Annotated in this window: 45 protein-coding genes, 1 pseudogene and 1 riboswitch (2 of these 47 only partly in view); of the genes and pseudogenes, 39 read left to right on the plus strand and 7 right to left on the minus strand. The window is 72.3% G+C overall.

The window, feature by feature from the left end; genetic code table 11:
• Both AB0950_RS08845 and AB0950_RS08850 read left to right on the plus strand, forming a co-directional pair.
• On the plus strand, positions 1–1935 hold the 3' portion of the coding sequence (locus AB0950_RS08845) for a xanthine dehydrogenase family protein molybdopterin-binding subunit (protein ID WP_360160561.1). Its footprint begins 213 nt before the window's first position; 1935 of the gene's 2148 nt are visible here — the last part of the coding sequence; its start codon lies off the left edge, out of view; it ends in the stop codon at positions 1933–1935.
• Between the two features lie 2 nt (positions 1936–1937).
• Positions 1938–4334 carry a glycosyl hydrolase family 65 protein gene (locus AB0950_RS08850; protein ID WP_366778153.1) on the plus strand — a complete coding sequence of 799 codons (2397 nt, stop codon included), beginning with the start codon at positions 1938–1940 and terminating at the stop codon, positions 4332–4334.
• On the opposite strand, the gene AB0950_RS08855 is transcribed toward AB0950_RS08850, so the two are convergent.
• Positions 4313–5356, minus strand: coding sequence for a methyltransferase (locus AB0950_RS08855; RefSeq protein WP_360160559.1), 1044 nt, complete (start codon positions 5354–5356; stop codon positions 4313–4315). The genes AB0950_RS08850 and AB0950_RS08855 overlap by 22 nt on opposite strands.
• Positions 5357–5500: 144 nt before the next feature.
• Here AB0950_RS08855 and AB0950_RS08860 point away from each other — a divergent pair, with 144 nt between their 5' ends.
• From AB0950_RS08860 to AB0950_RS08885, 6 genes are all read left to right on the plus strand, one after another.
• Positions 5501–6313, plus strand: coding sequence for a LytTR family DNA-binding domain-containing protein (locus AB0950_RS08860; protein ID WP_366778182.1), 813 nt, complete (start codon positions 5501–5503; stop codon positions 6311–6313).
• A gap of 125 nt (positions 6314–6438) precedes the next feature.
• Entirely contained in the window at positions 6439–6810 is a 372-nt protein-coding gene (locus AB0950_RS08865) for a hypothetical protein (protein WP_360160558.1), read from the plus strand.
• Positions 6811–6841: 31 nt separating this feature from the next.
• Complete coding sequence (locus AB0950_RS08870) at positions 6842–8578, plus strand: cation acetate symporter (protein WP_360160557.1); 1737 nt, start codon at positions 6842–6844, stop codon at positions 8576–8578.
• Positions 8579–9056: 478 nt separating this feature from the next.
• On the plus strand, positions 9057–10262 hold the full coding sequence (locus AB0950_RS08875) for a histidine kinase (RefSeq protein ID WP_360574083.1): 1206 nt from the start codon (positions 9057–9059) through the stop codon (positions 10260–10262).
• Positions 10263–10379: 117 nt separating this feature from the next.
• Positions 10380–10521, plus strand: a riboswitch (cobalamin riboswitch).
• A 35-nt stretch (positions 10522–10556) separates the two neighbouring features.
• Complete coding sequence (locus AB0950_RS08880) at positions 10557–10778, plus strand: CbtB-domain containing protein (protein WP_330336565.1); 222 nt, start codon at positions 10557–10559, stop codon at positions 10776–10778.
• Between the two features lie 21 nt (positions 10779–10799).
• Positions 10800–11552: a CbtA family protein gene (locus AB0950_RS08885; RefSeq protein WP_366778154.1), complete on the plus strand. Its 753-nt coding sequence runs from the start codon at positions 10800–10802 to the stop codon at positions 11550–11552.
• A 97-nt stretch (positions 11553–11649) separates the two neighbouring features.
• Here the strand turns inward: AB0950_RS08885 and AB0950_RS08890 are convergent, their stop codons facing one another.
• Positions 11650–12234 (minus strand): histidine phosphatase family protein, encoded by a 585-nt coding sequence (locus tag AB0950_RS08890; protein ID WP_366778155.1) that lies wholly within the window; start codon positions 12232–12234, stop codon positions 11650–11652.
• Between the two features lie 515 nt (positions 12235–12749).
• Between AB0950_RS08890 and AB0950_RS08895 the strand changes: the two genes are divergently transcribed.
• The gene (locus tag AB0950_RS08895; RefSeq protein ID WP_360160553.1) at positions 12750–14819 is read left to right on the plus strand and encodes a SpoIIE family protein phosphatase; all 2070 of its coding nucleotides are present in this window, start codon (positions 12750–12752) and stop codon (positions 14817–14819) included.
• Between the two features lie 310 nt (positions 14820–15129).
• Here the strand turns inward: AB0950_RS08895 and AB0950_RS08900 are convergent, their stop codons facing one another.
• Positions 15130–15564: a MarR family transcriptional regulator gene (locus AB0950_RS08900; protein ID WP_360160552.1), complete on the minus strand. Its 435-nt coding sequence runs from the start codon at positions 15562–15564 to the stop codon at positions 15130–15132.
• A 200-nt stretch (positions 15565–15764) separates the two neighbouring features.
• On the opposite strand from AB0950_RS08900, the gene AB0950_RS08905 reads away from it, so the two are divergent.
• The 7 genes from AB0950_RS08905 to AB0950_RS08935 all read left to right on the plus strand — a co-directional run bounded on the left by AB0950_RS08905 (position 15765) and on the right by AB0950_RS08935 (position 22900).
• On the plus strand, positions 15765–16961 hold the full coding sequence (locus tag AB0950_RS08905) for a PP2C family protein-serine/threonine phosphatase (RefSeq protein ID WP_360160551.1): 1197 nt from the start codon (positions 15765–15767) through the stop codon (positions 16959–16961).
• A gap of 109 nt (positions 16962–17070) precedes the next feature.
• Positions 17071–17967 carry an STAS domain-containing protein gene (locus AB0950_RS08910; RefSeq protein ID WP_366778156.1) on the plus strand — a complete coding sequence of 299 codons (897 nt, stop codon included), beginning with the start codon at positions 17071–17073 and terminating at the stop codon, positions 17965–17967.
• On the plus strand, positions 17964–18380 hold the full coding sequence (locus AB0950_RS08915) for an STAS domain-containing protein (RefSeq protein WP_360160549.1): 417 nt from the start codon (positions 17964–17966) through the stop codon (positions 18378–18380). The genes AB0950_RS08910 and AB0950_RS08915 overlap by 4 nt, the downstream gene beginning before the upstream one ends.
• Complete coding sequence (locus AB0950_RS08920) at positions 18380–18823, plus strand: anti-sigma regulatory factor (RefSeq protein ID WP_366778183.1); 444 nt, start codon at positions 18380–18382, stop codon at positions 18821–18823. Before AB0950_RS08915 ends, AB0950_RS08920 begins: the two co-directional genes overlap by 1 nt.
• Positions 18820–19893: an ATP-binding SpoIIE family protein phosphatase gene (locus AB0950_RS08925; protein ID WP_366778157.1), complete on the plus strand. Its 1074-nt coding sequence runs from the start codon at positions 18820–18822 to the stop codon at positions 19891–19893. Before AB0950_RS08920 ends, AB0950_RS08925 begins: the two co-directional genes overlap by 4 nt.
• A complete protein-coding gene (locus AB0950_RS08930) occupies positions 19890–21641 on the plus strand; it encodes a GAF domain-containing SpoIIE family protein phosphatase (RefSeq protein ID WP_360160547.1) in 1752 nt (583 codons plus the stop codon). Before AB0950_RS08925 ends, AB0950_RS08930 begins: the two co-directional genes overlap by 4 nt.
• 71 nt (positions 21642–21712) lie before the next feature.
• Positions 21713–22900, plus strand: a complete 1188-nt coding sequence (locus tag AB0950_RS08935) for a PP2C family protein-serine/threonine phosphatase (protein WP_366778158.1) — start codon at positions 21713–21715, stop codon at positions 22898–22900.
• Between the two features lie 18 nt (positions 22901–22918).
• On the opposite strand, the gene AB0950_RS08940 is transcribed toward AB0950_RS08935, so the two are convergent.
• On the minus strand, positions 22919–23425 hold the full coding sequence (locus AB0950_RS08940) for a MarR family transcriptional regulator (RefSeq protein ID WP_360160545.1): 507 nt from the start codon (positions 23423–23425) through the stop codon (positions 22919–22921).
• 549 nt (positions 23426–23974) lie between these two features.
• Here AB0950_RS08940 and AB0950_RS08945 point away from each other — a divergent pair.
• The 5 genes from AB0950_RS08945 (at position 23975) to AB0950_RS08965 (ending at position 28345) form a co-directional block, all read left to right on the plus strand.
• Positions 23975–24421 (plus strand): MarR family transcriptional regulator, encoded by a 447-nt coding sequence (locus AB0950_RS08945; protein ID WP_360574071.1) that lies wholly within the window; start codon positions 23975–23977, stop codon positions 24419–24421.
• Positions 24422–24455: 34 nt separating this feature from the next.
• On the plus strand, positions 24456–24866 hold the full coding sequence (locus AB0950_RS08950; protein WP_360160543.1) for an ATP-binding protein: 411 nt from the start codon (positions 24456–24458) through the stop codon (positions 24864–24866).
• 115 nt (positions 24867–24981) lie between these two features.
• The gene (locus tag AB0950_RS08955; RefSeq protein ID WP_360160542.1) at positions 24982–26241 is read left to right on the plus strand and encodes a fused response regulator/phosphatase; all 1260 of its coding nucleotides are present in this window, start codon (positions 24982–24984) and stop codon (positions 26239–26241) included.
• Between the two features lie 71 nt (positions 26242–26312).
• Complete coding sequence (locus AB0950_RS08960) at positions 26313–27890, plus strand: CHASE3 domain-containing protein (protein WP_366778184.1); 1578 nt, start codon at positions 26313–26315, stop codon at positions 27888–27890.
• Positions 27887–28345 (plus strand): response regulator, encoded by a 459-nt coding sequence (locus tag AB0950_RS08965; RefSeq protein WP_360160541.1) that lies wholly within the window; start codon positions 27887–27889, stop codon positions 28343–28345. The genes AB0950_RS08960 and AB0950_RS08965 overlap by 4 nt, the downstream gene beginning before the upstream one ends.
• Positions 28346–28364: 19 nt before the next feature.
• Here AB0950_RS08965 and AB0950_RS08970 read toward each other — a convergent pair whose 3' ends face one another.
• On the minus strand, positions 28365–29210 hold the full coding sequence (locus AB0950_RS08970; protein ID WP_360160540.1) for an RNA polymerase sigma factor SigF: 846 nt from the start codon (positions 29208–29210) through the stop codon (positions 28365–28367).
• 213 nt (positions 29211–29423) lie between these two features.
• Here AB0950_RS08970 and AB0950_RS08975 point away from each other — a divergent pair, with 213 nt between their 5' ends.
• A complete protein-coding gene (locus AB0950_RS08975) occupies positions 29424–30950 on the plus strand; it encodes a GMC family oxidoreductase N-terminal domain-containing protein (protein WP_366778159.1) in 1527 nt (508 codons plus the stop codon).
• 117 nt (positions 30951–31067) lie between these two features.
• Positions 31068–31238, plus strand: a pseudogene (locus AB0950_RS08980) (helix-turn-helix domain-containing protein); the annotation flags it as partial.
• A 72-nt stretch (positions 31239–31310) separates the two neighbouring features.
• On the opposite strand, the gene AB0950_RS08985 reads toward AB0950_RS08980, so the two are convergent.
• Entirely contained in the window at positions 31311–32063 is a 753-nt protein-coding gene (locus AB0950_RS08985; protein ID WP_360574328.1) for a hypothetical protein, read from the minus strand.
• Here AB0950_RS08985 and AB0950_RS08990 point away from each other — a divergent pair.
• The gene (locus AB0950_RS08990; protein WP_360574063.1) at positions 31945–32259 is read left to right on the plus strand and encodes a hypothetical protein; all 315 of its coding nucleotides are present in this window, start codon (positions 31945–31947) and stop codon (positions 32257–32259) included. The genes AB0950_RS08985 and AB0950_RS08990 overlap by 119 nt on opposite strands.
• Positions 32260–32384: 125 nt before the next feature.
• Here the strand turns inward: AB0950_RS08990 and katG are convergent, their stop codons facing one another.
• Complete coding sequence (gene katG, locus AB0950_RS08995) at positions 32385–34577, minus strand: catalase/peroxidase HPI (RefSeq protein ID WP_366778160.1); 2193 nt, start codon at positions 34575–34577, stop codon at positions 32385–32387.
• Positions 34578–35321: 744 nt separating this feature from the next.
• Between katG and AB0950_RS09000 the strand changes: the two genes are divergently transcribed.
• The 15 genes from AB0950_RS09000 to AB0950_RS09070 form a co-directional block, all read left to right on the plus strand.
• Positions 35322–36230: an S-4TM family putative pore-forming effector gene (locus AB0950_RS09000; protein ID WP_360574059.1), complete on the plus strand. Its 909-nt coding sequence runs from the start codon at positions 35322–35324 to the stop codon at positions 36228–36230.
• Positions 36231–36372: 142 nt separating this feature from the next.
• Entirely contained in the window at positions 36373–41280 is a 4908-nt protein-coding gene (locus AB0950_RS09005) for a hypothetical protein (protein ID WP_366778161.1), read from the plus strand.
• A gap of 717 nt (positions 41281–41997) precedes the next feature.
• Positions 41998–42903: a LysR family transcriptional regulator gene (locus AB0950_RS09010; protein WP_360160605.1), complete on the plus strand. Its 906-nt coding sequence runs from the start codon at positions 41998–42000 to the stop codon at positions 42901–42903.
• 156 nt (positions 42904–43059) lie between these two features.
• A complete protein-coding gene (locus tag AB0950_RS09015) occupies positions 43060–44229 on the plus strand; it encodes a CoA transferase (protein WP_360160534.1) in 1170 nt (389 codons plus the stop codon).
• A 26-nt stretch (positions 44230–44255) separates the two neighbouring features.
• A complete protein-coding gene (locus tag AB0950_RS09020; protein ID WP_366778162.1) occupies positions 44256–45026 on the plus strand; it encodes a crotonase/enoyl-CoA hydratase family protein in 771 nt (256 codons plus the stop codon).
• Positions 45027–45046: 20 nt separating this feature from the next.
• Positions 45047–45802 carry an acetoacetate decarboxylase gene (locus AB0950_RS09025; protein WP_360160532.1) on the plus strand — a complete coding sequence of 252 codons (756 nt, stop codon included), beginning with the start codon at positions 45047–45049 and terminating at the stop codon, positions 45800–45802.
• Positions 45799–46791 (plus strand): 3-hydroxyacyl-CoA dehydrogenase NAD-binding domain-containing protein, encoded by a 993-nt coding sequence (locus AB0950_RS09030; protein WP_366778163.1) that lies wholly within the window; start codon positions 45799–45801, stop codon positions 46789–46791. Before AB0950_RS09025 ends, AB0950_RS09030 begins: the two co-directional genes overlap by 4 nt.
• On the plus strand, positions 46788–48011 hold the full coding sequence (locus AB0950_RS09035) for an acyl-CoA dehydrogenase family protein (RefSeq protein WP_360574049.1): 1224 nt from the start codon (positions 46788–46790) through the stop codon (positions 48009–48011). The genes AB0950_RS09030 and AB0950_RS09035 overlap by 4 nt, the downstream gene beginning before the upstream one ends.
• 250 nt (positions 48012–48261) lie before the next feature.
• Entirely contained in the window at positions 48262–49719 is a 1458-nt protein-coding gene (locus AB0950_RS09040; protein ID WP_360574047.1) for an AMP-binding protein, read from the plus strand.
• Between the two features lie 21 nt (positions 49720–49740).
• A complete protein-coding gene (locus AB0950_RS09045; protein ID WP_366778164.1) occupies positions 49741–51492 on the plus strand; it encodes a DUF3556 domain-containing protein in 1752 nt (583 codons plus the stop codon).
• Entirely contained in the window at positions 51485–52900 is a 1416-nt protein-coding gene (locus AB0950_RS09050) for an NAD(P)/FAD-dependent oxidoreductase (protein ID WP_366778165.1), read from the plus strand. The genes AB0950_RS09045 and AB0950_RS09050 overlap by 8 nt, the downstream gene beginning before the upstream one ends.
• A gap of 47 nt (positions 52901–52947) precedes the next feature.
• Positions 52948–54159, plus strand: coding sequence for a helix-turn-helix domain-containing protein (locus tag AB0950_RS09055; protein ID WP_366778166.1), 1212 nt, complete (start codon positions 52948–52950; stop codon positions 54157–54159).
• A 277-nt stretch (positions 54160–54436) separates the two neighbouring features.
• Complete coding sequence (locus tag AB0950_RS09060; protein WP_366778167.1) at positions 54437–54673, plus strand: hypothetical protein; 237 nt, start codon at positions 54437–54439, stop codon at positions 54671–54673.
• A gap of 34 nt (positions 54674–54707) precedes the next feature.
• Complete coding sequence (locus AB0950_RS09065) at positions 54708–55511, plus strand: intradiol ring-cleavage dioxygenase (protein ID WP_360160524.1); 804 nt, start codon at positions 54708–54710, stop codon at positions 55509–55511.
• A 162-nt stretch (positions 55512–55673) separates the two neighbouring features.
• On the plus strand, positions 55674–57671 hold the 5' portion of the coding sequence (locus AB0950_RS09070; RefSeq protein WP_366778168.1) for a LuxR C-terminal-related transcriptional regulator. Its footprint extends 438 nt past the window's final position; only the first 1998 of its 2436 coding nucleotides appear in the window; the start codon lies at positions 55674–55676; the stop codon falls past the right edge of the window.

Consider the following 57671-nt stretch of genomic DNA (forward strand, 5'->3'; position numbering starts at 1 on the left):
GCCGCCCTCGCCCTGCCCGGCGTCCTCGACGTGCTCACCCCCGGCGACGCGCCCCGGCTCGCCGAGCCCGAGGACGGCACGCTCGCCGTCCTGCAGAGCCCGGACGTGCCGCACCGGGGCTGGTGCGTGGCCCTGGCCGTCGCCGAGACCCTGGAGGCGGCCCGGGCAGCCGCCCGTGCCGTCCAGGTCACCTACGCCGCCGCACCGCACGACGCCGAGCTGCGCCCCGGCCACCCGGACGCCTACGAGCCGGAGGTGGTCAACGCCGGATTCCCGGGCCGTGTCGAGTTCGGCGACCCGGAGGCCGCCCTGGCCGGCGCCGAGACCCGCGTCGACGTCACCTACCGGGTGCCCCCGCTGCACAACCACCCCATGGAGCCGCACACCAGCACCGCCCACTGGGACGGCGACCGGCTCACCGTGTACACCTCCAGCCAGGGCGGCACGACGGTGCGGGAGGTGCTCGCCCAGATGTTCGAGATGCCCGAGGAGCGCGTCAGCGTCGTCACCGAGCACGTCGGCGGCGGCTTCGGCTCCAAGGGCACTCCGCGCCCCGACGTCGTCCTCGCCGCCCTGGCCGCCCGCCGCACCGGCCGGCCCGTCACCCTCGCCTACCCCCGCCGCTACCTGCCCACCACCGTCGGCCACCGCGCGCCGACCGAGCAGCGGCTGCGCCTCGGCGCGAGCGCCGACGGCCGGCTCACCGCCCTGCTGCACGAGACCACCACCCACAGCTCCCGGGTGCGGGAGTTCGTCGAGCAGGCCTCGGTGCCCTCCCGCGTCATGTACGCCACCCCGGCCCTGCTCAGCGCCCACCGGGCGGTCCCGCTGGACATCCCCGGCCCGTCCTGGATGCGCGCCCCCGGCGAGGCGCCCGGCATGTACGCCCTGGAATCCGCCCTCGACGAACTCGCCGACGCGCTCGGCATGGACCCGGTGGAGCTGCGGGTGCGCAACGAGCCCGGGCGGGAACCGGGGAGCGGCAAGCCGTTCAGCAGCCGGCACCTGGTGGAGTGCCTGCGCGAGGGCGCCCGCCGCTTCGGCTGGGCCGACCGCGACCCGCGCCCCCGCAGCCGCGCCGAGGGACCGCTGTTCATCGGCACCGGCGTGGCCGCCGCCACCTACCCGGCCTCGTCCGTCCCGGCCACCGCGGCCGCCCGCGCCCTGCCCGACGGCACCTTCACCGTCCGGATCAACGCCACCGACATCGGCACCGGGGCCCGTACCGTCCTCACCCAGATCGCCGCCGACGCCCTCGGCGCGCCCGTCGACCGGGTCCGCACCGAGATCGGGCACAGCGACCTGCCGTCGGCCTGGCTGGCCGGCGGCTCCACCGGCACCGCGTCCTGGGGCTGGGCCGTACACAAGGCGTGCACCCAACTGGCGACCCGGCTCGCCGAGCACCCCGGACCGCCGCCCGCCGACGGCATCGAGACCCGCGCCGACACCGCCGGCGAGGCCGACGCCGACAGCCCCTACGCCCGGCACGCCTTCGGCGCCCACTTCGCCGAGGTCGCCGTCGACACCGTCACCGGCGAGGCCCGGGTGCGCCGGCTGCTCGGCGTCTTCGCCGCCGGGCGGATCCTCAACGCCCTCACCGCGCGCTCCCAGTTCACCGGCGGCATGATCATGGGCCTCGGCATGGCCCTCACCGAGGGCAGCACCCTGGACCCGGCGTTCGGCGACTTCACCGAGGCGGACCTCGCCTCCTACCACGTGCCCGCGCACGCCGACGTCCCCGCCGTCGAGGCGCACTGGATCGACGAGGACGACCCGCACCTCAACCCCATGGGCAGCAAGGGCATCGGCGAGATCGGCATCGTCGGCACCGCCGCCGCCATCGGCAACGCCGTCCACCACGCCACCGGCATCCGCTTCCGCGAACTGCCCCTCACCCCCGACCGTATCCTCGCCGGCCTGCTGTCCGAGGGGTGAGCGTGACGGGACCGACCTGGGAGTACGAGGGCTACCGGCCGGAGGAGGAACGCCTGCGCGAGTCGCTGTGCACCCTGGGCAACGGCTACTTCGCCACCCGCGGGGCGCTGCCCGAGTGCACCGCCGACGACATCCACTACCCCGGCACCTATGTGGCCGGCTGCTACGACCGGCTCACCTCCGAGGTCGCCGGACGCCGGATCGAGAACGAGGACATGGTCAACCTGCCCAACTGGCTGCCGCTGCGCTTCCGGCCGGCGGGCGGCGCCTGGCTCACCCCGGACACCGCCCCCGTCACCGAGCACCGGATCACCCTCCATCTCGACCCCGGCCTGCTGGAACGCCGCACCAGCTACGGCCTCGACGACGGCGGCGCCCTGCACGTGCGGCAGCTGCGGCTCGTCCACCTGACCGACCCTCATCTCGCCGTCTTGCGCACCGAGTTCAGCGTCGACGGCCGTCCGGTCGACCTGGAGGTCGAGGCCGCGCTCGACGGACGCGTCACCAACTCCGGCGTGGACCGCTACCGGGACCTGGACGGCCGGCACCTCACCCAGGTGCAGACCGGCCTCGCCGAACACGGCGCGATGTGGCTGCGCTGCCACACCCGCACCTCCCGCATCGAGTGCGCGCTGGCCGCCCGGCTGACCGCGGACGCGCCCGTGGCGACGGGCCAGGAGGCCCTGCGCGCCGTCCAGCACGTGCGGCTGCGCCCGGTGCCCGGCGGCACCGTCATCCTCGACAAGACCGTCGCCCTGCACACCTCGCACGACCCGGCCATCGGCGACCCGCTGGAGGCCGCCGTCGACCGCGTCGGCGCCGCCCCCGGCTTCGACGACCTGCTGGAGTCCCACGCCAGGGCGTGGGAGCAGCTGTGGCGGCGCACCGCGCTGGAGATCCCCGGCGAGGCGGGCGCCATCCTGCGCCTGCACCTGTTCCACGTGCTGCAGACCCTCTCCCCGCACACCGCCGACCTCGACGTCGGCGTCCCCGCGCGCGGACTGCACGGCGAGGCCTACCGCGGCCACGTCTTCTGGGACGAGCTGTTCGTCCTGCCCTACCTGAACCTGCACCTCCCCGAGGTCTCCCACGCCCTGCTCCGCTACCGCCACCGGCGACTGGACGCCGCCTGCCGCGCCGCCCACGCGACCGGGCGGCGCGGCGCGCTGTATCCGTGGCAGAGCGGCAGCGACGGCCGCGAGGAGGCCCAGGAGGTCCACCTCAACCCCCGTTCCGGCCGCTGGCTGCAGGACCACTCCCGGCTCCAGCACCACGTCGGCTCGGCGGTGGCGTACAACATCTGGCAGTACTGCGAGGCCACCGGCGACACCGACTTCCTGCACGGCGAGGGCGCCGACATGCTGCTGCAGATCGCCCGCTTCTGGGCGGACTCGGCCGGTTACGACGAGCACCTCGGCCGGTACCGCATCCGGGGCGTGATGGGCCCCGACGAATACCACGACGCCTATCCCGGCGCGCTCCGGCCGGGCCTGGACGACAACGCGTACACCAACGTCACCGCCGCCTGGGTGCTCGCCCGCGCCCTCGACCTGCTCCGGCTCCTGCCCGAGCCGCGCCGCCGCGAACTCAGCCAGAACACCGGCCTGGAGGAGGACGAACCCGCCCGCTGGGAGGAGATCTCCCGCACCCTCCACGTGCCCTTCCACGAAGGGGTGATCAGCCAGTTCGAGGGCTATGGCGACCTCGCCGAACTGGACTGGGACGCCTACCGCAGGCGGTACCGGGACATCCGGCGCCTGGACCGGATCCTGGAGGCCGAGGGCGACAGCGTCAACCGGTACAAGGCGTCCAAGCAGGCCGACGTCCTGATGCTCGGCTACCTCTTCTCCGCGCCCGAACTCCGCTCCCTCTTCCGCCGGCTGGGCCACCGCCTCGACGAGCGGCTGTGGACCGCGACCGTCGACCACTACCTGCACCGCACCAGCCACGGCTCCACCCTCAGCGGCCTGGTCCACGGCTGGATCCTGACCCGCGCCCGCCGCGCCGACGCCTGGGCCTTCGTCCAGGAGGCGCTGCGCGGCGACATCGCCGACCTGCAGGGCGGCACCACCGGCGAGGGCATCCACCTCGGCGCCATGGCCGGCACCCTCGACCTCGTCCAGCGCGGACTGACCGGCCTGGAGACCCGCGACGGCGCCCTGTGCCTGGACCCGGTACCGCTCCCCGAACTCTCCTCCTACGGCTTCCGCATCCGCTACCACGGCCACTGGGGCGTCCACCTCCGGCTGCGCAGCGGCCTGCTGGAGATCTCCGTACCGGACTCCGACCGCGCCCCCATCGACGTCTGCCTGCGCGACCGGGTGGTCCCCGTGGGCCCCGGCGAATCCGCCCGTCTCGTGGTACCGGACGTGGCCGCTCAGCCCTCGGCCACCGGGTAACGGTGCACGGGCGGCAGCCCCGGCAGCAGACCCGGCCACACCGTGTCCAGGACATGCGCGCTCGGCGTGAACAACGGCCGCCCCAGCAGCGGGAGATCAGCGGTCTCGTGCCACTCCCAGCGGCGCATCAGCCGCGGTTCGGTGACCACCGGCTCGCCGGTGAAGGCGCCCACCCGGACGGCCGCCGTCACCCGCGGAATGCCGTGCACCGAGTCCATCAGGATCGCCCGCACCCGCGCCCCGGCCGGATCGGCCTTCAAGGACGTCTCCTCCTCCAGCTCCCGCACGGCCGCGGCGGCGAAGTCCTCGTCCGCGTCGTTCTTGCCGCCCGGCAGCTCCCAGACACCCCGCACCGACCAGCCCAGCAGCACCCTGCCCGCCGCGTCCGTCACGACCACTCCGGCCCCGGTGAGGGCGTGCGGCGAAGGGCTGCCCTTGCCGGCGTACCCGGGGGCGGCGGGAGCGGGGCCGCGCAGCACGAGCACGGCCAGGCCGTCGGCGTCGTACCGGTCGGCTTTCGCCCAGCCGGCGCCGAGCAGGCCGATCTCCTCCTCGTCCAGGGCGATGCCGCGCCGGTCCTCAGGTACGGCGCCGGCCACCGGTGTGATCACGCACAGCGCCCCGCCGGGACGCAGCCGCTCGCGCAGCCGGTTCAGCACCCGGGTGCGGTCGCGGACGAAGGCGAAGCTCAGCCGCAGGACGATCACGTCATAGCCGCTGCCGGTGAGTTGGGCGAGGTCGTCGCGCTCGATGTCCAGACGCCGGTACGTCACCCCGGGCGCGTCCGTGCGGCGGGCCTCGGCGAGCGCCGTTTCCGACCAGTCGACGGCGTCCACCCGGTAGCCTGAACCGGCCAGGTGCCGGGCGAGTTCGCCGAGACCGCAGCCGAGGTCCAGGGCGCGCCCGCCCGCCGGCGCCGGGAGATGCTCCGCCAGCAGACGCCGCTCGCTGTCACCGAGCGGGCGGAACCGGCCGCCGCCCGCGTAGTGCGCGTCCCACGCGTCAGGCTTGCTGCGTGCCACCGGGTCTCCTCGCCTCGTCTTCGCGGACCCCCGGATCCTCGCCCGGCGGCGGCCGTCGTACACCGCCGCCGGCCATCTCGACGCCGGCGGCCGGCAGGACCACCATGCGACCGTGAGTGGTTGAACGAGGGAGGAGCGGTGCGGATGGGCGCGAGCGACGCCCCCCTGCGGGTGCTGGCCGTGGACGACGAGGAACCCGCGCTCGAGGAGCTGCTGTACCTCCTCGAGCGCGATCCCCGGGTCGGCGCCGTGGTACCCGCGGCCGGGCCCACCGAGGCGCTGCGCCGGCTCGGCCGGGCCATGGAGGGCGGGCCGGACGGCGAGGAGCGCGTCGACGTCGTCTTCCTCGACATCGACATGCCCGGACTCGACGGCCTCGAACTGGCCCGCCTGGTCGGCGGGTTCGCGGCCGCCCCGCTGATCGTCTTCGTCACCGCGCACGACGACTTCGCGGTCCGCGCCTTCGACCTCAAGGCCGTCGACTATCTGCTCAAGCCCCTCCGCAAGGAACGCGTCGCCGAAGCCGTGCGCCGGGTCGCCGAACTCGTCCGGGCCGGACAGGGACCCCGGCCGGCCGCCCTGACCCCGCCCGCCCCCGCCCCCGCGCCCGCCTTCGGCGACCACGTCCCCGTCGAACTGGGCGGGGTGACCCGGTTCGTGCCCATCGCGGACATCACCCATGTCGAGGCCCAGGGCGACTACGCGCGCCTGCACACCCCCGGCGGCAGCCACCTGGTGCGCGTCCCGCTGTCCACCCTGGAGGAACAGTGGCGCGCCCGCGGGTTCGTCCGCATCCACCGCAGCCGGCTCGTCGCCCTCGGCCGCATCGAGGAACTCCGCCTGGACGGCGGCAACGTCTCCGTACGGGTCGGCGACCGCCTCCTCGCCGTGAGCCGGCGCAACGCCCGCGAACTGCGCGACCTGCTGACCAAGCACGCGGCGGGCAGGGCGCGTTGAGCCGCTCACCCGTTCGCCGGGTGACGGTGCTGTGGCGATTGTGGTCCGGCCGCTGTCCCGGCACGGGCCCGCTGCGTACACTCGCCGCAGCACAAGGTGATCACCGCGGCGTCGGGGAGTGCGGCATGGGTGCGGAATCCGTCCCTCGCAGAGAGGTGGTCACCGGACGGCCGCGCCCCGCGGGCCGTACGACCGCACCCCGCCCGGCGCCCTCCCCGCACCCCCGCTCCGAGGCGGCCGCGCGCCGGTTGATACGGCGCCAGCTCCGGGCCGCGCTCACCGCCACCGCCCTCCTCGCGCTCCTGCTCGGCCTGCTCCCCGTCCTGCTGCGCATCCTCCCCCTTGCCGACGCCGCACCCCGCGTCCCCCTGGCCGTCTGGCTCCTTCTCGGCGTGGCGCCGTACCCCGCCCTGCTCGCCATCGGCGTCTGGTACGTGCGCCGCGCCGAACACAACGAGACCGGCACGGCCGCCGGCACGCCCTCGGAACGCCCCTGACCATGCGCCGACTTGCCGCCGGAGCCGGCCGGTGAACCAGACGTACGGCATCGTGGGCGTGACCGCCGTGATCCTCGCCACGGTCCTCGTCGGCGCGCTCGGCCTGCGCATCTCCCGCACCACCTCCGACTTCTACGTCGCCTCCCGCACCGTCGCCCCGCGCCTGAACGCCTGCGCGGTCAGCGGCGAGTACCTCTCCGCCGCCTCCTTCCTCGGCGTCGCCGGACTGGTCCTCGCCCAGGGCGTCGACATGCTCTGGTTCCCCATCGGCTACACCGCCGGATTCCTGGTGCTGCTGGCCTTCGTCGCCGCCCCGCTGCGCCGCTCCGGCGCCTACACGCTGCCCGACTTCGCCGAGGCCCGGCTGGAGTCCCGGGCGGTACGCCGGATCGCCGGCGTGCTGGTCGTCGGCATCGGCTGGCTGTATCTGCTGCCCCAGCTGCGCGGCGCCGGCCTCACCCTCCGGCTGCTCACCGGCGCCCCCGGCTGGCTCGGCGGACTGATCGTCGCCGCCGTGGTGACCGCGGCCGTCGCCGCAGGCGGCATGCGCAGCATCACCTTCGTCCAGGCCTTGCAGTACTGGCTGAAACTCACCGCCCTGCTGGTGCCCGTGGTGTTCCTGCTGCTGGCCTGGCGCGGCGACGGCGCCCCGGCCGCCGCCTGGGACGAACGGCCCGTCTTCCACCGCTCCACCGAGGTGCGCGTCGACCGGTCGCTCACCCTCACCGTGCGCGCACCGGTCCGCGTGACCGCCTCCGGGACGGTCGACGGCCGTACGGTGCACGGGACTTCCCTGCGGCTCGGCGCGGGCCGGCACCGGATCGGCACGGACACGGCCCTGCGCTTCCCAGCCGGCGCCCGCGTCCCCCTGCCCGACGCCGGCCCCGGCCGGACCGCGCCCTCCAGCTGGGCCAGACCGCTGTCCTCGGACCGCGAACAGCACAGCCTGTACGCCACCTACGGGCTGATCCTCGCCACCTTCCTCGGCACCATGGGCCTGCCGCACGTCGTCGTCCGCTTCTACACCAACCCCGACGGCCGCGCCGCCCGCCGCACCACCGTCAGCGTGCTCGCCCTGCTCGGCGCGTTCTATCTCCTCATCCCCGTGTACGGCATGCTCGGCCGCCTGTACGCCCCCGACCTGCTGCTTACCGGCGACACCGACGCCGCGGTCCTCGTCCTGCCGGAGCGGCTGCTCGGCGGCGTCGCCGGGGACCTGCTCGGCGCGCTCGTCGCCGGCGGCGCGTGCGCCGCGTTCCTGTCCACGGCCTCCGGGCTCACCATGTCGGTCGCGGGCGTCCTCGCCCAGGACGTCCTGCCCACGCTCGGCGTCCGCCACTTCCGGCTCGCCACACTGCCCGCCATCGCGGTGCCGACCGCCGCCGCGGCCGTGGTCAGCGACCTGCCCGTGGCGGACGCGGTCGGCCTGGCCTTCGCCGTCTCGGCCTCCTCCTTCTGCCCGCTGCTCGTCCTCGGCATCTGGTGGCGCGGCCTGACCCCGCCGGGCGCGATCGCCGGGCTGCTCGTCGGCGGCGGCTCGGCGTTCACCGCGGTGACGGCCACGATCGCCGGCGGCGCGCGCTCGGGCTGGCTGCACACGCTGCTCGCCTGGCCCGCGGTGTGGTCCGTCCCCGCGGGCTTCACCGCGATGGTCCTGACCTCCCTGGCCACCCGCGACCGCGTCCCGCCGGGCACCGCCGCGACCATGTCCCGCCTCCACCTCCCCGAACCCCCGCCCCCCACCCGCCCCGGACCGGCGACGCCTTGACGGAGGATGCCCCAGTGCCACCCACCGACACCGACACCGCCCACCATGCCCCCACACCGGCCCCCGACCGCGCGCTGCCGGACTGGGGGAGCTACGAGGGCCAACTGTCCGGCGGAGGCGCGGTGTTCATGGCTGTGACGGGCCGGGGGCCGGGGGAGGGTGCCGGGCGGTTCGGGGGTGGGGCTGGTCGGTGTGCCGGGGGAGGGGCGGTGTTCATGGTTGCGGGGAGTTGGCGGCCGGGGCGGGGTGCCGGGTGGTGCGGCGCTGGGGCCGGTCGGTGTGCCGGGCGGGCCGCGGTGTTCACGGTTGCCGGGAGCCGGGGGTCGAGGGACTGCGATGGTGGGGCCGGTCGGTGTGCCGGGCGGTGCGCCGCGAACCGGGGGCCGGGGGAGTGCGGCCGTGTGGCCCGTGCCGAGGTGGGCCGGCGCGCCTCCTCCGCCCCCGGCGCCCGCCCCGCCGGCCCGACCCCGCTCACGTCATGACCGTCCTCGGTACCGCCGCGCTCGTGCTGGCCGGGCTCGCGCTGTTCGTGCTCGGGGCCGCGCTGGGGCATGGTGCGGCGCGCCGGCAGCAGGAGCACTCCGCCGACAGCGAGGGAGCCCGCGCCCTGGCCCACGGCCTGCACAGCGCGGCGCTCGCCGCGGCGCCCCTGCGCGCCGGGCTCACCCCGGACGCCGCCCGCAAGTCCGCCCGCAGGCTGCGCCCGTTGCTCGGCACCCCCGCCCTCGCCCTCACCGACGGCGCCTCCGTGCTCGCCTGGGACGGCGCCGGCGACCACCATCGCGCGGAGGTGACGGCGCTGCTCGCCCACCCGCCCCGCGCCCGCACCTTCCCGCTGTCCTGCGACGACCCCCGCTGCCCCGTGCGCTGGGGCGCGCTGCTGCCTCTCACCGCCGACGGCGCGCACGGCGCAGCCGCCCCCGGCGCCCTCGCCGTGTTCGCCGCCGAGGAGTCCACCGCTCTCGTGCGCGCCGGCGAGGAAGCGGCCCGCCGGCTCTCCGTCGACCTGGAACTCGCCGGTCTCGACGGGGTCCGCGCCCGCGCCCGCGAGGCCGAGGTGCGGGCCCTGCGCGCGCAGATCTCCCCGCACTTCATCTACAACTCCCTCGCCAGCATCGCGTCCTTCGTCCGCACCGACCCCGAGCGCGCCCGCGAACTCCTTCAGGAATTCGCCGACTTCACCCGCTACTCCTTCCGGCGCGACGGCGACTTCACCACCCTCGCCGAGGAACTGCGCTCCATCGAGCAGTACCTGGAACTCGCCCGCGCCCGCTTCGGCCGCCGACTCCAGGTGACCCTGCGCATCGCCCCCGAGGTGCTGCCCGTGACGCTGCCCTTCCTCTGTCTGCAGCCCCTGGTCGAGAACGCCCTCAAGCACGGTCTGGAGGGATCCGTGGAGCGCCTGAGCGTGACGATCGTCGCCGAGGACGAGGGCGCCGAGGCCCGCGTCGTCGTCGAGGACAACGGCGTCGGCATGGAACCGGAACGCCTGCGCGCCATCCTGCGCGGCACCGCCGGCCCGGCCACCGGCATCGGCCTGAGCAACGTCGACCGCCGGCTGCGCCAGGTCTACGGCGACGACCACGGCCTGGTCATCGAGACGGGCGTCGGTGCGGGCACCAAGATCACCCTCCGCGTCCCGAAGTTCCGCCCCGGCATCCAGGCCCGCTCCGCACAGGTGTAGCCGCCGGCGCCGCCCGGCACGGACACCGGGGCCGCCACCGCAGGCCCACCGGACTCGTCGCGCCCCACCCGGTGGGAGAGGAAGATCACGTACGGGGAGGCGGTCTTGGCCATGCGCCTGTCACGCGGTACGGTCGGTCCGATATCGACGACGGCGGAACGGAAGCCGGTGAGAATCCGGCACGGTCGCGCCACTGTATGCGGAACCCCCCGCAAGGGACCCGCGAGTCAGACCCGTGGCCGTCGTCCTGTGCACCACCGAGATGGGACGCGAACTCCCAGAGGAGGTCCTGCCATGGCGCAGACCGTCGCCCAGCCGACAGCCACCACCCCCGTCGTTCCCGCCAAGCTGCCGCTGAAGGCGATAGCTCCCTGGGCGGTCTTCTTCGGCGTCCTCATGCTGATCCTGCTCTACTTCGTCGGCGCCGAGCAGGGCGCCACCTCCGTGTTCAACGGCACGGACGTCCACGAGTGGGTGCACGACGCCCGTCACCTGCTCGGCTTCCCCTGCCACTGACGCCGGGGACACCGCACACCCATGAACTCCGCAACCGTACGGAACCTGCTCGTACGGGGCATGCTCGCCGGCCTCGCGGCCGGCCTGCTCGCCCTGGTCGTGGCGTACGTCGTCGGTGAGCCGAACGTCGACAAGGCGATCAGCTTCGAGCACGCTCACGCGCACGAGCACGAGACGGAGGCCGTCTCCCGCTCCCTGCAGTCCACCGCGGGCCTCGCCACCGGCGTCCTCGTCTACGGGGTCGCCTTCGGCGGGATCGCGGCGCTCGCCTTCTGCTTCGCCCTCGGACGGGTGGGCCGCTTCGGCCCGCGGGCCACGGCACTGCTGCTGTCGGGGTGCGCACTCCTCGCCGTGTACGTGGTGCCGTTCCTGAAGTATCCGGCCAACCCGCCGTCGGTGGGCGACCCCGGCACCATCGGCAAGCGGACCGCCCTGTACTTCCTGATGATGCTGCTCAGCGTCCTGTTGGCGGTCGCCGCCACCCTCCTGGGCAAGCGGCTCGCGCCGAGCCTTGGCACCTGGTGGGCGACCGTGGTCGCGGTGGCCGCGTTCACCGTCGTGACCGGCCTGGCCTACCAGTTCCTGCCCGCCGTCAACGAGGTGCCGAAGGACTTCCCGGCCACCCTGCTGTGGCGGTTCCGGCTCTCCGCACTGGCGATCCAGACCGCGCTGTGGGCCGGATTCGGCCTCGCCTTCGGCGAGTTGGCCGACCGGCTGCTGAACCCCAGGCCGACGAAGGCCGCGAGCGGGCACGCGGTCCCCGCCGCACACTGACCCGTCCGGCCGCCGAAGGGCCCCTCGGAACCCTCCGAGGGGCCCTTCGGCGTGGCACCGCCGGGCCCTTGGCCGCCCGACCCCGGCCCCGCAGCGGCTATCCGGCCTCCTCAGGCGCGGCGAGCGGGCGCCCCAGACGCAGATTCCAGCGCCCGGCCCGGCCACTGAGTTCGGTGACCGTCAACGGCGGTACGTCGAGGCGCCAGAAGACGGAGAGGGGCAGCCCCAGCGCGCCGACGACCGCCGCCCGCACCACCTCCGGCTCGACCACGGCGAGGGTACGACCCTCCAGGGCCTGGGCGTCGGCCAGCCAGCGTGCGACGCGCCCGCACAGGTCGTGCACGGACTCACCGCCGTGCGGTGCGCACTCCGGGTCGGTGAGCCAGCGGCCCACCGCGTCCGGCTCGGCGGCCCCCACCTCGTCCAGCGTCCGGCCGCGCCAGCGCCACACGTCGAGCCCCGCCAACTCCCGTGCCGGCACGCCGCCGAGGCCCAGCGCCACGGCCGTCTCCCGGCAGCGCGCGACGGGCGAGGTGAGGACGCGCACCGCGGACGGCAGCGACCCCGCCGCCGCACGGGCCCGTGCCGCGCCGCCGTCATCGAGGGAGCCACCGTCGTCGAAACGCGCCTGCCGCGCGGACACGCTCATCGCGGCGGAGACCAGAAGGACTCGGCTGGTCAAACGGTGACTCCTGCTGTCGTCAGGACGGAACGCCGGCTCCGGTGCCGGGCCGGCCGGCGTGACCGGCGGGGAAGCCGAGCGGACGGGCTCGCGTCAGCCGCCTCATCCCGTGCCGCGCGGTCGCGACCCTAGCATCCACGCGGTACGGCCGGATCACGATGATCGTCTGCTCCGGGGTGGCGAACAGACGCGTCGACGGTGCCGGTGGTGACGGGGATCCCGGCCGGCAGACCCGTCGCCTCGACGGCCCCGACGGCCCCGACGGCCCCGACGGCCCCGACGGCCCCGGCGGCCCCGGCGGCCCCGGCGGGCGTCGACGCCGTACACGCCGGCGGAGAACGCCTGCCACCACCACGGAGCGCACCGCGACCAAGCCCCTTGGGCTGGTGTCCCGCGGCCGGTCCAGATGTGTGCTGCCCGGCCTGGGCCGACCATGGAGGAGAGACGAGGGACGAGACCAGAACGCCGGCCCGTACGGCGCGAGCCGAGGGGCCGGGCGGGAAGGAAGCCGAGGCATGGGCGCGACGGAACCCTCCCGGGCAGGCCACGACCGGTCGGCGGCGAGTTCCGCCGCGCCGCCCAGTGGCCTGCTGGATCTGCTCAGCGTCGCCGCGGTGGTCCTGAACCCCAAGGGGCAGGTGGTCTTCTGGAGCCCGAAGGCGGAGGACCTCTTCGGTTACAGCGCCGAGCAGGCGCTGGGGCAGTACGCGGCCCGGCTCATGGTCCACGAGCAGCAACGCGACGAAGTGATCAAGCTGTTCGCCGAGGTCATGGGCACGGGCACCGACTGGGCCGGGGCCTTCCCGATCCGGCGCAAGGACGGCAGCACCCGCATGGTGGAGTTCCGCAACATGCGGCTGCTGGACGACCTCGGCGACGTCTACGCCCTGGGCCTCGCCGCCGACCAGAGCGCGGTGGAGCGCGTCGAGCGCGATGCCGCCCTCGCCATGTGCCTGGTCTCCCAGTCCCCCGTCGGGCTGGCCATCCTGGACCCGGACCTGCGGTACCTGGCCGTGAATCCCGCGCTCGAACGCATCACCGGTCAGTCCGCCGCCGAGCGCCTGGGCCGCCCGGTCGGCGAGATCCTCACCTTCCTGGACACCGACCCCGAGGGACGTCTGCGCCATGTCCTGGAGACCGGCGAGTCGGTCGTGGACCGGCACATCGTCTGCCGTCCCCCCGCCGACCCGGACCACGACCACGCCTGGTCCGTGTCGTACTACCGGCTGGAGGACTCCGGCGGGCGGGTCCTCGGCCTCGCCTACGCCGTCATCGACGTCACCGAACGCCATCGGGCCGCCGCCGAGGCGGCCCGGGCCCGGGAACGGCTGTCACTGATCGCCCGGGCCTCCGCCAGCGTGGGCACGACCCTCGACGTGGAGACCACCGCGCGCGAACTCGCCGACGTCGTCGTGCCGGTGCTGGCCGACGTGGCGGCCGTGGACGTCCTCGACAGCGCCCTCGACGGCCGGGCCGCGCCGCACGACGGGCCGGCCCACTTCCGCGCCCTCGCCGTGAGCGCGGCCCACCCCACCGAGGCCGTCCGGGCCGCGGACCCGCCCGGGGGGCTCGCCACGTACAGCGGTGACCGGCTGATCACCCGGTGCGTGCGCACCCGCCGGCCCGTCCTGGTGCCCCACACCACCCGGGAGGATCTGGGCCGCATCGCCCGGCACGGCGAGGCCGCCTCCCTCATGGACGCGGCCGGCGTCCACTCCTACCTGGCCGTACCGCTCCTGGCCCGGGGCGAAGTCCTGGGCGCCCTCGACCTCACCCGCATCCGCAACCCCGTCCCCTTCGACGACGCCGACGCCTTCCTCGCCTCCGAGCTGGCCGCCCGCGCCGCGGTCTGCATCGACAACGCCCGCGGATACCAGGCCCAGCGCGACGCGGCCCTCACCCTCCAGCGCAGCCTGCTCCCCGAGCCCCCGTCGGACCTGCCCGGCCTGGAGGTCGCCTGCCGCTACCAGCCGGCCGGCGCCACGAGCGAGATCGGCGGCGACTGGTACGACGCCATCCCCCTGCAGGGCGACCGCACCGCCCTGGTCGTCGGGGACGTCATGGGCAGCGGCATCAAGGCCGCCGCCACCATGGGCCAACTGCGCAGCGCCGCCCGCGCGTTCGCCGAACTCTCGCTCGCCCCCGCCGAGGCCCTCCACCACCTGGACCACCTGACCGAAGTCATCGAGCAGACCATCACCACCTGCATCTACTGCGTCTACGACCCCCACCAGGGCACCTGCGAGATCTGCCTCGCCGGCCACCTGCCCCCGGCCCTGACCCGGCGCGGCCGGGCGGCCCGGCTGCTCGACCTGCCCACCGGCGCGCCGCTCGGCGTCGGCGGGGTGCCCTTCGAGGCGGCCACCATCCCCTTCCGCCCCGGCGACGAACTGGTCCTCTACACCGACGGCCTGGTCGAGACCCGGAGCGAGCCCATCGACGCCCGCCTGGACACCCTCCTCGACACCCTCACCGCGACCCGCGGCCACGATGTGGAGGACACCTGCGACCGGCTCCTCGAGACCCTGCGCTCGCCCGGCGGCGAGGACGACGTCGCCCTGCTCATCGCCCGCGCCCTGGCCTGAGCGGGCGCGCGGTGGTCCGAGAAGCCCGCCGTACGCGCGGCTGACCAGCCCTCTTTCCCGGTTCGGGCCGGCTGTGGCCGAGACGTACGGCACAACCACCGCACATCGCGCCGTTACGGGGTAACCGAATCCAGGTAAGGGCTGTCAGACGCACTGTTGCCGTTTGACAACAATAGCCATGAGGCAACAAAGTAACCGTGTCGGACGTGCGCGGGGAAGGACCTGGAATGCTCCGGTGGACGGAGACCACTCCGTGCGCTGGTCGTCGTCGCCGAAAGGCGACGGTGGCGCAGGCGCCGCCAACGGCGGCTCAGGCGGTCTGGCTGCTGGGATCCGTGGTGTCCTCGTGTATCTGCGTCGCGGCTGTGGCGCAGAACGCCTCGAGCCCCTCCAGCAGCGCGATCCGCTCTGCGGCGGGCATATCCGCCAGCACTTTCCGCAACTCCCGCTCCCGGCGGGTGCGCAGGTCGGCGAGGAAGGCGCGTCCTGGGCCGCTGAGGTGCAGCCGCACTTCGCGCCGGTCCTCCGCACTCACCACCCGCTCGACGAACCCCGCGGCCACGAGCCGGTCGCACAACCGGCTCGTGGACGGCGGGGTCGAGGCGAGACTCTCGGCGAGCGTGCGCAGGTTGATGCCGTCATGGTGCTCGAGGATGTGCAGCACCCGAAGCTGGGACGCGGAGGTGGGCGCGGTCGAGGCCCGGCCCCACACGACCTCCAGCAGCTCGACGGCCTTGGTGGTCACACGTGCGACCTCTTCGGGCTCTGGGCGGCGGCGGAAGGCAGTCACGGTCACACTCTCGCAGGCACTGGGGCGCCTGTCAGCGTACTAGGCGCACGCGCGGCCGGAGCCGATCCGGTGCGACCGACGTGGCTCAAGCGGGAGTTCGGCCTCGTGAGCGAGGCCCCTACGTTGTCCGGCGAAAGGTTGGTGTGTTTCCCATCGTGAAGAGATTCCATGCCGCTGAACGCGCTCTGCGCACGGCGGCTCCCCATGAGTTGCCCGACGCCGTGCGCGTCGTACTGATCGAGCAGTACGGCGCGGAAGACGTCGAGCTGTTGATGGCCGACTACGGCCTGACGGTGCTTCAGCCGGTCGCGGTGCCGCCCCACACGCTGGAGCCGGTGTCGGTGCACAACAGCCCGGCCGGCCGGGCCTTCGGCTCGCAGAAGCCGTACTGCGAGGAGGGCCGGGACGGGCGGGCCCGCCTGCACCTGCCGGTGACGGTGCGCGGCGACCGGCTCGGCGTGCTGTCCGTGACCCTGCCCGGGAGCGAGGCGGTACGCCGCTGGGAGCCCGAGCTGGCCGATATCGCCGAGGTGCTGGGACACGAGCTGATCGTGGCCGAGCGGGACACCGACGTGTACCTGCAGGCGCGGCGCAAGGACCGGCTCACGCTGGCCGCCGAGATGCAGTGGCAGCTGCTGCCCGGCCGCTCCTGCTCCCGCCCCGAGTACGAGCTGGGGGCTCAACTGGAGCCGGCGTACGCCATCTTCGGCGACAACTTCGACTGGTCCGCGACGGCCGACCACCTGATGCTCTACGTCACCAACGGCATGGGCGAGGGCATAGAGGCCTCCCTGCTGACCAACCTGGCCATCAACGCCCTGCGCAACGCGCGGCGCGCCGGCATCTCGATCGCCGACCAGGCGGCCCTGGCCGACCAGGCAGTCTACGCGCACTACCAGGGGCGCTGCTACCTGTCCGTGCTCATGTTCGACTTCGACCTCGACACCGGCCGGGCCAGTGTCGTGGACGCGGGCTCGCCTCAGCTGCTGCGGCTGCGGGGCGGCACCGTGGAGCGCGTCACCTTCGACGCCCAGCTTCCGTTGGGCATGTTCGAGGAGACCGACTATGTGGCCCAGGAGTTCCAGGTCGAGCCCGGTGACCGGCTCGTCTTCGTCAGCGACGGCGTGCACGCCGTCGCCTCGCCCAAGGGCGAGACGTACGGGGACGCTGCGCTGGCCCGGGCCATCCAGGCCACCCGGCTGCTGCCCGCCGCCGAGGTGCCGCGCGCCATCCTGCGCGAGCTGACCGGGCACCGCGGCAGGCCGGCGCCGGACGACGACGCCCTGGTGGTGTGTCTGGACTGGCGGGGCAGGAGCCCGGGCGGCGGGCCGGTGTCGGTGGGCCGAATGTGACGATCGCGTGTGGTTCGGCCGATACCGTCGCGCCGACGCTTGCCATAAAGCAATAATTGTTCCATGGCTTGCCGTCCAGGCGGGCCGCCGAGCGCGCAGCAGGGAGACGATGCAGGTGGCGGTGCAGCACGACGTGGCCCCCGAGGTCGTGCAGGAGCTGGGTGGCTTCCTGGAGCGGCGGCGCGAGCAGATCGCCCAGCGGTGGGCGGACGCCGCTCTGTTCAGCACGGTGTTCACCGTCTCCCGGGACGAGGCGGTCGAGGCGTGCAAGGCCGTGGTGGACGCCCTGGCCGAGGTGGCCCGCTCCGGGCGGCTGGAGGACATCGACGCTCCGGGCTTCGGCGCCGTGAAGGACCAGCTCGGCCGGATGGCCGCCTCCCGCGCCCGGGCCGGATCCAGCCCCGCGCAGATCGCCGCGGAGGTCGCCGGGCTGCGCGAACCGGCCGCCGCGTTGCTGCGAGCCGAGTTCGAGTCCGCCGACGAGCACGCGCACGCGTGCGCGCTCGCGCTGTCGGTGCTCATAGGGACGCTGCGTCTGGTGGTCATGGAGACGACCCTCAGCGCGGGGGAGGAGCTGATCGCCCGGCAGCGCCAGCAGCTGATGGAGGTGGCCACGCCGGTCATCAGGCTGTGGGAGGGCGTCATCGCCGTACCGCTGATCGGCACCCTGGACAGCGCCCGCAGCCAGGTGGTGATGGAGAGCCTGCTGGAGGCCATCGTCGAGCAGCGGGCCCGGTACGCCATCCTCGACATCACCGGCGTGCCGACCGTCGACTCCCTCGTCGCCCAGCACCTGATGAAGACCGTCGCCGCGGCCCGCCTGATGGGCGCGGAGTGCATCGTCTCCGGCATCCGCCCCGCGATCGCCCAGACCATCGTGCACCTCGGCATCGACCTGGGGTCGATCATCACGCGGGCCGGCCTCGCCGACGCCCTGGCCCACGCGCTCACCCAGCAGGGCATCGTCGTCTCGCCACGCCCGGACGCGGGAGCGAACGCACGGTGACCGGCTTCTTCGACCACGCGGGTACGGTGCCGGTCCTGGCGCTGGGAGACGTCCTGCTGGTCACCCTGCAAGGCGAGCTGCACGACGGGGCGGCCGAACAGCTCAAGGACGACCTCGCCCACCGCATCGCGGCCGGCCCGGTGCCGGTGGGCGGTGTCGTGATCGACATCTCCGGAGTGGAGATGGTCGACTCCTTCCTCGGCCGCATCCTGGCCGAGATCGCCGCGAACGCACACCTGCTGGCAGCCAGGACGGTGCTGGCCGGCATGCGTCCCGCCGTGGCCATCACCCTGGTCGAGCTGGGCCTCACCCTGCCCGGCCTGGTCACGGCCCTGGACGTCGAGAGGGCGCTGTCCCTGCTGGGCCGTGCCCCCTCGGCAGCCTCACCCGCTCACCCGGAAGAGGGTGCATGATGCATGCCCCACTCGCGCCGACCACGCGTCTGCCCATCGGCTCGGACGCGGACCTGGCCTGGGTACGCCAGCGCGTACGCCGGGCCGCGGCGGACCTCGGCTTCAGTCTGGTCCAGCAGACGAAGCTGGTCACCGCGGTCAGTGAACTGGCCCGCAACACGCTGGTGCACGGCGGTGGCGGGTCCATGGAGATGACGGTCCTGGAAGAGGGGGGCAGGTGCGGACTGCGGCTGTCGTTCGTCGACGACGGCCCCGGCATCCGGGACATCGACCTGGCCATGACCGACGGCTACACCACCGGCGGCGGCCTGGGCCTGGGCCTGAGCGGCGCCAAACGGCTCGTCCAGGAGTTCACGCTCGACAGCCGTCCCGGCAAGGGCACGACCGTCACCGTCACCGACTGGGCCACGGGCGTGCCCGGCCCGCGCACGGGTGCGCCATGAGCCGGGTCTGGGACATCCCCGTCCAGGACAGCACCCGGGTGCGGGACGTGCGCGTGGCCGCCGAAGCCGCCTGCGCCCGCACCGGGCTGGACGCCCACTCCACCGCGGGCGCGGCGCTGGTGGCCACCGAGCTGGCGACCAACCTCGTCAAGCACGCCAGCGGCGGCCGCATCCTGATCAACCTGACCGGTCCCTGCGACACCCGAGCGGAAGCCGTGCCCGGGGTGCAGATCACCTCGCTCGACCACGGGCCGGGGATCGGCAACGTACAGGCGGCACTGCGGGACGGGCACACCACCGCCTCCTCCTCGCTCGGCGCGGGCCTGGGGACCTGCCTGCGCGTCTCGAGCGACTTCGACCTGCACAGCAGGCCGGGCCGGGGCACCGTCGCCGTGGCGCGTATCAGGCCCGCGCGTCCCCCGCGCACCTCGTCCCCGGGACCGGCCCACTCCGCGGCGGGCGCCCGGGCCGGGGGCGTCGTCACCTCGCTCGCCCATGCCGAGCACTCCGGCGACGCCTTCACCTGGGTGCGCTCCGGTGCGACGGTCACCCTGCTGCTCGCCGACGGACTCGGCCACGGCGGCAAGGCGGCCGAGGCGTCCACCGCCGCCGTGGAGGAACTGCACACGAGCGCCGACCTGCCGCCGGCCGACATCCTGCGCCGCCTCCACGAGGCGTTGCGGACCACGCGCGGTGCGGCCGTCGCCGTCGCCCAGCTCGACGAGAGCACCGGCCGGCTGTCCTTCGCCGGCGTCGGCAACATCGGCGCCCGGCTCCGCACCGACGACGAGTGGCAGCCTGTCATCTCCCACCCGGGCATCGTCGGAGCACACTTTCCCGCCACCGTGCCCGTACAGCAGTCGTCGTGGCGGCCGGACAGCCTGCTCGTCCTGCACAGCGACGGGCTGCCCGGCCGCTGGGAGCCACCGCACGACTCCCAGCTCCTCGGCCACGACCCGGCCGTGACGGCCGCGGTCGTCCTGCGGGACGCCGGCAGCGCGGCACGCCCGCTGCGCGACGACACCAGCGTGGCCGTCCTGGCCCCCGAACCCCCGGACGGACCTCCATGACCGCAATTCCCGACGTCTGGAAGATCGCGTCCGCCACCGACGCGGCCCTGGCCCGTGCCGCCGTCGACCGCGTCCTCACCGACGGCGAGACCCCGGCGCTGGAGCGGGCCCGCTTCCTCACCTCGCTCACGGCCCGGCTGTGCCACTGCCTGGGCCGGGGCGGCGAGTGGGAACTCCTGCTCCACCTGCGGCACACCGCGCACAAGGACGGCCGGCTCGACGTCTCGCTGCGGCCGGTCGGCTCCGCCCTGGCGGCCCCGGACGGCGAGCCCGCCCTCAGCTGCCCCGTGCCCCACCCGCCCTCCGGGCACCCTCCCCGCGCCGGCCTGCCGCTGCCCGAGGCCCTCCTGCACGCCGACGAGAACACCGCAGCCCTGCTGAGCCTGCTGGACGAACAGGAACACCTCATCCGGCTGCACCGGGAGGAGCTGCACGACACCAACCAGGGCGTGCTGGCACTGCACTCCGACCTCCAAGCCGCCGTACGGGCCCAGCGGGAACTGCTCGACGCCGAGCGGGCCGCCCGCGCCGAGGCGGAGCGGGCCCGGCGCCTGCTGACCTTCCTCGGTGACGCCAGCGCCGCCATCACGGCGTCCCTCAGCCCCACGGCCGTCCTGCGCCGGCTGTCCGAACTGCTGATCCCGGACTACGCGGCCGACCTCGACGTCTGGCTCTTCGACGAGGACCACGACGACGAGCGGCCCCACCGGGTGCGGGAGCACTCGGCGGCCGCAGTGGCCGCCGCCCGCACGGGCCGCCCCCAGCACGCGGCCCCCCACCCCGGCAACCTGCCCGGCATCGGCGACCTCCCGCCCTCCGCGCTGTCTCCCGAGCGGCCCCTGCTGGCCATCCCCCTGGGAGCCCACAGCCTGCTGGGCGTCCTCACCCTCACCGCGCCCGGCCCCCGCTTCGACCCCGACACCTGCGTGATGCTGGTCGAACTCGCCCGCCGCGCCGGCATCGCCCTGGACAACGCCCGCCGTTACGAGCGCTACCGCGACACCGCCGACACCCTGCAGCGCGCCCAGCTGACCGACCTGCCCGCCGTCCCCGGGCTGCTCCTGGCCGCGCGCTACCTCCCCGCCACCCAGGGACTGAACATCGGCGGCGACTGGTACGACGCCTTCCTCCAGCCCGACGGAAGCCTGCTGGCCGTCATAGGGGACGTCACCGGCCACGGGCTGCACGCCGCCGTCGTCATGGGCCAGCTGCGCACCGCGCTGCGCGCCTACGCCGTCGACAACTCCACCCCCGGCCAGATCCTCACGCGCCTGCACCACATGCTCCGGCACCTGCAACCCGACCTGTACGCCACCGCGTTGGTCGCCCGCTTCCGGCCCCGCGAACCCGAGGTGGTCTGGGCGTCGGCCGGCCATCCGCCCGCCGTCGTGCGCGGCGCCGACGGAACCGTACGGGTCCTCGGCGACAAGCCGGGCGTCATGCTGGGCATCCCGGTGACGTACACCTATGCCGACCATGTCGCCGACCTGCAGCCCGGCTCGTCCCTGGTGCTGTACACGGACGGCCTGGTCGAACGCCGGGCGCAGGGCATCGACCCCGGCATCGAACGCCTCGGCCGGGCGCTGGGCGCACTGAGCGCACCCGAGCTGGAACAGGACCTGGACGCCGCCGCAGACGCCCTGCTCAAACCCCTCCTGCACGACTCCGAACGCGACGACGACGTCTGTCTGCTGCTGTGCCACACCATGACGCCGACCGGGCCGGAGCGGCGCACGGAGGGCACCTGACCTCCCGGCCGGAAGGAGCGCTGCCGGTACCGGCCCGCGCAGCGGTAGCGTGGAGGCCACCAGGCGAGAGGGTGGATGCCGTGAAAGCCTCTGAATCGCTTCCGTCCGCGGAGGCCCTGCTGCGCGCGGCCCCGCCCCACGCGCTGGTCGCCACCGCCCGCCGTCTGCTGGCCGAGCGGGCGGGAGCCGAGGAGGTCACCCTCCTGCTGGCCGACTACGGACTGACCGTGCTGCAACCGGTGTCCCACCTGCCGCACACCGGCACCCCGGTGCCCGCCCACAACGGCCCGGCGGGCAGCGCCTTCATCAACCAGAGCCCGGTCATCGAGGTGCTGCGCGAGCCCCCGGGCCACCTGCTGCATCTGCCCATCACCGTGCGCGGAGACCGCATGGGCGTCCTCTCGGTGCGCCTGCCCGCAGGGCCCGTCGACCCGGACACGGTGCTCCAGCTCGGCGACTTCGCCACGGCGCTCGGCCACGAGGTCGCCACCGCCGACCGCGACACCGACCTCTACCTCCAGGCGCGCCGCACCCGCCGCCTCACCCTCGCCGCCGAGATGCAGTGGCAGCTGCTGCCCGGCTGCGGCTCGGCCCGCGAGGAGTACGCCATCGGCGCGCACCTCGAGCCCGCCTACGCCATCGGCGGGGACAACTTCGACTGGTCCGCCGACGCCGACCACCTCATCCTCACCGTGACCGACGGCATGGGCCAGGGCATAGAGGCCTCGCTGCTCACCAGCCTCGCCGTCGGCGCCCTGCGCAACGCCCGCCGCGCCGGCATCCCCCTGGCCGACCAGGCGTGCCTCGCCGACCAGGCGGTCTTCGCCCAGTACGGCGGCAAGGCGTACGCCTCCACACTGCTGCTGGAGTTCGATCTGACCTCCGGGGCGGTACGCGCGGTCGACGCCGGGTCACCGCAGCTGTTCCGCCAGCGCGGCGACCACACCGAGCGGATCGAGCTGGAAGCGCAGCTGCCGCTCGGCATGTTCGAGGAGACCCTGTACGTGGAGCAGACGTTCCAGGTCGAGCCCGGCGACCGCCTGATCGCGGTCAGCACCGGAGTGCACGGCACCCGCTCGGCGGCAGGCGATCTGTTCGGCGAACGGGCCCTGCGCCAGATCCTCAGCGCGACCCGGTCCGCGCCGCCGCACGAGACGGCACGCTCGGTCGTCGCGGGGCTGATCGAGCACTACGGCAGCAAGGACCTCATGTCCGACGCCGCCGTGGTCTGCCTCGACTGGAAGGGCCGACGCGGCTGACGCGTCCTGGTCACGCGATCAGGCGTCGGGGCGGTCCGGGCGCTGCGTGACGCCGTCCTGAGCCGCCAGGAAGCCCTGCAGGCCGCGGCTGAGCGCGTCCCGGTCGCCCGTTCCCATGGCCGCGAACACGGCGGCGAGCGCCCGCGACCGGCGGGAGGCCACCTCGTCGAGCACCTGCCGGCCGTGCCCCGTGAGGTTCAGCTGCACCTCGCGCCGCTTCTGCGGGTGCAGCACACGCTCCAGCAGGCCGGCCGCCTCCAGCCGGTCGCACAGCCGGCTCGCCGTCGGCATCCCTATCTCCATGCTCTCCGCCAGCGCGGTGAGATTGAGCCCGGGTGCGGCCTGAAGGATCCGCAGGGCCCGCAGCTGGTGCGGCGACAGGCGCAGCCGCGCTCCCTGCGCGGCGACGGCCCACAGGGTCGCGAGACTGTCCACGGCATCGGCGAGCTCCAGCGCGAGGGCCGCCATGGGATCATCGTCCGGCCCGCTTGCCTGGTCGTCCCCGAAGCCGCTGAGACGAGTCACGAACACATCGCTTTCAGTAATCGCCTGCCCATACGGATACCACCCTCATTCAAACGCGGTACCCGAACGGCCGCCGAGCAAGCACCGCCGGCCGGGCCATCGTAGGAGACGCACAGCGGTCCGGCAGCGTCCTCGGCGTCGGTGCCCGCGCCGTACCCGGCGGCCGCCCGGCCCCTCGTGATATCCGCCGAGGTGCATACAAGGCCGGTCGGTTTTCAGGAGAGATCTGCTGAATCTCCTGGATTCGGGGGAACGGCGCATCGTGCAAACCAGCTGCGACAGCTGCTGAAGATCACCGGCGTCCACGGGATCCTCGGCGTGTACGACACCGTGGCCGGGGCAGAAGAAGCCCTGGGCGGCTGACGCCTCCGTGTTTTTTTGTGGTGGCATGCGCCACTGGCCCCGTCCTCCGGATGGCCGGTCACCGGCATCGAATTACCCGCCTGCCGCGCAGATGACAGTGTTCTCGAACACAGCGGCGAGGCTGAAGTCCTGCCAGGTGGGTAAGGGCGCTTCTCGACGGCACCGAGGAAGGGGAAAGCCATGTCAGTGCATCCCGAACCCGTCGAAGCGTCGATCGCGGCGGAACACGTCGTCCAATCGCTGGCCGAGTTGTGGCGGCGGGCCCATGAGGACGTCGCCCCGACGATTTCCCGCGAGCACATGCGCGCTCTGCTCGTCCTGGAGAACGAGCCGGACACTCCGGGCGCGGTCGCCGAGGGCCTCGGCGTCGACGCCGCCTCCGCGGCGCGGCTGTTCGGCAGACTGGAACAGCGCACACTGGTACGCCGCGTCCCCTCCGGCGCGTTCTGCCTCACCGGTGCCGGCAGGTGCGTGCTCGAAGCGACGCGCCAGCGCCGCCGTCAGCTTCTGGAGCAGGTCCTGGTGACGGCCGCACCGTCGGACCGGCCGGTGTTGCGTGAGGCGATCGACCAGTTGTATGGACGGCTGAGCCCGTTGGCCAGAGTGCCGCGGAGCCGCACGCACACCGACTGAACCGCACACGCGCCGACGAGGAGGAGGTCGTTGCATGGGAAGCCGTGACCTGCGGGAGGCCACGAGAGCGCGGACGCGTGCCGTCCTGGGCCGCCGCTCCGACGCCGCTGCCCATGCCCGAGGCGCCTCCCGCACGTTTCTGAACGGCCTTCAGCCCCCGGTCCGCGAGAAGACGGCCTCGGCGGTGGAGCTGGTCGTCTCCGAACTGGTGACGAACGCCGTACGGCACGCCCGAGGCGACCTCTGCGTCCTGGAACTGGAGGACGGACCCGACGCGGTGTCCGTGGCCGTCCGCGACGGCGACCCCGCGCCGCCTCGCGCTCGAACGCCTGACTTCACCGGATCCGGTGGATTCGGCCTGCTCATGGTGGGCAGGCTCGCCGACGAAATGACGGTGGAGTCCGCGGCGCGGGGCAAGACGATCCGCGCCAGGGTGCCCAAGTAGCCGTGGCAGGCCGGTGAAGACACACCGGGACGCTGCCAGTACTCTTCGTTCGTTGCCCTACGGCAATCAAGAGTCCGCAGGGCTGCCGAGGCGTTCGAGGGGGAACCAGGGACGGATGCTCCCAACACAGCATGGACTTGTCGGCGTACGGGTGGTTCCCGGCTCCGCCACGGCGGCCGGGGCCGCCTGGGCCTGGCAGGAACCCTCGGTGCTTCTGATCGAGGACGACGAGGCGGACGCCCTCCTGGTGGAGGAACTGGTCGCCGACTGCACTCCGGGCATGCGGCTGACCTGGGTGCGCTCCCTGGCCGAGGCCCGTGAGGCACTGACCAAGGAGACCCCGGACTGCGTACTGCTCGACCTGCACCTGCCCGACTCCCACGGGCTGGAGGGCGTGGCCCGCGTACGGCAGCACGCGGATGTCGCGGTGGTCGTCCTGACGGGCCTGGCCGAGGAGAGCGCCGGTCTGGCGGCGGTCGCGGCGGGTGCGCAGGACTACCTGGTCAAGGGTCGGGTCGAAGCAGAGCTGTTCGGCCGCGCCGTGAGATACGCCATACAGCGCAAGCTGGCCGAACAGGCGGCCGCGGCGCTCCAGGCGGGTCAGTTGCGGGCGGAGGAGAACCGGCGGCTGGAGCGCGGGCTGCTGCCCACCCCGCTGCTGCGGGCCGCCCCGGACCTGGAGGTGGTCGCCCGCTACCTGCCGGGCCGCGAACAGGCGCTGCTCGGCGGGGACTTCTACGATGTCGTACAGACCCCGGACGGCAGCGTGCACGCGCTGATCGGCGACGTCTCGGGACACGGCCCCGACGAGGCCGCGCTCGGCGTGGGGCTGCGGATCGCCTGGCGGACGCTGGTGGTCAGCGGCGCCACCGGGTCCCGGCAACTGAGCACCCTGGAGGAGATCCTGATCGCCGAGCGCACCGGTGAGCAGATCTTCGCCACGCTCACCAGCCTGCACCTGCTGCCCGACGGGCGCTCGGCGCGGGTGATGCGCGCCGGTCATCCCGGCATGCTGCTGCGCACCGGCGACAAGGTGGAGTGGAGGGAGGTGCCGGGCGGGCCGGCGCTCGGGGTGCTGCCGAGCGGCATGGCCCGCTGGCCCGTGGAGGACGTCACCCTGCCGGCCGGCGCGGGGATCGTCCTGTTCACCGACGGCCTGTTCGAGGGGCGCACCGGCCCGGGACACGAACGGCTGGGAGAACAGGGCCTGTTGCAGGCGGCCCGCGCGAGCGCCGCCCTGCCCGCCGAGGAGTTCGTGGACAAGCTCATCGGCCATGCCGAGGCGATGGCCGAGGACTACGGCGGTCTCGCCGACGACGTGGCCGTGGTGCACCTGCGGTGGAACCGGCAACCCCGACCGAGCAAGGAATCGTGACTGTGACAACGTCTTCTGCGCCCGCCAACCCCCGTCGGCGCAGCCGGATCACCGTGCAGGGCTGGTTCCACATGGCCCTCGCGGTGATGGTCGCCGTGGTGGTGACCGGCTCGGTGATCGGCACCGAGCTGCTGGCACGGACCGCGCACGTCTCCGACCAGCTGATCGAGGACGTCCAGCCCGCCAGCGCCGAGGCGCTGCGTCTGCAGAACGCCCTGCTGAACCAGGAGACGGGCGTGCGCGGCTATGCCATAGCCGCCGACCCGCAGTTCCTCACGCCCTACACCGAAGGCGAACGGGACGAGCGGGACTCCGCCGCCCGCCTGCGCCGGCTGATCGGCGACCGGGCGACCCTGCGCCAGGACCTCGACGGCATCGAACGCGCTGCGGCCGACTGGCGCCGCACCTACGCCGAACCCCTCGTCGCCGGCGTCACCCAGGGCAGGCCCCGCACCGTCGACGAGTCCACCACGGACCGCGGCAAGGCGGCCTTCGAGCACATCCGCACCCTGTTCACCGAGCAGAACACCCACCTGGCCCAGGCCCGGGAGCGCGCCCGGAGCGAGCTGGCCCACGTGCGCACCGTACGCGACTGGGTGCTCGGCGCCATGGTCGCCGTCTTCCTCCTCACCGGTGGCGCCCTCGCCGTACTGGTCCACGCCCTCGTCGCCCGGCCGCTGGACGGGCTGCGCGTCGCGTCCCGCCGCGTGGCCAAGGGCGAGTTCCAGCACCGCATCCCGTCCGAGGGGCCCGCCGACATCCGGGCGATGGCGAACGACGTCGAGGCCATGCGCCAACGCCTCGTGACGGAGCTGGACGCCTCGCACGCCCGGCACGAGCACCTCACCCAGCAGACGGCCGACCTGGACGCCCAGGCGGTGGAACTGCGCCGCTCCAATGCCGAGCTGGAGCAGTTCGCCTACGTGGCCTCCCACGACCTGCAGGAACCGCTGCGCAAGGTCGCCTCGTTCTGCCAGCTGCTCGAAAAGCGGTACGGCGACGAACTGGACGACCGGGGGAAGCAGTACATCGCCTTCGCCGTGGACGGCGCCAAGCGCATGCAGACCCTCATCAACGACCTGCTCACCTTCTCCCGCGTCGGCCGGATCAACGACGCCAACGTGCCCGTCTCGCTGGACCAGTCCCTGGACAAGGCGATGGCCAACCTGACGGCCGCGGCCGAGGAGTCGGACGCCGTCATCGAGCGTCCCGACGAGCTGCCGGAGATCACCGGCGACCCGATGCTGCTGGTGATGCTCTGGCAGAATCTGCTCGGCAACGCCATCAAGTTCCGTCACCCCGACCGCCCGCCGCGCATCCGCATCACCTGCGAGTCCGAAACGGACCCCGAGGAGGGCAGCGCGCGCTGGCGGCTGAGCGTGGCGGACAACGGCATCGGCATCCCGGAGGAGTTCGCCGAGAAGGTCTTCGTCATCTTCCAGCGCCTGCACGGCCGCGACGCCTACTCCGGCACGGGTATCGGGCTGGCTCTCTGCAAGAAGATCGTCGAGTTCCACGGCGGTCGCATCTGGATCGACACCGCGTACACCGAGGGCACCCGCTTCTGCTTCATCCTCCCGGCCGGTGCGCCCGGTACGGCCGACGAGACAGCGCCCGCCCGTACCACCCCGGAAGGACAGCCCGCATGACCACCCCCGCAGTTGAGCCCATCGAGGTCCTCCTGGTCGAGGACGACCCCGGCGACGAGCTGATGACCCGGGAGGCGTTCGAGGACAACAAGATCGGCAACACCCTCCACGTCGCACGCGACGGGGAGGAGGCCCTCGACTTCCTCTACCGGCGCGGCGCGTACACCCAGGCCCCGACCCCGGACCTGATCCTGCTCGACCTCAACCTGCCCAAGTACGACGGCCGGCAGGTTCTGGAACGCATCAAGTCCGACCCTGACCTCGCCCACATCCCCGTGGTCGTGTTGACGACGTCCTCCGCGGAGGAGGACATCCTGCGCAGCTACAAGCTGCACGCCAACGCCTACGTCACCAAGCCCGTCGACCTCGACCAGTTCATCGCCGCGGTCCGCCAGATCGACGAGTTCTTCGTGACCGTCGTACGCCTGCCCCGCCAGGACATCACCCCGCGGTGAGGCGGCCGGGCACCCCGGATCACTCCGTGGCGAGCATGCCCGACCGCAGCCGCGCCAGGAGGCGGGAGACCAGGCGGGAGACGTGCATCTGGGACACGCCGAGCTCCTGACCGATCTGGGCCTGGGTCCTCTCCTCGACGAACCGCAGATGGAGGATGCGCCGGTCCCGTTCGTTCAGCTCCGCGACGAGCGGAGCGAGGGCATGGAAGTCCTCCACGAGGGCGAGGGCGCCGTCCTCCTCGCCGATGAAGGCGGAGAGGGCTGCCTCGCCGTCGTCGGTGTCGTGGGTGACGGCGGCGTCGAGGGACGTGGAGTGGTAGCCGTTCGCCGCGATCTGCGCCTCGACGACCTCCTCCTCCGACAGGTTCATCAGGGCGGCCAGCTCGCTGACCCTGGGCGAACGGCCCAGACGGCTGCGCAGTTCCTCGTTGGCCTTGGCCAGTTCCACGCGCGCCTCCTGCAGCCGGCGCGGCACGTGGACGGACCAGGAGGTGTCGCGGAAGAACCGCTTGATCTCACCGACGATGTACGGCACCGCGAAGCTGGTGAACTGGACCTCACGGGAGATCTCGAACCGGTCGATCGCCTTGATCAGGCCGATCGTGCCGACCTGGACCACGTCCTCCATGTCCTGACCGCTGTTGCGGAACCGGCGGGCGGCGAACCGCACCAGCGACATGTTCATCTCGATGAGCGTGTTGCGCGCGTACTGGTACTCGTGGGTCCCTTCCTCCAGGACGGCGAGCCGCTCGAAGAACATCCGGGTCAGCTCGCGGGCGTCCTGAGGCGCGATCCTCTGGGGGTCCGCGATCTGCGGCAACTGCGTGCCGGAGCCGGTCGTCGTGCCGACGGATGCCGTCGTCATCACAGGCCCTCCCTGCCGTCCGTGCCGGCTCCCGTGAGCAGGCGGTAGCCATGCGCCTACCCGGACGGGGCGCCATCATGCGGCGCGGCGGATGCCGCCCGGCCAAGTGGCTTGAGCGGACGTGAAGGCTGTTCCGCTGGCCGGCACAGGCGTTGGGCCGCGCGGTCCCGCGGAGTTCCATCGAGAGGACCGCTTCAGAAAGGTCCTTTCGCCATGGCTCATCTGACTGGTTACGACTATGTGGTGGTCGGCGGGGGGACGGCCGGGAGCGTGGTCGCAGCCCGGCTGTCGGAAGACGCGGCAGCGCGAGTGCTGCTCATCGAGGCGGGGAGCGCGGCGGTCCGGGCTGGCATGCGTACGCCGCAGGCGTGGATGTCGTTGCTGGGATCTTCCGCCGACTGGAACGACGTCTCCGTGGCACAGGCCGCCACGGGTGCGTCGTATCCGCTGCCCCGAGGGCGGGGGATCGGCGGTTCGAGCAGCATCAACGGAATGGCCTTCCTGCGGGGGCACCGTTCCTCCTACGACGCCTGGGTCCGGGCCGGCGCCCCCGGGTGGGGATACGAGGACGTGCTGCCCTTCTTCCGGCGCAGCGAAAGCACGCAGGGGCGCGATCCGTCCGTGCGCGGGGTGAACGGCCCCATGCTGGTGGCGCCCGCATCCCGGCCGCATCCGATATCGGTGGCAGGCGTGGAAGCGGCCGTCGAGGCCGGACACGCGCGTGCCGTCGATCCCTCCGGCGGCCTGGAGGTGGGGGCAGGTCTTCACGATCTCAACATCGTCGCGGGGCAGCGGCAGAGCGCGGCGGACGCCTATCTGCGGCCCGTGCTGCGTCGACCGAACCTGGACGTCGTCACCGACGCATTCGTCCATCGCCTTCGGATGGTCCGTGACCGTTGCGTCGGGTTGTGCTATTCCCAGGGCAAGGAACAGGTGACGGTCGACTGCTCACGCGAAGTGGTTCTGACGGCGGGGGCGATCGGCTCACCTCACCTGTTGATGCTGTCAGGCATCGGGCCCGCAAAACATCTGCGCGATGTCGGCGTCGACGTGGTGGCGGACCTCCCCGGAGTGGGATCCCATTTCCAGGACCATCCGCAGACCAGTATCGTCTACAGCGCCGCGGCACCGATTCCGGTGAGCCACAACAATCACGGCGAGGCCAGTGTTCTGCTGGGCAGTGAGCTGACCAGCCGGCCCGATCTGCAGGCTTTGTTCGTCACGCTTCCTTATCACAGTCCCGCGTTGAAGGGGCCTGCGGAGGGCTACTCGATCGTCGTGAGCCTTATGGCCCCGCGGAGCCGAGGGTGGGTGCGTCTGGCCAGCCGAGAGCCTGACGTGGCACCGCTGGTGAACCCGACTTACCTGCAGGACCATCGCGACGTCGAGGCCCTGGTACTCGGTCTGCAACGGGCCCGCGAGATCGGCGAGGCGCGCGCTCTTTCCGCGTGGCGAGGATCCGAAGTGCTTCCCGGACCCGGCTTCCGTGACGCGTCAGCGCTGCGACGGCATGTGCGCGAAAGTCTCACCACCTATTTTCATTACGCCGGTACCTGCCGCATCGGAAGCGATGAAAAGTCCGTCGTGGACGACCGGCTGCGCGTGCACGGCGTCACCGGTCTCCGCGTAGCAGATGCTTCCGTCATGCCGTCCATCGTCTCGGCCAACACGAACGCAGCCGTGCTGGCCATCGCCGAACGGGCCGCCGACTTCATGTCCACCGGCTCTCACACTCAGTGACCTGGTTCGGTATTTCCGGAAGAATGCGAAACAGCCTCCCGTCGCCTGCCCGGAAACATTCCACTACGCTTTCCACGTGTCCTGAGACTCGACTGTCGTGCACGGAAGATCCAGGAAATGACCGACGAGGAAGCCGCACCCGCCGGCGTGGTGCACAACGCGTTCGCGCTCGTACGTGTCCTGAGCCGGGCGCAGCGGCCTGTCGGCGTGACCGAGCTTGCGTCGGTGGTGGGCCTGCCGAAGACGACAGCCCACCGGCTCCTGGAGCAGATGGCCCGGGAAGGCATCGTGACGCGCCGCGATCACCAGTGGGCACTCGCGCCGGGCTTCGGCGATCTGGCGCGGACAGCACACCGGCCCTCACCTCTGGCGCTCGTCGCGCGTCCGCGACTGCACGCGCTGTCCCAGGCCACCGGCGCGACCCTGTTGCTGCACCGGGAGTCCGGAGACGCCCTGGAGACCCTGTGGTGCGCGTTCGGACCGCATTTCCGCCGTGTGATGCCCCCGGCAGAACAACGACGGGCCGCCGTGCATCCGGCCTCGGCGATCTGGCTGGCGCTCGCCTCCGGACAAATGGCCGCCGAGTACCAGGAGGTGCATCCGGGCTGCAACTGCATCGCCGCGCCCGTCTCCCTCCCCTCCGGAGGCACAGGCGTCGTCACGCTCGTTCGGCCGGACAACCTGGAGGTGGAGTCCCTCAAGCGTCCTCTGGAGAGGGTCGCGTCGAGGATCCTCTCCGACATCCGTCGGTTCGCGGACTGACAGCAGCCGCTGCCGGTACACGGAACGCGGCTCGGCCAGAACCGAGCGGTACGACTTCTCGGCCTGCTGACCAGCGGCGGCGCGAAGGCGACGGTGTCGCCGAAGACGTCGAGGCATTGCATGAGCCTGGGCGCCGTGTCCCGTACGTGGGCGGGAATGTCCTCGTCGGCGAGGACGGCGAGGGTCTCGCGCGCGACGGCCGCTGCCACCGGATGCCCGGAGTAGCCCCACCATGACGGCGGAGATCGGCGCATACGCGGAGGAGAGCCCCTTCGCCAGGGTGATCAGGTCAGGGCTCAGTCCGAATTCGGTGGTGGCGGACATGGCCCCTGTGCGGCCGAACGCGGTCACGACCTCGTCGGCGAGGAAGAGAATGTCGTTCCTCCGAACAGCCCTTGGCGAGGAACACGGCAAGCCCGTGCGCGGCGCCGGCGACGCACAGCAGGTCGAAACGGCCAGCAGTGTCTCCCGGTCGGCGAAGTGCTTGTACGGGCAGGCATCCAGCCAGCGGAACGACAGGCCGGCGCCGGCCATGCGCCTCGGGTAACGGCCGGTCTCCGTCCGTCCCTTCGTCCCGGCCGTCTTCGGAGACCCGGGGCGGTCGGGCGCCATGAGCGGGTGTTGCGGCGCCACGTCCCGGTCGGCCGACGAGGGCCGACCGGGACGTCGGGCTCAGGCGAGGTCGAACCGGTCGAGATTCATCACCTTGTTCCACGCTGCCACGAAGTCACGGACGAACTTCTCTCCCGCATCCCGGCACGCGTAGACCTCCGAGACGGCTCGGAGCTGGGCGTGCGCACCGAAGATCAGGTCGACCGCGGTGGCGGTCCACTTGACCTCGCCGGTGGCGCGATCCCGGCCTTCGTACACGTTCTCGTCCGTGGCCGACGCCTTCCACTCCGTGCCCATGTCGAGCAGGTTGACGAAGAAGTCGTTGGTCAGGGCGCCGGGCCGGTGGGTGAAGACACCGTGCGGGGACCCCTTGAAGCCGGTGTTCAGGGCCCGCATGCCGCCGATCAGCACCGTCATCTCGGGAGCGGTCAGCGTCAGCAGGTTGGCGCGGTCCAGCATGAGGGTCTCCGGCGACAGTTTCTCGCCCGCCGGGAGGTAGTTGCGGAATGCGTCCGCCTTGGGCTCCAGCACGGCGAACGACTCCACGTCCGTCTGCTCCTGCGAGGCGTCCGTACGCCCGGGAGCGAACGGGACCGTGATGTCGTACCCGGCGTTCCTCGCGGCCTGCTCGACGGCTGCGCACCCGCCGAGGACGATCAGGTCGGCGAGGGAGACCCGCGTTCCGCCGGTCTGGGATTGGTTGAAGTCCTGCTGGATCCGCTCCAGCGTGCGCAGAACCTCGGTCACCTCCGGGAGGTCGTTGAGTTCCCAGTCCTTCTGCGGCGCGAGCCGGATCCGCGCCCCGTTCGCCCCGCCGCGCTTGTCGGTGCCGCGGAAGCTTGCCGCCGACGCCCAGGCGGTGGTGACCAGCTGGGAGAGGGACAGACCCGAGGCGAGGATCCTGCTCTTGAGGGCGGCGATGTCCTCGTCCCCGACCAGCTCGTGATCGACGTCGGGCACCGGGTCCTGCCACAGCTGCGGCTCGGGAATCCACGGGCCGAGGTAACGCGAGACGGGTCCCATGTCGCGGTGCAGCAGTTTGTACCACGCCTTGGCGAACGCCACCGCGAGCTCGTCCGGGTTCTCGTGGAACCTCTTCGTGATCGGCCCGTAGACCGGGTCCACCCTCAGCGCGATGTCCGTCGTCAGCATCATCGGGGCGTGCCGCTTCGACGGATCATGGGCGTCGGGCACGGTGCTCCTGGCCGCGGGATCCGTCGGAGTCCACTGGTGGGCGCCGGCGGGGCTGCTCGTCAGCTCCCACTCGTACCCGTAGAGGTTGTCCAGGTACCCGTTGTCCCACGTGGTCGGCCGGTGGGTCCACGCGCCCTCCAGACCACTGGTGAGCGCGTCGGGGCCCTTGCCGCTGCCGTAGGTGTTCCGCCAGCCGAGACCCTGCTGCTCGATCGGGGCGGCCTCGGGTTCCGGGCCGATATAACTGGGGTCGACCGCGCCATGACACTTTCCGAAGGTGTGGCCGCCGACGATGAGCGCGACGGTCTCCTCGTCATTCATCGCCATGCGCCCGAACGTCTCCCGAATGTCCCGGGCGGCAGCCATGGGGTCCGGGTTTCCGTTGGGCCCCTCCGGATTGACGTAGATCAGTCCCATCTGCACGGCGGCGAAAGGACCGGTGAGTTCCCTGTCGCCGCTGTAGCGTTCGTCTCCGAGCCATGTGTCCTCGGGCCCCCAGAAGATCTCCTCGGGTTCCCAGATGTCCTCTCGTCCGAAACCGAACCCGAACGTCTTGAACCCCATGGATTCCATGGCACAGTTTCCGGCGAAGACCAGAAGATCGGCCCAGGAGATTTTCCGGCCGTACTTCTGTTTGACCGGCCAGAGCAGACGGCGTGCCTTGTCCAGGCTCGCGTTGTCCGGCCAGCTGTTGAGCGGGGCGAAGCGCTGTGCGCCGCTGCCGCCACCGCCGCGGCCGTCCGCGATGCGGTACGTTCCCGCGGCATGCCAGCTCATCCTGATGAAGAGCGGCCCGTAGTGACCGTAGTCGGCAGGCCACCAGTCCTGGGATGTCGTCATCACCTCGAAGACGTCACGCTTCAGCGCGTCGACGTCGAGGGTCGCGAACTCTTTCGCGTAGTCGAAGTCCTCGTCCATCGGGTTGGACCGGGGCGAATGCTGGTGGAGAACCTGAAGGTCCAGCTGATTCGGCCACCAGTCCCGGTTCGTCCTGGGCCGCCGAGTCGGTGTGGGCGTCGGCGAAGGGATTGCCGGGTTCTCGCTTTCACTGCCGGACATGCCCGTCCTTCTTTCCTGTCTCGGTGTTCGCGCGCGTCGACCCAGCCGATCAGCGCGCCATGGCGCCACCGGCTGGAAAATCTGCTGTGCCGCGTCCGTATGGTCGCGCACCGCAGACCACACCTCCATGAAACACGCAGAGCACCCCGCATGACAGACGAGAGAGATGGGGACGGCGTTTCCTCTCCCGCGCGTGGCACACCTCGACCAGTGGGCGGGTGAATCAGGAATTCCGTCATCTGCTGGACGACGCGTCGGACGCCCACCGCCGTGATCCCGGCTCGACGACCCCGGCCCGCTCCCACGTCGTCGTGTCCCACTGAGCACCTGACGTCGCCCTGGGTGAGCAGGTAGTGGACGCCGCGGGCGTGGCAGGTGACCCCGCGGCGCAGGTCGGGCCCCTCCGGCCCGGCACCGGAGCGGGGAGGCGCGCTGGGCCCGCTGAAGGGCGGCATGCTCCCCGCACCGGTCGGCCGGCAGTGGTGCCGCCCGGGCCCGGAGTGATCGCACGGCCGTCGGCACCGCTCCGGTGCAGCCCCTTCCGGACGGTGCCCACCTGGGCCGTACGGGCCGTACGGTCACCGCGCACTCGTCGGCCCACCGGGCCGGCGCCCCCGCGCCTGGAGGGTGGTTCTGGCACCAACGGCCGGGATGGGACGTCGGGTTGAGGCACGCACGTCCTGTGTACAGCGGGTGGACCGAAGGGCACAGTTGGTGAGGAGAGCCGAGGGCGAGGGGGAGGTCATGGGCAGTGGGGCGAACGGCAGTTCCCGCATTCTGGTCGAGCAGAACGCCGATACGGCACTGCACCGGCTGCGCGCCATGAGCGTGTCGCACAGCAGGGCGCAGCGGCTGGCCAACGCCCGCACCGGCGTCTCGCTCCTGCTGGCGGCCGCCGGGCTCGTCACCGCCTTCGTCCCCGGACTCACGGTCGTCGTGACGGTGTTGGGCGGGCTGTGGGCCGTGGCCCACTCCGTCGGCCTGACCGCCTGGGAAAGCGCCGAGGCCCGGCGGGCCGCGCTGCTGCAGGAGCTGTTCGACGTGCGGCTGTACCGTCTGGCCTGGAACACCGCCCTGGCCGGCACCCCGCCCGCGCCGCAGGAGGTCAGCAGCCTCAGCCGCCGCTTCCGGGGCGAGGAGGCGGAACTGCGCGACTACTACGAGATCCCCGCACTTCCGCACCCCTACGACGTGCTCGCCTGCCAGCAGCAGAACCTCGGCTGGGGCGCCCGCGTACGCCGCCGCTACGCCCGGACCGTGCTGGCCGCGCTGCTGAGCTGGCTGGGCGCGGGGCTCGTCGTCGGCCTCGCCGCCCGGATGGACGTGCTCGACCTGGTGCTGCTGTGGTACGTGCCCTCCCTCGGCGCGGTCATGATGGCGCTGGAGGTGTGCCGGACGCAGTGGGAGGTGGCAGCGGAGCGGGAGCGCGTCATGGAACTGCTGGAGACCCGGATCGCCGCCGGGGACGACCCGGCCGCCCTGCTCGTGCTGGCCCGGCAGGTGCAGGATGTGATCTTCCAGTCCCGGCAACGGCACACCCGCGTCCCGGACTGGTTCTTCCGGCGCTTCAAGAACACCGACCGAGCCGACTTCCAGGCCGCGATGAGCGACCTGCAACGGACGGTCGGGCGGACGACGCCCCAACTCGGCTGAGACGGCGGTGACTCGAGCGGGTAGCGGTCACCCCGCTTCCGACGACGCCGCCCGGCGGACTGATGTACCGTCAGCACCCGCGCAGTCCGCGGCGCCTGCGCGACCCCCGGGTGCGGACGGTCCGGACAAGGTGGAAGGCACGGTGGAGAACGAGGACGGCCTCAGGGCGTTGTTCGACGACGAGCCGGCGTCCGACGCGCTGGTGGCGTGGGCCCGCGACGGTGGTCACGGCGGTGTCGTGCGGCCGGTCCTGCCCCCGTGGAGACCCTCCGGGGCGAGCGCCAGCGGTGCCCTGCTGACCGCCGTACTGGTGACGCCCGGACCTGGACCCGTGGTGGTCAAGGTGTCGGCCGCCGGGCAGGGGAACGAGGGACACCACCACGCCCGGGCCTACCGGACGGCGCCCGACCGGGTGGCCCGGCTCCTGTGGACCTGGCAGGTGGGGGACGGACGGACCCTGACCTTCCAGTCACCGGCGGGCCAGAGCCTGCGCACCGTGCACACCATGGCGGGCCTGACGCACGAACTCCCGGACGCCTGCGCCTATGTGACGCGCTGGCTGCTGACCGAGTGGAACGCCGGCCCGGACGACATGGCGGCCGGCACGCGGACCGTCACGGACCTGCTCCGCCACGAACTCGGCGCGCTGATCGACGCGGGCGGCTCGGCGCTCGCCTACGGCGCCCGGATCGACGGCCTGGACCCGGACACCCCCTGGATCCACATCGACGACCGGGACCTGCCGAACCCTCTGGCACTGGCCGCCGGACGGGCCGAACTGCCCGACCCGTCCCTCCACGTCCTGCGGGGACGCGCCCACGGCGACCTTCACCTGCACAACATCATGGTGCCGCACCGCCTCGGCCAGGCCCGGTACGAGGACTTCCGGCTCATCGATCCCGCGACGTTCACCGAGGACGCCCTGCTGTCCCGGGACGTCGTCACCCTGCTCCTGTCGGCCCTGATCCCCGAGGTGAGGGAACGGGCGGCCGCCGACGGCGACGCCCTGCTGCGCTATCTGGTGTGCCCGCAGGCGGAGCTGCGGGACCGGATCGTGCCGGCCACGGTCCGCCTGGTGGACGCCGTGCGGGACGCGGCCGACACGGCCGCCGGCAGCTGGTACGACGTGTGGACCGACCATGTCCTGCTCTCCCTGCTGGCCACCGGCCTGCGGTTCAGCACCCACGAGAACCTGGGCGAGGCCGGCCGCTGGTGGTACTTCCGGCTGGCGGCGCACGCGGCCGGCGAGCTGCTGCGGCCCTACCTGGACGAACCGTGGCCCACCGGGCGGCCGGTCACCGCCCCGGCACCGCCCGCCACCGAGCCACGGCACGAGCGGCCCGGGCCGAGCCGGCCGGCAGCCGGCGACGGCACCCCGGGACGGCCCGGCACGGACCCGCCCGAGGAACTCCGCCGACTGGAGGCGTACAGCCGTACCGCGGTGGTGGCCGCCGGGCACCAGGGCGCCTCCGGCGCCGGCGCCCAGCCCCTGGACCTGACCGCGCTCGCCGTACCCCGGGACCTGGAGTGGTCACTGCTGAGCCTGCTGCACGAGGGCCGCTCGGCCTGTGTCACCGGCCCAGCGGGCACGGGCAAGACCACGCTGCTGTGGCGACTGCACCGTGAGCTGGCCGGGCGGCCCGGCGGCCCCCGCCCCTACTTCCTGCGGGCCGGCGACCTCTGGCACACCGACCATGCGGCGGGGATGCCCCTGGAGACCGTGCGCGCCGCCTGCCGTTCCCTGCCCGGCCCCGCGGTGTTCCTGCTCGACACCGCCGACCTGCTCGTCTCCGACACCTCCGGACTCGTCCTGGTGCGGGAACTGCTCACCGCGGCCGCCGAGTTCTCCGTCCCCGTCCTGATGACATGCCGGGAAAACGTGGCGGACCACCTCAAGCCGTACGTCGACGACTTCGCCCTGCAGTGGAGGAAGCTCGGCCCGTACAGCCCGGCCGAGCAGCAGGCGGCGATCCGCTCCCACGCCCGGTACTTCTACGAGGGCCAGCCCGAGGTCTCCGTGGACGAGGTGTGCCGCACCGTCGCGAACGCGGCCGTACGCGGCCTGCCCATGCGTGAGGTGTGCCGGGCCCCGCTCACCCTGCGCATGCTCTTCGAGACCTTCGCGCCGAAGCCGCCCCTGGTGGAGGAGATCGACGCCACCACCCTGTACGACCTGTACTGGGAGCACCGTGTGGGCCGGGACCAGCGGGCGGGCGACACCCCCGGACCCGGGACGGCGCCGCCGCCCGACCTGTCGGAGACCGGCGAGAACGTGGCCCGGCTGATGCTGGAGGAGGGCCGGCTGGACCTGTCGGCCGCGGAGCTGGGCCCGCTCCCGCTCGGCGCCGGGGCCACGGACGACCTGCACGGACTCGTCAGGCGCGGGGTGATCGAGTGCCATGGCGAGGGTGTCGCGCGCCGGTACTCGTACTTCCACCAGACCCTGTTCGAGTACGCCGCCGGCCGCCGGCTCGCCCGGACGGCCACCGCCGCGGAGCCCTCGCACCTCGCTCAGCTGCTCCACTGGCTCGAGGAACACCCCGACGACCAGTTCCGGCTGGCCGTTGCCGAGCAGGCACTCGTCCAGGCCGGGCGGGCGGGCGGCCGGACCGCGGCGGCGGGCACGGACCTGCTCACCGGGCTGCTCGCCGAGACCCGGGACGGCGCCCCCGACCTGCACGGCCTGCGGGCTGTGCTGATGCGGGTCTACGCCAGGCTGCCGGCCCCGGACGCCGAACTGCGGCAGCACTTCGGTCCCGCCGTCGCCGATCTGCCCCCGGTCCTCGGCCGGATCTATCTGGAAGCCCTGCCCACCACCTGCCACCAGGACCGCGAGCGCATCGTCGAGGAACTGCTCGGCATCTGGCGGGCCGGCCACGAGGAACTGCGGCAGCCCCTGATCGGCGCGCTGGGCTGGCTCGCGGAGAGCATGCCCGAGAGCGTCATCTCGGTCATCGACCGGGCCTGCTCCGCCGCGGAGCGGGGCGACAACCCCTGCGGCGGACGCGACTGTCCCCCCGAGGGCTGCCTGTGGGCCTGGCTGCTGACCCGGCACAAGTCGGAGATCTTCAAGTTCCTGGCCGTTCTGGAGGCACTCGCGCCCAAGCGACCCGACTGGGTCTGGCCCCGGCTGCGCACCCTCATGACGGATCCCCGGCGCGACCTCCTGCCTCTCGCCCGCTGTCTGCGGCTCGCGGCGCGGCGCCAGGACTGGCCCGAGCGGCCCTACGCCGTGATCCGCCCCGTCGTCCGCCATCGCTGGGGCAGGGAACGCCCGCGGAACAAGGACGGGTTCGAACTGCAGGCGGCCCTGGGCAGGCTGATCGCGAGCACCTGGCTGACCAGCGGCCGGCCGCCGTCCCCCGAAGCCGTGCTGGCCGCCGCCTGCCGGCGCCCCGAGGAGTCGATGTCGTATCCGCAGGTGCGCGCCGTGGGCGAACTGGCGGTCCACGCCTCGCCCGACGAGGTCCGCCGCCTGCTCCACGTCGTCGAGACCGTCGGCGGCCCGGGAGCCATGCCGCTGCTCACCGACCACCTCCTGCTGCCCCTGCTCACCGCCGCGGACGGCCCCGACGACACGATCGGCGGCGACACGCCGTCCAGCCGGGTCGCGGGAGCGGAACCCGCAGCCACGGCCACCGTCCGCGACTGGCTGGCCGGCAAACTGCGGGCCCTCGACCAGGGCGCCCCCGCCGACTTCGGCCACAGACTGGCGGAGCACACCTGGAGCCGTCGGCTGGACGTGCCCACCACGGCCCGGCTGGTCGCCGCCGCGTGGCCACGAGCGAGCGGCGACCCCACCGAGACCGAGGACCGGCTGCGGCGGATCTGGCTCGCCGACCAGAGCGCCGTCACCCTGCTGGTGGCCGCCGTGGCGGCCGGACACCCCCAGGCACGCCAGGCCCTGCGCCTGTGGCGAGCGGACCGGGCCCGGACGACCGGAGCCAGGGGGGCGTCCCGCAAACAGGTCGTGTCCCAGGCGGACCAGAAGATCGCGCACGACCTGCAACGACTGGTCCCCGAACACCCCGAGCTGCTGGACGAGCTGCTCACCGAGGGCACCATCGACCCCTGGCTGGACCCCGGATGGCTGCACGAAGCGCTCGGCAAGCCCGGAGCGTACGCCGACCCCCGGCTCACCGCCGCGCTGCGCCGCCACGCCCGCACCCTGGAGCGGCTGTGCGATGTCACCTGGACCGGTGACCACGGTTCACAGGTCGCCAAGAAGTCGTTCCACCTGCGCGGCAAACTCGTCGCCCGAGGCGTCCTCGGCGCTCCGACCGCGACCCGGCTCGGCGCCATCCTGACCAAGGGCGGCCACCCGCATCACATCAGAAGCGCGCTCCTGCTGGTCGAGACCGTCATCGACCACAGCCCGAACGGCTCGCTCGCCACCCAGGAGTGGCAACGGCTCGAGGAACTCCTGCACGGCTACCTGCGTCCCGAGTACACCCAGCAGCGCACCGGCCCGGGCAAGGGCTGGTACGAGGACGTCCAGGCGGTCGCCCGGCGCTGCCTGACCGGCCTGGTGTGCCGCCATCACCCCCTGAACACACCGCAGCGCATCGCCCAGGCCTGCGCGCGCGCCCACGACCATCTGACGCGGGCCGCACAGGTGGACGACGTGACGGTCCTCGGCCGGTTCATCGAGCGCCTCGCCGAGACCTCGCCCCGGCACGCCGTCGAGATCGTCGACGCGGCCGCCGCGACCCTGCTCGTCCTGCCCACGGGCAAGGGCATGTCCCTGGCGCAGCGCTGGTACCGCCCCCTGTCCCGTCTGGTCGAACGGGCCACGTCCGAGCAGTGGCAGAAGCTCATCGCGGCCTGCTGGGAGGGCCCCCTGGAGGTGCTGCGCGTCCTGATCCGCGCCGGCATCCGCAAACGCACCGACGACCCGGCCGCCCACCTGCTGGCCCTCGCCGACACCAGCCCGTGGCCCGACGTCATCCGGGAGACCGTCCGCATCGGCTCCCTGCTGCGCACCGACGGCAGCCGCCGACGCTGGCTGCCCGCCGACGACCGGCCCGGCCCGTCACCGTTGATCGCGTGATGGGCGGGTGGCGGAGCGGCGCTGTGGCGATCGTCACGGGGGCCTTCGAGGGCTCTTGCGTACCCTGGTCTCGGCCGTTGGCGCTTGGGGGGTGCCGCCCGGACACGCGACTCGTTGCAGGGTAAGGAAACCGCCCTTGACCTGCAAAAACGCAGGCAGGGAGCCTAGATTCAGAAGTGCCTCGATGCTGCGCATGATGTTCAAGTCCAAGATCTAGCGTTTGGGTGTTTGTGCAGGTCAGAGCTCTGATCGCCGTCTCCGGGTCAGCAAATGCCCCGCGGGGCAGGGGAGTTCCGAGAGGTACCTCTGTCCCGCTCGGCGCGGGAAGCGACGGAGCGCCACGCGGAGAAGCGCACCGCACGCGAGGACTGTCTCCGACGCTTGTCCGAGCGGCAACCACACGGAACCGATGGCACGCCGCCCAACGCGCATTCTCGACTCCGGTCCGTGGCAAGCTGCTTGATCCGGCCTCGGCGGACAGCAGGTTCTCCGTCTGCGGGCGGTACCCGCGGGCCACGGCATGTGAGCCGCACGGATGAGGCGGCGGAAGCAGCCGACGGCGTTGCAGCCCGGATGCCCGGATGCCCGGATGCCCGGATGCCCGGATGGCCCGGATGGCCCGGATCTCGGCCGTCGGCACCTGAGCGGCAGCGCCCGCCGCGATCGGTGCTCCTGCGGCCACGGAGTCCTGCCGTGGGTAGGGTGACCTGCGTGGACATGCTGCACCTGCGCTACTTCGTCGCCGTGGCCGAGGAACTCAACTTCTCGCAGGCGGCGCGCAGACTGCACATGGCGGCTTCTCCGCTCAGCCAGCGGATCAAGGACCTCGAACGCGAACTCGGTCACGAGCTCTTCGAGCGAACCACCCACCGCGTCGATCTGACCCCGGCGGGCGCCGCGCTGCTGCCGATGGCGCGCGACATCCTGGAACGGGTCAACTCGATCCCGTGGAGGCTGAGCGAGGCGGTGCGCCCACGGCTGGACCGGCTGTTCATAGGGATGCCCGCCGGAGTGCATCCGCTGCTGCGCGAGCGGGTCGGGCTATTGGAGGATGCCTGCCGGGAGGTGTGCGAACTGAAGCGCTGGCCGGGCACGTCGGCGGACCTGGCGGACGCGGTGCGCGACGGCAGGCTGGCCATGGCGCTGGCCCGGCTGCCGGTCTCCGACCCGGCGTTGGAGATCATCGAGGTGATGCGCGAGGTGCTCGGTGCCGCGGTGCCGGCCGACCGGTTCGCGGGACGGGCGTCCGTCACCCTGGAGGAGCTGGCCGACCTGTCGTACGTGGCCACGCCGAACGACGCCACTCCGGCCTATTTCGAGGAAATCGATGCCCATCTCAATTCGGTCGGCGTGAAGAAGAGGATCCGCATAAAAATGGCGGACTATTCCGGAAGCTCGGAACTGATCTCCTCCGGTATCGCTTTCTCGATGACCATGCTCTCGCCGGAGAGCCCCATGCATCTGTACCGCTTGGAGAACGTGGCCGTACTGCCCGTCGAGGACTTCCAGCCCACCCTGTCAACCGGCCTGTTGTTCCGCGCCGACAGGGCGAACGGCGGCGGGGACCTGAGTGAGGTCGCTGTCCGGGCCCGACGGATCTTCAACGAGGTCATCCACGTCTGACTGCTTTCCGCACGTCTTTTCCGTAGAATTCCAGCCTCGGTGTGACCGCTGTGGTCATACCCTTGTTCGCCAGTTGATCATTCCCTTCCGGTCTGTTCACGCATAACGTCGTCGGTGGAAAACATTCGCCATGAAATTAATGCGTGAACAGGAGTGATGATGGACATCACGGCCGCCGGCACCGCAGGTCCGCTGAACGGCGTGCGGGTCATCGATCTGTCAACGGTGGTGATGGGGCCCTACGCGGCGCAGATCCTCGGCGACCTCGGTGCCGACGTCATCAAGATCGAGTCCCCGTCCGACACGGTTCGGGTGGGTCCGTACCGCACCACGCCCGGCATGACTCCGCTCAACCTCAACGTCAACCGCAACAAGCGCAGCGTGACGCTGAACCTCAAGGACGACGCCGACCGCGCACGGGCCCTCGAACTCATCGACACCGCCGACGCGCTGATCACCAACATGCGCCCGGGCGCGCTCGCCCGCCTCGGCCTCGGCCACGCCGACATCGCCGCCCGCAACCCCGGTCTGGTCTACGCCCACGCCCAGGGATTCCGCAGCGACTCCGACCGGGCCGGCAACGCGGCCTACGACGAGACCGTGCAGGCCGCCTCCGGTCTGGTGGACGTGACCAACCGGGCGCTGGGCACCCCGGCGTACCTGCCGACGATCATCGGCGACAAGGTCTGCGCGCTGACCATCGCCTACTCGGTGCTCGCCGCGCTGGTCCACCGCGACCGCACCGGCGCCGGCCAGTACGTCGAGATCCCGATGACCGACACGCTCATCGCGTTCAACCTCGTCGAGCATCTGGCGGGGCATGTTTTCGAGCCGCCCGAGGGCCCCACCGGGTTCCCGCTGTCGATGAAGAGGGGGCACCGCGCGGTGCCCACCAAGGACGGCCTCGCCTGCGTCATGCCGTACAACCCGCAGAACTTCCGGGACTTCTTCCTGGCCGCCGACCGTGCCGATCTCGCCGCGGACCCGCGGGTCAACGGCGAGTCCATCGCCGATGACGACGTTGATGCCCTGATGGAGTTGGTGGGGGAGTGCTCGCCGAGCCTGACCACCGAGGAGTGGGAGCGGGTCTGCGCCAAGCACAGCATCCCGATGGCGCCCGTGCTCGAACTCGACCGGGCCGCCGAGAACCCGTACGTGCGCGGCGGCGGGCTGCTCGACGTGGTGGAGCACCCCAGCGAGGGCGCGATCCGCTCCGTCGGCATCCCGGTGCGGTTCTCCGCCACTCCGGGTTCGGTCCGCCGGCTCGCCCCGCTGCCCGGCCAGCACACCGAAGAGGTCTTCAAGGAACTCGAAGCCGGCCGCTGACCGGCCGTCAAGCAAGGACGCACACCATGCACAGCACCACCGAGGTGCGGACCGAGACCATCGGCTCCGCACTGCTCATCACCATCGACCGGACCCAGGCGCGCAACGCCGTCAACGCGGCCGTCGCCGCCGGACTGTCCGCGGCCGTCGACCAGTTGGAGGCGGACCCCGGCCTGCGGGCCGGCGTGCTCACCGGCGCCGGCGGCACGTTCAGCGCCGGGATGGACCTCAAGGCCGCGCTGGCCGGTGAATCGCCCGAGATCCCGGGGCGCGGCTTCGGCGGCCTGACCCAGGCCCGCACGACCAAGCCGCTGATCGCCGCAGTCGAGGGTTGGGCCATGGGCGGCGGTTTCGAACTCGCCTTGGCCTGCGATCTGATCGTCGCCGCGGGCGATGCCCGGTTCGGCCTCCCCGAGGTCAGGCGCGGGCTGATCGCGGCGGGCGGCGGAGTGATCCGGCTGCCCAAGCGCATCCCCTACCACCTGGCCATGGAACTGCTGCTGACCGGCGAACCGGTCACCGGCGAACGGGTCGGCCGGCTGGGCATCGCCAATCGTGTCGTGCCGGCCGGGGAAACCGTCGCGGTCGCCCTGCAGTTGGCCGAGCGGATGGCTCATAACGCCCCGCTGGCACTGGCCGCCGTCAAGGAACTCGTCCGCGCGGCCGACGGCGCGCCCGAGGAGGAGGCGTTCGCCGTGCAGGCGGAGCAGATGGCCCGGCTCGCCGCCTCCGCCGACGTACGCGAGGGCATGACCGCCTTCACCGAGCGCCGCTCCCCGGTCTGGCAGGGCCGGTAGGCCACGAGGGAGAACACACGATGCATCAGTACGACATACCCCGGCACATCGCGACGCCGCTCACCAACCCGGCCTATCCGCCGGTCGTGCCGCGCTTCACCAACCGCGAGTACCTCAACATCGTCTACCGCACCGACCACGAGGCACTGCGCGCCGTCGTGCCCGAACCGCTGGAGATCGACGAACCGCTGGTGCGCTTCGAGGTCATGCGCATGGGCGACGTCAGCGGATACGGACCGTACACCGAGTCCGGCCAGGCGATCCCGGTCCGCCACGAAGGCGAGCGGGGCGAGTACCTGCACGCGATGTACCTGGACAACCTTCCGGCCATCACGTCCGGCCGCGAGGCCAGTGCCTACCCCAAGACCGCCGGGTCGCCCGCCCTCTACGTCGACCACGGAGCGCTGGTCGGTGTCCTCGACGTGGGCACGCTGCGCGTGGCGACCGCCACGATGGGCTACAAGCACTACCAGCTGTCGGTCGAGGAGGCCGTGGCCCAGATCGGGGTGCCGACCTACATGCTGAAGCTGGTCCCCGGGTTCGACGGGGCGCCGCAGGTGGCGCAGTTGGTGCGCACCGAGATCACCGACATCACGGTCAAGGGCGCCTGGACCGGCCCCGCGCGGCTGCAGCTCTTCGAGCACGTGCTGGCCCCGCTGGCCGATCTGCCGGTGCGCGAGATCGTCTCCGCCAGCCACATCCTGACCGACCTGACCCTGGCGCCGGTCAAGCCCGTCCACGACTACCTGGCCCACCCCGCCCGCCCCGTGCGGTGAACACGGCCACGCACGCAGAAGGAAGACATGTGATGACCGAGCCATTCACCACCGCCGCGGTGGTCGGCGCCGGGACGATCGGCCTGTCCTGGGCCGCGCTCTTCGCCGGCCACGGCATGCGGGTTCACGTCACCGACCCGCGGCCGGACCTGGCCGACGCGGTCGCCGAGGCGCTCGACCGGGCGGCCGGGCAGCTGGCCGCGCAGGGCCTGGACACGCACGGCCTCGCCGAGCGGGTACTTATCGCTGACGATCTCGCCGACGCGGTGCGCGACGCCGACATCGTCCAGGAGAACGGGCCGGAGAACGCCGACTTCAAGCGGGAGCTGTTCACCACCCTGGTCGGCGCGGCCCCCGCACACGCGTTGCTGCTCAGCTCCTCCTCGGCGATCCCGGCCACGGCGTTCACCGACACCATCGAGGAGGCCGACCGGATCCTGATCGGTCACCCCTTCAACCCGCCGCACCTGGTGCCGCTGGTGGAGGTGGTGCCGGGGGAGCGCACCTCGCAGGAGAGCGCGGCGCGGGCCGTGGACTTCTACCGCTTCGTCGGCCGGGTCCCGGTCGTGGAACGCAAGGAGATCCCCGGCTTCGTCGGCAACCGCCTGCAGAACGCCCTCAGCCGGGAGGCGATCTACCTGGTCGAGCAGGGCGTCGTCAGCCCGGCAGAGCTGGACACCGTGATGGTGAACTCGCTCGGCCCGCGCTGGGCGACGGTCGGACCGTTCCTCGCCGCGCACCTCGGCGGCGGCCCCGGCGGCTACCGGCACATGGCGGAGCACATCGGCGTGTCGATGCGGAAGATGTGGGACTCCCTCGGCCGCCCAGAGCAGAGCCCCGAACAGACCGAACGGCTCGTCGCGGCCGTCGAGGACGCCTACGGCTCCCGTTCCTACGCCGACCTCAGCCGGGAACGCGACACCAAGCAGATCGCCGTGCTGTCCGCCCGTGACAGCGCCACCAGCGTGGAGAAGGAGACCCGGTCATGACCGCACTGCTGCCCGAGAGGGAATCCGAGAAGGCATCCGTCGACGCGCGGCTGGCCGCGGACTTCTACGACTTCGAGTCGCTGCTGCCGCCGCACGAGCGCGAACTGCTGCTGCGAGCCCGCTCCTTCATGCGCACCGAGGTCAAGCCGCTGGTCAACGAGTACTGGGCCAAGGGGGAGTTCCCCCGCGAGCTCATCGGCAGGTTCCGCGAGCTGGGTCTCGCCGGCGTGCCCTACGAGGGGTACGGCGATCCCCTGCCCGCCGGGAGCAACCTGCTGGTCGGCATGCTGTCGATGGAGTACACCCGCACCGACGCCTCCAGCGCCACCTTCTTCGGCGTGCACAGCGGCCTGGCGATGTACAGCATCTACCGCGGTGGCGACCAGGAACAGCGGGACCGGTGGCTGCCCTCGATGGCCGCGCTGGACACCATCGGCGCCTTCGCGATGACCGAGCCGCTCGGCGGCTCCGACGTGGCCGGGGGCATGCGCACCACGGCCCGCTGGGACGGCGAGAACTGGGTGCTCAACGGCGCCAAGCGGTGGATCGGCAACGCCACCTTCGCCGACCTGGTGGTGGTCTGGGCCCGCGACGAGGCGGACGACAAGGTCAAGGGCTTCGTGGTGGAGAAGGGCACCCCGGGCTTCTCCCCGGTGAAGATCGAGAACAAGATCGCGTTCAGGATCGTGGAGAACGCCGAGATCACCCTGACCGACGTCAAAGTGCCCGAGGCCAACCGGCTGCAGCGAATCAACTCCTTCCGTGACGTGGCGGAGATCCTCCGCGCCACCCGCAGCGGGGTCGCCTGGCAGGCCCTCGGCGTGATGATCGGCGCCCACGAGCTGGCGCTCCACTACGCCAAGGAACGCAGGCAGTTCGGCCGCCCGATCGCACGGTTCCAGATGGTGCAGGACCTGCTGGTCAAGAGCCTCGGCAACATCACCGCCTGCTGGGGCATGCTGGTCCGGCTCGCGCAGCTGCAGGACGCCGGCGTCTTCCGCGACGAACACTCCTCGCTGGCGAAGGCGTACGTCACCTCGCGGATGCGCGAGGTGGTCGCGTGGTGCCGGGAGATCTTCGGCGGCAACGGCATCGTGCTCGACTACGACATCGCCCGGTTCTTCGCCGACGCCGAGGCGATCTACTCGTTCGAAGGCACCCGCGAGATGAACACCCTGATCGTCGGCAAGGCGATCACCGGTGAGAGCGCCTTCGTCTGACCCCGGCTCCCCACGACCCCGCGCCGGCCCCGAGTGAAGCGTGCCTCGGGGCCGGCGCGGACCAGTGCCGGCGTGTCGCACCGGCTTCGTGCGCCGCGCACAAGTCCGGCCGCGAGCGTCGTCGTCCGCGCCCATGGGCTGCGAGCCCCGCCGATTCGTACCGTCTCTCCTCATGTACCGGACATCCGTCCCGCGTCGGGACGGACACCCCGTCCGCCCGACGTCCGTCGACGTACCACGAGGAGCCGACATGCACATCGCGGAACTGCCAGACCTGCGGGCCCGACGGGACGCGGACGGTCCCTGCACAGCCGACGAAACGTCGGTCCTGGACAATGCGGCGTTCGCCTGCCGCGTCCGCCGAGCCGCGGCGGCCCTGCGGGCGCGGGGGATCGGGCGGGGGGACGTGGTGGCACTGCTGCTGCCCAACACGGTGGACTTCGTCGTCGCGCTCTTCGCCGCCTGGCGACTCGGCGCGGCGGTGACCCCGGTCAACCCGGCGCTCACCGAGCACGAGGTGCGGTACCAGCTCGGCGACGCGAGTGCCGCGGTGGTCGTCACCGCGGAGCCCTCGCCACTCGCCGGGACGCTCACGGTGGCCGAACTGGGCGCCGCGACCGAGGACACGGCCGCACCGCAGACGGACGCGGACACGCTCGCCCTGCTGATCTACACCAGCGGCAGCACCGGGCGCCCCAAGGGTGTCATGCTCGACCACGCCAACCTCGCCGCGATGACGAGCATGATGATCGAGGCCGCCCGGCTCTCCGAGGCCGACCACAGCCTGCTGATCCTGCCGCTCTTCCACGTCAACGGGATCGTGGTCGGCGTACTGTCCCCGCTGCTGGCCGGCGGACGGGTCACGGTGGCCGGGCGGTTCCGCGCCGAGACCTTCTTCGACCTGGTCGCCGCCGCGCGCGCCACCTGCTTCTCCGCGGTACCGGCGATCTACTCGATGCTCACCGAACTGCCGGACCACGTACGGCCGGACACCTCGTCGGTGCGGTTCGCCGCCTGCGGGGCGGCCCCGATGCCGCCCGCACTCATCGAGCGGTTCGAGCACCGCTACGGCATCCCGATCCTGGAGGGCTACGGCCTCTCCGAGGGCACCTGCGCCTCCACCACCAACCCGCTGGACGGCCCGCGCAAGCCCGGTACGGTCGGACGGCCGCTGCCCGGCCAGCAGGTCGCCGTGATGGACCCGCAGGGCCGGATCCTCCCCGCGGGGGAGACCGGTGAAGTGGTCGTCCGCGGACCGAACGTGATGCGCGGCTACCTGGGCCGCCCCGAGGAGACCGCCCGCGCCGTGGTCGACGGCTGGCTGCACACGGGCGATGTCGGCCGCTTCGACGAGGACGGCTATCTGGTGCTGGTCGACCGCATCAAGGACATGATCATCCGAGGGGGCGAGAACATCTACCCCAAGGAGATCGAAACCGTACTCGGCGACCACCCCGATGTGCTAGAAGCCGCCGTGGTGGGTGCCGCCGACCCGCGGCTCGGCGAAGTACCGGTGGCGTTCGTGGCGCTGCGCCCGGGCGCGGCAACCGACGCGGGCGAACTGCTCGACCACTGCCGGGCCCGGCTGGCCAGGTTCAAGGTGCCCACCGAGATCACCTTCGTCGACCGGCTGCCCAGGAATCCCGTCGGCAAGACGGACAAACCCGCGCTGCGGGCCAGGACCAAAGCCGTCACCGTGGCCGGCTGAACAGGGAGCGGGAGGACAGGCATGGGATTTCTCGCACCGAACACGGCGGACGTCGACCTGCAGCAGTGGCGCAGCCGCCCCTACCAGCAACGCATCAGGCCGCTGGCAGAGCACTGGACCCTGCACGGCTTCGGCACCCCCGGCATCGTGCACCTGCTGTACCTGGTGAAGATCACCGCGTACGCGCTCGGCGGAATCGCGGTCGCCTCCGCGACCCCCGGCGTCGGCGACATCGCGCACTTCGGTTCCTGGTGGGCGCAGCCGATCGTCTATCAGAAACTCGTCGTCTGGACACTGCTGTGGGAGGTGCTGGGCCTCGGCTGCGGCTCAGGCCCGCTCAGCTCGCACTTCCTGCCGCCGGTGGGCGCCTTTCTGCACTGGCTGCGCCCCGGCACCATACGGCTGCCACCCTGGCCCGGCCGGATTCCGCTCACCGCGGGAGACCGGCGCACGGTGGCCGATGTGGCCCTGTACGCGGCGCTGCTGGGCACGGCGGTCTGGCTGCTGTGCTCACCGGGCGAGTCAGGCGACCCGGGCTCGTCCGGCGTGCTGGCTCCGTGGCGCGTCGCCGTCGTCGCCGCGCTGCTCGCGCTGCTCGGGCTGCGCGACAAGACCGTCTTCCTGGCCGCCCGCGCGGAGCACTACGGTCTGACACTCGTGGTCTTCCTCTTCCCGGTGAGCGACATGACCGCCGCGCTGAAACTCGTCATGCTCGCCCTGTGGTGGGGCGCCGCCTCCTCCAAGCTCAACCGCCACTTCCCGTTCGTGGTGGCGGTGATGATCAGCAACAGCCCGCTGCGCCCGGCCTGGTTCAAACGCCGGCTGTACCGCCGTTACCCCGACGATCTCAGGCCGTCCGCTCTCGCCGCCGCGGCCGCGCACGGCGGCACGGCCGTCGAGTACGTGGTGCCGCTGGTCCTGGTGCTCTCGCACGGCGGGACCGTCACCACGGTCGCGCTGGCCGTGATGGTCGTCTTCCATCTGCACATCATGTCGACCTTCCCGATGGGCGTACCGCTGGAGTGGAACGTCTTCTTCGTCTACTCGGCGCTCGTTCTCTTCGGCCACGACGCGGCGGTCGGCGCCTTCGCCCTGCACTCCCCGCTGCTGGCCGCGTTGCTGGTCTTGAGCCTGGCCGTGGTCCCTCTGCTCGGGCACCTCCGCCCCGACCTGGTGTCCTTCCTCCCCTCGATGCGCTACTACGCCGGCAACTGGGCCACCAGCCTGTGGTGCTTCCGCAAGGGCACCGAGCACCGGCTGGGCGAGCACGTCGTGAAGGCGTCCGGTCTGCCCGTGGACCAGCTCACCTGCCTGTACGGAGCCGACGCCGCCGAGCTGGTGCTCACCCAGGGGCTGGCCTGGCGGGCGATGCACAGCCACGGCCGCGCGCTGGCCGGCCTGCTGCCGCGGGCCGTGGACGACGTGGAGTCCTACGATGTGCGGGACGGCGAGACCGTGGCGGGAGCGGTCCTCGGCTGGAACTTCGGCGACGGCCATCTGCACAACGAGCAGCTGGTGGCCGCCGTACAGCAGCGGTGCGGTTTCGCGCCGGGCGACCTGCGCGTCGTCGTGCTGGAGTCCCAGCCGACCCACCGGCAGCGCCAGCACTACCGCATCGTGGACGCGGCGAGCGGCCTGGTCGAGGAGGGACACGTGAACGTAGGGGAGATGGTGACCCGGCAGCCCTGGCTCGACGACGAAACGCCTGCGATTCCCGTCGAGCCCGTCGCGTGCCCGCGACCGGCGACCGAGGCGGCGGCCGCACATGAGTGACGCGATCGTGGTGGGGGCCGGCCCGAACGGGCTGGCCGCCGCCGTGGCCCTGGCCCAGCGGGGGCTGAAGGTGACCGTCCTGGAGGCCGCCGACGAGATCGGCGGCGGCACCCGCAGCAGCGAACTGATCCTCCCCGGACTCCTGCACGACCACTGCTCCGCGGTCCACCCGCTGGGCGTCGGCTCGCCGTTCCTGCGCACCCTCGGCCTGGAGCAATACGGTGTCGACTGGGCGTGGCCCGAGGTCGATCTGGCCCACCCGCTGGACGGCGGGCGGGCCGGGGTGCTGCTCCGCTCCATGGAGCGGACCGTGCGCGGGCTCGGCGTGGACGGGCCCGCCTGGCAGCGGCTGTTCGCCCCCCTGGCCGACGACTTCGATGCGCTCACCGAGGACGTGCTGCGCCCGGCGCCGCATCTGCCCGCCCACCCGGTGGCGCTGGCCAGGTTCGGGCTCAGGGCACTCCAGCCCGCCACAGCGGTGGCCCGGCGCTGGCGCACCGAGGAAGCCAGGGCGCTGTTCGCGGGGGCGGCGGCACATCTGATGTACTCGCTGACCGGGCCGGCCGGTTCCGCGGTCGGGCTGATGCTCGTCGGGGCCGCCCACCGCTTCGGCTGGCCGGTCGCCCGCGGCGGCTCCAAGACCATCACCGATGCGCTGGCCTCACTGCTCGGCCGGCTCGGCGGAACCGTCGAGACAGGGGTGCGGGTGGACTCGCTGGCCGAACTGGCCCCCGCCCGGATCGTCATGCTCGACACCGCGCCCGAAGCCGCGGCACGCATCTGCGGCGACCGGCTGCCCGGCCGGGTGCGCCGGGCCTATCGCGGCTGGCGGCACGGCCCGGCGGCGTTCAAGGTCGACCTCGCCGTCCAGGACGGCATCCCGTGGACCCATGAGGCATGCCGCCGCGCGGGCACCGTGCACCTGGGCGGAACCTTGGAGGAGGTCGTCCGTACGGAGGCGCAGACCGCCGCCGGGCGGATGCCCGAGCGCCCGTTCGTCCTGGTCGGCCAGCAGTACCTCGCCGACCCCGGCCGCTCCCGCGGCGACATCCACCCTGTCTGGGCGTACGCCCACGTTCCGCACGGCCACCCCGGTGACGCCACGGAGGCGGTGCTGCGCCAGATCGAGCGGTTCGCGCCCGGGGTCCGGGAGCGGATCGTGGGACTTTCGGCGCGCTCGGCCACCGAACTGGCCCGGTACAACGCGAACTTGGTCGGTGGCGACATCGTCGCCGGTGCCAACACCGCACGGCAGGTCGCGCTGCGCCCCCGATTGTCCCTCGACCCCTACAGCACCGGCATCCCCGGCGTGTACCTGTGCTCGGCGGCCACCCCACCCGGTGCGGGGGTGCACGGCATGTGCGGTGCGAACGCCGCCCGCTCCGCACTGCGGTACCTGGCCCGGTGAGCGGTCCCGTGCAGCGGCCGGAGGGGGCACCGGATCCGGTCGTTCTCGTGGCCCAGGTGATACAGGCCAACCGGGACGACCTGATCGCCAGGCTGGTCGCCGCTACCGAGGCGGAGATCGCCCAACTGGAACACGACGAACCGCTGCACAGGCTCCTGGAAGCCAGCATCACCGAGAACATCGTCACTGCCTTGCACGTCATCATCAACCGCATCGATCCGCAGACCGTGGACGCGCCGGCCTCGGCCGTCTCCTACGCCCGCAGGCTCGCCCAGCGCGACGTTCCGCTCTCCGCCCTGCTGCGCGCCTACCGGCTCGGCCATGCGCAGAGCCTGGACCTTGTCTTCGGCGAGGCCGTCCGCCTGGGGTTGCCGGACCCGGCCGGCACCGTGATCACCCTGGTCAGCCTCAGCTCCGCCTATGTGGACCGGGTCTGCGACCAGATCGGCCGTGTCTACGAGGAGGAGCGTGAACGCTGGGTGGGTACCCGTGGCATGCTGCGCCAGTACTGGGTCAGCCAGCTCCTCGACAACCCACGTGTCGATCTACGGCAGGCCGAGGCCGCCCTCGACTACCGGTTGTCCGGCAACCATATGGCCGTCGAGGGCTGGCTCCGCGACCCCGCGGCGACCACCGACCCCACCGCCGTCTTCGACCGGCTGGCGTCGTTGCTGTCCACCGTCCTGCGTGCCCATGGCCGCCCCCTTCTGTTCCACACCGACGAGGCTGACGCACGCATCTGGCTGGCCGTCAGGCCCGACTGCCCGTTGGACCCCGACACCGTCGCCACCGAATTGGCCGACGCCGCGCTACCGGTGCGGGTCGCCCTCGGCATCGTCCGCCCGGGCCTCGACGGCTTCCGCCGCAGCACCCGCGCGGCAGCCCGCGCCAAGGCCCTCGCCCTCTCCGCGGGGGCCGGCACCCCCGAAGTGGTGGCCTTCACCCGCGTCGCCCCCGTCGCTCTGCTGGTCGAGGAACCCCGCGAACTGGCCGACTTCGTCTTCGACACACTGGGCGAGCTCGCCGTGGACGACCGACGCCGCGAACTCCTGCGCGAGACGCTGCGCGTGTTCCTCGCCACCAACCGCAGCTACGCCGCCACCGCGGACCAGCTGATGGTGCACCGCAACACCGTCCACTACCGCGTCCAGCGCGCCGTTGACCACTACCACCTCGATCTCGACGCCAACGCCTTCGACCTCCACTTCGCTCTCACGATCTGCCGCTGGCACGGGTCGAAGGTCCTGCGCCGCGAGTGAAGACGACCGGCACGGGCCGCGATCCCCGGGGCGCATGGCCGGCGGCCATGCGCGCGAGGGCGTGCCGAGTGCGCGCCTGACCACTTTCTGGCCGCCCACGTGCAGTCGGGGACGGATCGCGGCGCCGAAGGAGCCCGGCTTCTTCGGCGAGTACGACACCAGGAGGTTCTTCCTCTGCTGGTGGGACACGGAGGCTGATGACTGCACCGAGCCCATTTCGTGCACCACGACGTGCCTTGGCCCGTGACGTATGACGTGATGCCAACCCTGAGGAACGGTGCTCACCGCGCGGATGGCCCAGGCCGACGCCGACAACCTGAACCGGGCGGTCTCGCTGTCCGAGCGGCGCCGCATCCGCGTCGGCACGGTGTCGCCGCCCGCGCATGGCCCCACACGACGTCAGGCCCTCCTCCTGCCGATCCGGATCGTCATGGGCGCGGCGACCGTGTACGGCGCGCACGCGGCACCCGTGGAGGGTTTCGTAACGCGGTCGCCTCGTGGGTCGTCCGTGTGATCCCGTGAGCCGTCTCAGGTGCCATGCTCACGCCATGACTGACATCCCCCACCACAACACCGTGGAACCGCAGCGCGACCTCCAGCAGTCGGACGTTCCCGCAGGTGCCACCCGCAGGTCCGTCATAGCCGCCTTGGGCGGCGCCACCCTCGGCGTGGCCGCTGTGGGTCTCGCCGCCACGCAGGCGACCGCCGACACCGAGCACCAGGCCGCGGTCCGGCCGGCTGCGGCCTGTGTCCTCACGCCCGAGCAGACCGAGGGGCCGTACTACCTGGACCTGGAGACGGTCCGCAAGGACATCACAGAGGGGAAGGCGGGTGTTTCGCTGACCCTCCGCGTGAGGGTGGTCGACGCAGCGACCTGCGCCCCGCTGCCCCAGACCGCGGTCGACATCTGGCACTGCGACGCCCTCGGGGTCTACTCCGGTTATGTCGCCGGCGGTTCCACCCCGGACACCACCTTCCTGCGCGGCGTGCAGCTGACCGACTCCGCCGGTGTCGCGGAGTTCACCACCATCTACCCCGGCTGGTACGTCGGCCGGGCCCTCCACATCCACGTCAAGACGCATGTGGGAGGCACCGTGTCCAACGGGACGTACCACGGTGGCCACGTGTCCCATACCGGCCAGCTCTACTTCCCGGAGGCGTACAACACCAGGATCGCTGCCCTGTCCCCGTACCGGAGCAACACGGCCACCCGCACGCTCAACGCGCGGGACGGCATCTACCGCAACGGCGGGTCCTCGACCCTGCTGACCCTCACCCAGGCAGGCAGCGACCTCGGCAAGGGAGTGACCGGAACCGTCGTCCTCGGCATCGACCCCGCCGCCACCCCCTGACGCACCTGGACGCTTGCAGTGGCCGGCCCCGCCAGGTGTCGGCCATCGCATGCGCGGCTGCGGCCGGCACTGCTCCTGCCGGAGCCGCCCGGCGCAACGTCGTACAGACACATGGCTGAAGGCGATGGTTTGGTTCCGGGGCGGTGCGGCCAGGAGTCGGGCATGAGCCGGAGTCGAACGTGTGAAGTGTGCGGTGCGACGTTGACCGCGAGGCCGCACGGGGGTCGGCCGGCTCGATACTGCTCCAGCGCCTGTCGGCAGCGGGCGCTGCGGCGACGGGCGGCTTCGGGTGTCACGCCTGCGGTCTCGACGGCCGGTGGGAGCGTCCTGCCGTCGGCGCTCGACTCCTTCGTCGGCCGGCAGCGCGAGCTGTCGGGCCTGCGTACCCTCCTGAGGAGCTCGCGCCTCCTCACGCTGACCGGTGCGGGCGGTGCGGGCAAGACCCGGCTGGCGCTGGAGTTCGCCAAGGAATTACCGAGGCGCTTCACACGAGTAGACCTCGTGGAACTCGCCTCGCTCCAGGACGGCGCGCTGGTGACGCAGTCCCTGGCCGCCGCGCTGGGGGTGGGCGAACGAGCGGGCCGGACCGGCGTCGACGTGCTGGTCCGGGCGATCGGTGACGCCTCCCGGGTGCTGATTCTGGACAACTGTGAGCATCTGGCCGAGCCGTGCGCCCGGCTGGCGGAGACCCTGCTGGGCCGCTGCCCACGTCTGCGGATCCTGGCCACCAGTCGGGAGACCCTGAGGGTGCCCGGAGAGACCGTGTTCCGGCTCGGCGAGCTGTCCCTGCCGCCGGCCGACGCCGGAGACGATGTGACGGCCCTCATGCAGTCCGATGCCGTACGGCTCTTCGTCGACCGCGCCGCGGGCAGCTCCCCGGGGTTCGCGCTCCATCGCGGCAACGGCCATCTGGTGGCCGAGATCTGCCGACGCCTGGACGGCCTGGCGCTCGCAGTCGAACTCGCGGCCCGCCACGTCGGTGCGCTCGCGCTGAGCGACATCCTGGCAGGGCTGGACGACCAGTTCTGCCAGTTGGACCTTCTGATCGGGGGAAGCAGAACCGGACCCGCACGCCACAGCGGGTTCGCCGCAGCTGTCGACTGGAGCCATCGGCTGCTGGATCCGGCCGAGCAGGCGGTCTTCCGGCGCCTATCGGTCCTGGTCGGCGGGTTCGACGCGACCGCTGCGCAATCGGTCTGCGCCGGTGACGGCATAGGCCGGCGGCAGGTATTCCGCATCCTGTGCGCTCTGGAAGCGAAGTCGCTCGTCGTACGTCTGCCGGGAGAGACGGCGCCCACACGCTTCAGGCAGTTGAGTGCCATCCGTGCCTGCGCCCTGGACCGTCTGCGTGCATCCGGCGAGCTTTACGCCACCCTGCGCCGGGCGCTCGCGTGGCTGACCGAGCTGGCCGGGCGAGGGCGCGAGGAGGTGTTCGCCGACCAGGCCGGCAGCCCGCTCGCGGCGGAACGGGACAATCTCGTGTCGGTACTGGCCTGCAGCGCCGGCCACGGCGATGCCGTACTGGCGCGGCTGACACTGGAGCTGGCACGTGTGCACTACCAGCAGGAGCAGCCGTCGGCCGCCCGTGCGCTGCTCACCGGACTGATGCGAGAACCCGGCGACCTGGCGCTGGGTGGGCAGGTGCCGGCGCTCGCCGCGCGCGTGGCCTGCCAGCAGGCCGATCTGGACGAGGCGCTGTGTCTGGGGGAGCAGGCGGTGCAGAGCGAACGGATGCGCGGTGACGCCGCCGGACTGGCCAACGCCCTGGATGCCCGGGCCGCGGCGCGCCTGTGCCGCGGTGAGTTCGCCGAGGCCGTCGCGGATCTGAGGGAGTGCCTGGAGGTCGTCGCTTCCTCCGGCAGGCCGCAGGACATTGCTTGGTGCACCCATCACCTGGCCTGGGCGCTGCTTCAGTCCGGTGGCGAGCTGGAGGCCGACGAACTGATGACACGGTGTCTGCCCGTGCTGAGGCAACAAGCGCCGTGGCCTCGGATCGCGGCCGCGCTGCACACCGCGGGAGCCGTACGGCTGGCCTTGGGGCGTCTGCGCAGCGCGGAGACCTTGTTCGCCGAGGTGCTGCGGATCGCTCCAGGGGCCAGTTTCCATGCCCTGTACCCCGTGGAGGGCCTGGCCCTCGTGGCCGCGGAGAGCGGCGACATG

The organism is Streptomyces sp. NPDC007189 (assembly GCF_040703635.1).
Taxonomy (GTDB): domain Bacteria; phylum Actinomycetota; class Actinomycetes; order Streptomycetales; family Streptomycetaceae; genus Streptomyces.

What these genes read in the sequence shown, in the direction of transcription:
- AB0950_RS09015 (WP_360160534.1), top strand. Translation starts at nt 43,060, where the DNA reads ATGATGGACATCACGGCCGCCGGCACCGCAGGTCCGCTGAACGGCGTG.
- AB0950_RS09000 (WP_360574059.1), top strand. Translation starts at nt 35,322, where the DNA reads ATGGGCAGTGGGGCGAACGGCAGTTCCCGCATTCTGGTCGAGCAGAAC.
- AB0950_RS08950 (WP_360160543.1), top strand. Translation starts at nt 24,456, where the DNA reads ATGGGAAGCCGTGACCTGCGGGAGGCCACGAGAGCGCGGACGCGTGCC.
- AB0950_RS08930 (WP_360160547.1), top strand. Translation starts at nt 19,890, where the DNA reads ATGACCGCAATTCCCGACGTCTGGAAGATCGCGTCCGCCACCGACGCG.
- AB0950_RS09050 (WP_366778165.1), top strand. Translation starts at nt 51,485, where the DNA reads ATGAGTGACGCGATCGTGGTGGGGGCCGGCCCGAACGGGCTGGCCGCC.
- AB0950_RS09020 (WP_366778162.1), top strand. Translation starts at nt 44,256, where the DNA reads ATGCACAGCACCACCGAGGTGCGGACCGAGACCATCGGCTCCGCACTG.
- AB0950_RS08885 (WP_366778154.1), top strand. Translation starts at nt 10,800, where the DNA reads ATGAACTCCGCAACCGTACGGAACCTGCTCGTACGGGGCATGCTCGCC.
- katG (WP_366778160.1), bottom strand. Translation starts at nt 34,577, where the DNA reads ATGTCCGGCAGTGAAAGCGAGAACCCGGCAATCCCTTCGCCGACGCCC.
- AB0950_RS08955 (WP_360160542.1), top strand. Translation starts at nt 24,982, where the DNA reads ATGCTCCCAACACAGCATGGACTTGTCGGCGTACGGGTGGTTCCCGGC.
- AB0950_RS08990 (WP_360574063.1), top strand. Translation starts at nt 31,945, where the DNA reads ATGACGGCGGAGATCGGCGCATACGCGGAGGAGAGCCCCTTCGCCAGG.
- AB0950_RS08910 (WP_366778156.1), top strand. Translation starts at nt 17,071, where the DNA reads ATGCAGGTGGCGGTGCAGCACGACGTGGCCCCCGAGGTCGTGCAGGAG.
- AB0950_RS08895 (WP_360160553.1), top strand. Translation starts at nt 12,750, where the DNA reads ATGGGCGCGACGGAACCCTCCCGGGCAGGCCACGACCGGTCGGCGGCG.
- AB0950_RS09065 (WP_360160524.1), top strand. Translation starts at nt 54,708, where the DNA reads ATGACTGACATCCCCCACCACAACACCGTGGAACCGCAGCGCGACCTC.
- AB0950_RS09045 (WP_366778164.1), top strand. Translation starts at nt 49,741, where the DNA reads ATGGGATTTCTCGCACCGAACACGGCGGACGTCGACCTGCAGCAGTGG.
- AB0950_RS08970 (WP_360160540.1), bottom strand. Translation starts at nt 29,210, where the DNA reads ATGACGACGGCATCCGTCGGCACGACGACCGGCTCCGGCACGCAGTTG.
- AB0950_RS09040 (WP_360574047.1), top strand. Translation starts at nt 48,262, where the DNA reads ATGCACATCGCGGAACTGCCAGACCTGCGGGCCCGACGGGACGCGGAC.
- AB0950_RS09035 (WP_360574049.1), top strand. Translation starts at nt 46,788, where the DNA reads ATGACCGCACTGCTGCCCGAGAGGGAATCCGAGAAGGCATCCGTCGAC.
- AB0950_RS08880 (WP_330336565.1), top strand. Translation starts at nt 10,557, where the DNA reads ATGGCGCAGACCGTCGCCCAGCCGACAGCCACCACCCCCGTCGTTCCC.
- AB0950_RS08960 (WP_366778184.1), top strand. Translation starts at nt 26,313, where the DNA reads ATGGCCCTCGCGGTGATGGTCGCCGTGGTGGTGACCGGCTCGGTGATC.
- AB0950_RS09010 (WP_360160605.1), top strand. Translation starts at nt 41,998, where the DNA reads ATGCTGCACCTGCGCTACTTCGTCGCCGTGGCCGAGGAACTCAACTTC.
- AB0950_RS09025 (WP_360160532.1), top strand. Translation starts at nt 45,047, where the DNA reads ATGCATCAGTACGACATACCCCGGCACATCGCGACGCCGCTCACCAAC.
- AB0950_RS08975 (WP_366778159.1), top strand. Translation starts at nt 29,424, where the DNA reads ATGGCTCATCTGACTGGTTACGACTATGTGGTGGTCGGCGGGGGGACG.
- AB0950_RS08920 (WP_366778183.1), top strand. Translation starts at nt 18,380, where the DNA reads ATGCATGCCCCACTCGCGCCGACCACGCGTCTGCCCATCGGCTCGGAC.
- AB0950_RS08925 (WP_366778157.1), top strand. Translation starts at nt 18,820, where the DNA reads ATGAGCCGGGTCTGGGACATCCCCGTCCAGGACAGCACCCGGGTGCGG.
- AB0950_RS08875 (WP_360574083.1), top strand. Translation starts at nt 9,057, where the DNA reads ATGACCGTCCTCGGTACCGCCGCGCTCGTGCTGGCCGGGCTCGCGCTG.
- AB0950_RS08865 (WP_360160558.1), top strand. Translation starts at nt 6,439, where the DNA reads ATGGGTGCGGAATCCGTCCCTCGCAGAGAGGTGGTCACCGGACGGCCG.
- AB0950_RS08965 (WP_360160541.1), top strand. Translation starts at nt 27,887, where the DNA reads ATGACCACCCCCGCAGTTGAGCCCATCGAGGTCCTCCTGGTCGAGGAC.
- AB0950_RS08860 (WP_366778182.1), top strand. Translation starts at nt 5,501, where the DNA reads ATGGGCGCGAGCGACGCCCCCCTGCGGGTGCTGGCCGTGGACGACGAG.